This is a genomic window from Nocardia sp. NPDC003999 (genome assembly GCF_053604885.1).
In genome coordinates this window covers 115,071-172,183 of sequence record NZ_JBSGIB010000014.1, presented here as the reverse complement: position 1 = coordinate 172,183, position 57,113 = coordinate 115,071, and the positions used below count along the sequence as shown (strand labels likewise).

The following is a 57,113-nucleotide window of genomic DNA, read 5'->3' as shown; positions in this document are numbered from 1 at the left end:
GCACGACCTTTTGCGGCAGCTTGACCTCGGCGTTGGAGGTGGAATCGCTGCCGCCCGCGATCATGACGTCGTATTCGCCCCGCTCGATCGCGGCCGCCGCCGACGTGACCGCCTGCAGACCGGAGGCGCAGGCCCTGGTCACGGTGTAGCCCTCACAGCCCGGGTCCAGCGCCAGGTCCAACGCGACTTCGCGGGCGATGTTCGGCGCCGCGCTGGGCAGGATGACCCCGCCCCACACGATCGCCTCCACTTCCGCACCGGGCAGCCCGGTGCGCTCCAGCAGTCCACGGACCGCGGCATCGGCCAGCGCGATGGAGTCCATCCGGGTGTATCCGGTGAACGCACGCAGGAACGGCGTGCGCGCACCGGACACGATCACAGCACGGCGAGCAGCTCTGGTGGCCATGCGATTTCCTTTCGAAAGCCTGGGACCACCAAACTTACTTCAAAGTAAGTTCACCGTCGACCCCCTTCGCCGACGGTGAACCCCGACGCAGCGACGATCCCCTCCACCGCCGCTGAACCGGTCCGCCGCGCGCCGTTGCGCGACGGACCGAGACGCCCGTCCCGGCGAACGCCCCTGCCCGTCCCGGAACCGTCGCATGCACTCCGTCATCCGACGCAAAGAACCGTAACAAACTTTCGACTAACTTTCCAAATAGTTTCTATTTGTTTGCCTTGAGCCTCCCATCGGCTTACCATGAACGCACTATGCATAGCCCTTCGGAGCTGTCGCGGCAGAAGAGATTCGGGCGAATCATCAAAGAACGCCGGGACGAGCTCGGCCTCACCCAGCTACAGATCGGCGACCTCGGGGGACCTTCGGCGCCGACCATCAGGAAGATCGAGGACGGCGAAGCGACCATCAGCATGCAGACGCTGAACAAGCTCGACGCGCCGCTGCGATGGCTGCCGGGCAGTGCCGCACGCACCTACGCGGGCGGCGTACCCGCCGCCGACGAACCCGCGAACTCCGCGCGCGGCGCGGGCGACTCGGTGGTGGCGGGGCCGGACGCGATCCGCTTCGAAATCTCCGACCTGACCGGCCTTCTCGCGGCATCGGGCAGTCTCAACGACGCCGTCGAGCACGGCCGCACCACCGACCCGCAGGTGGTCGCCGCGATCGCGGAACTCAACCGGGTGGTCTCCAAGCTGTCGGCGCGATACGCGACCGCCATGCTCGAACGCAACGGTGGACCGGGCAAGCAGTTGCATCCGCTGGTGGAAATGGCCTTCGCGCACTTGCTCGCGGTCCCCGCGGAGTCCAGCGACCCCGACGAGCTACAGGAACGCCGGTACCGCCGCTGGCTGGCCGGTCGATCGGAGGATATCGATGCAGCGACCGAAGCCCGATTCCGCGCACGCTGGCTGGCGGCCAACCTGGCCACGACAGCGGTTCGAAACGGCGAGTGACGAGGCAGCCATGACCGACCACGGATCGAATCGCCCGGAGCTGACCCTCAGCCACAAGATCAATCGGCTGTTCTCCGTCGTGCATCCGCGCAACGCACCGGAACGCAGCACCGAATCCGTCGCCGAGCAGATCGGCGAATTCCTCGGTCGCACGGTGCCGCCCGGTTACCTGGAGCGCCTGCGCGACGGCGAGTTCGACGACCGGAACGCGGGCGCCACAGCGGATGTCGAGATCCTCGCGGCGGTGGCGCGCAGTTTCGGCGTGGCGGCCGACTATCTGCTCACCCGCGGACCCGCGGCGGACGCGATCGACCGGGAACTCGAACTCCTCGCCACCATGCGAGACGCGAACGTCGCCAGCGTCGCGCTGCGCGGTTCGAACATCGATCGGGCCATGCTCGCCAGGATCATCCAGAGCACAGAAGGATCGATGCCGCCGAGTCGGTAACATGCTTCCCTACATGGGCCACTGAGCTTTTGTAGGAGACCGATCACATGGCCATCCAGGCCCGGTTCCGGAGCTTGACCCGGGACCTCCCGATACCCCACCCATGGAATCTGCAGACCTACCTCGATGCCGTCGCGGCGCACCGTGGTCGCAGCATCAGCCTGTTGCCGATCGATACCGCGCTGCTCGCAGGCACCGGTTGCGGCACGGGCAGCGGCCTGTGGATCGCGAAGCAGGACAGCGACGTCATCGTCTACGGCGCGGACACCACCGAATGGCATGCCGAGCACATCATCGTGCACGAACTCGGGCACATGTTGCTCGGGCACGGCCCGGAGCAGCACCGGCCCGGTGAGCCGCCCGCGGGCACGCCGACGGTGGCGGCGGTCGCCGACCTGCTGCCCTCGATCTCGCCCGAGTCGATCGCCCACGTGCTCGGCCGCACCGACTACGGCACCCTGCGCGAGCGCGACGCGGAGACCTTCGCCGACATGGTGATGCTGCACGCCATGCGTCCACCGCGTCGCGATTCGCTGCTGCACCGCACGTTCTTCCGCGACCGGCGGCGGTGAACTCACCGATCCCCGCGCCGATCGCGATACCGCTGATCGTCTTCGTCGCAGTGGTCGTCCTCGGACGGTTGATCGTGCTGCACCACGCCGCCGTCGACCGGCTGCTCAATCGAGCCTTGCTGTGGGGTACGGCCACGCTGGTCCTGCTCGAGCGCGGCGTCGCTCCGGGGATCGGCAGTCTGCTGCACCAGCTTTCGATGGTCACACTGCTGATGGAGGTGGCCGGTCTGTACGGTGCGGCCCGGCTGTGGTCGGGCGCCGACCCGGTCTCCGCATCGGCTCGGCAGCGGGTCTACGACTTCACCGGACTGGTGGGTGGCGCGATCATCCTTGCCGTCGGCACTCCGGCCCGACAGGAGGGCAGGCTGCTGGGGCAAGCATCGGACTGGCCGACGGTAGTGGTCTGGTCGATCCTGTGGCTTCCGCTGCTCGCCGCCGGTCGGCTGGCCTGGCGCGCGGCACTGCGCGAATTGCGCTCGGCCGAATCCACCGCCGCCGAACGGATCGTCTACGCGACCCTGCTGGCGACGCTGGTCGTCGGTTCCGCGGGCCTGGTCGTCTCCGCCGTGCGGCTGGCGGCGCCTGGTACGGCCGCGGACCCGGCCATGGTGCGCTGGGCGGCACCGACTTTCGCCGCCTCGACGCTCGGCGCGGCGCTGCTCGCCGTGCCGCTGCTCGCCGGGCTGCGGGCCCGCGCGGGCTGGGACCGCGCCGGACGGTACTGCCGTCGCCTGCGGCCGCTGTGGCGCGATCTCACCGCGGCCGTGCCCGAGGTCGTGCTCGAGCCGGACATCCCCCTCGGATCCGAAGCGCGGCTGATCCGGATGACGGTGGAGATCCGCGATGCCCTGATGCACCTGCGGCACTACCTGCCCGGGGAGACGAGCCGGCCGGACTACGTGGAACAGATCGTGCAGGCCATCGCCGCGAAGACGAACGGCGCGGCCGTGACCCCGCGGCAGTTCGACCAGCCCGTGCGGCTGCCCGTCGGCGACATCGACTCGGATCTGCGGCTGCTGCTCGCGCTGGCCCGCCGCTGGCCCGCCGAGGGCGCATCGACGAAAATCTCCGGGCATCCGGCCGGTGAGCCGAATGCCCGGAGAAGTGGGGACGGGTGGTTTCCGTTTCGTCAGGCCAGGCGGATCAGGCCGTAGTCGAAGGCGTGACGACGGTAGACCACCGAAGGCCGGTCGGTCTCTTTGTCCTGGAACAGGAAGAAGTCGTGGCCGACGAGCTCCATTTGGTACAGGGCGTCATCGACGGACATCGGCGTCGCCGCGTGCTCCTTCGTGCGCACGATGTGGCCGGGACCCTCCTCGTACTCCGGTTCCCGCTCTTGGTGCGCGTGGGCGGCGCCGGACTCGGCGAGCCGGTCGAACAGGGAGTCGTCCACCAGATCGGCAGTGGCCTGGGCGACCGACAGCGGCGTCTTGTCGCCGTAGTGCACCCGGCGCCGGTCCTTGGTGCGGCGCAGTCTGCTCTCCATCTTCGCGGTAACCGACTCGAATGCGGCGTAGAAGCTGTCCGCGCAGGCCTCGGCCCGCACGACGGGACCCTTTCCGCGCGCGGTGATTTCGACGCGCTGACAGTTCTTGCGCTGACGACGGTTGCGCTCGTGGAACAGCTCGACGTCGAAGAGGAAGATCGACGGGTCGAAGCGTTCTAATCGGGAGAGTTTTTCCGCGACGTAGATACGAAAATGATCGGGCACCTCGACGTTGCGGCCCTTCACCACGATGTCGCCGCGCGGCGCTCGTGGTCGTTCCGCAGTGGGTTGCTCGAGTGCTTCCTGGGTGCTGGGCTCCAGCACCGAAGCAGCGGGATCTTTCACTGAAGGTCGTGAAGAAGTCGTCACGCGTACCTCCCGGATCTGGCCGCACCGACCGATTCCAGTGCGGCGGGATTGAACCGTGCCGAACGACGATTGCTCGGCACTAGACGTCCGAGGCGCCACCTCCAAACTTGCGGTTCGGGTGTGTGTCCGCGACGCTAGTCCGCCGACGGGCTGATCGCCAGTGTTCACGCAAATTTCCCGGAGTCAAGCAGCACAAGTAACCAGAACGCCACGTGTCGGCAACCCGGCGCGCTGTAGCGCGCGCACCGACTCGAAGGCCGTCGCACCGGTGGTCAGCACGTCGTCGACCAGCACTACCTCGGCATTCGCCGGTACTCCCCAGTCCGCGGCAGGGCCGGGCGTCGTGGTCACCCGCCCCTTCAGGTTGCGAGCGCGCTCGGCGGGTGTCAAGCCCACCGAATCGCGCACCCCTTGCCCCACTCGCAACACCGGCACCACTCGGCAGTTGGGCAGCCATCGGGTAGCTACCGACGCCGAGCGAAGCACCGGATCGCCGCCCCGGCGCCGCGCCGCCACGCGTCGGCTCGGCGCGGGCACCAGTACCAACGGAACACCCGGCGAACGCAGTTCGGCGAGCGCGCCCGCGAACGCCTTTCCGAGCGGCAGCGCCAGATCCCGTCGTCCCCGTTCCTTGGCGGCGAGCACCGCCCGCCGCGCGGGCCCTGCGTACGGCCCCAGCGCCCAGCACGGAATGCCCGGGTCGTTGCGCGGCCACACCCGCACCGGCGGACCGGCCAACGTGACGGCGCAATCGGCGCACCAATCGGCTCCGGAACGTCCGCAGCCCGCACAGGCGGCGGGCAACACCAGATCGAGCAGGGTTCGCATCGACCGAGTGTGCGCCCGCCCCCTGACAGAATCGCTCGATCATGTCGACAGCATGCACCTGGCAGAACGCTATGCCCTTGCGGCGAAGTCTTTTACGCTGCGCTCGCTCCCTGCTCGAACCGCCATGCGCGCCCGCGCCGGATTCTTCCGAGTGTGAGCGAGCCTTCCGAAGTGCCGACGTGCGGCCGGCCTCGCGTACTCCCCGCGACAGGTCGCCGCTCAGCCGGGCAGGACGGGCGTGGCGTTCGCGCCCAGACCCGGCACCTCACGCCAGTAGGGCTGGCCTTGGTCCGGGGCGGAGGTCAGCTCCAGCACCGCACGTGAGTCGGCGACGTACTGATGGTCGGGGCTCGCGCTCACGGAGCGCACCGGGGCGGTGAGATTCTGCGACGTCAACGGGGTCGGCTCCGAGCCGTCCACCGACACCGTACTCACGGGGTCCACATTCCCCTCGCGCGCGATGATGATCGTGTCCGCGTCCAGCCAGTCCACCGACACCGCGGCCGTGCTGAGTCCGACACCGACGGGCACCGCCGAGGTCAGCGCCAGCTTCCCGTCCGGTTGCGGCGCGACGACCGCGACGTACACCCGGCCGTCGGCGATCATCGCCGCCCGCGCCCCGGTCCGGGAGATCCGGAGTTCGGTGATCGGTAGCCGCGGCGCCGTGGCCGAGGATGCCGCCGTCAACCTCGAGATGTCGACGTTCTGAATCGAGACGTTTCCGGTGCCGCGGTCGTTGACCGCGCGGATCACCCGGTCACCGTCGACCACCGCCCATGCCGCGCTGCCGTCCGCCGTCCACGAGGGCCGGGTGATGGTGAAGCCATCGGCCACCGGAAAAGCGTTGCCGCCGTAAGTGCCGACCATCAAGATCCGCGACGGCGCGCCCGGCGGTCGTCCGGCTTCCGCCACCGCGGCGACGAGCTGACCGTCCGCGGACAGCGTCGCCGACTGCAGGTTGTTCACTCCGCCGAAGTAGCCCGGAGCGGGAGTGATACCGCCGTTGTCGGCGATCTGCACCAGCCCGCCGCCGCGCAGAGCGTGCAGCCCGACCTGGTTGCGCGCGGCGGTCGCCGGATTGAACTGCTGCACGTCCGCCACGCTCCAGCCGTTCGCGGCGAAGCGCTCGTCCAGCGGCTTGCCGTCGGCCAACAGCATGTACGGCCCGAGGATGTCGGCGCTGGACAAGGTGAGCACCACCTGCGCGGCCAGCAGTTCGCGCTCGCGCGGATTCAGCGCCGACGCGCCCGCGAAATCGATCCGGACACCGCCGAGCCCGATGCCGACGCCGTCGGGATCACCGTTGGCCTTGGTGATCGCCCCGCGCACCGCGATCGGCGGCGCCAGCTCACTGTGCAGCACCGACGCCAGCGCGGGCTGCGGCCCCTCCAGCAGCGAGCTGATCAATCGCTGGGTCAGCTGCGCTTTCGGCACCGCGAGCCAGCGCAGGTCCGGCACGGCCATATTGCCGCCCGGATCGATGAAGTACAGCGCGTAGCGGCGGTAGGACTTGAAGAACGCGGTGGAGTCCATGACCACGCCGTCGGGCAACTCGTCGATGCGCCACTCGCCGTTGATCTTGGTCAGCTCGATCTTGTTCTCGACGAACGGAATGTCGTCGTTGGGCCGGTACCCGCCGTCCGCGGACAGCTCGCCGACCTTGCGCGCGCGGATCAGATAGTTGGCCTTGTCCCCGGAACGCGACTCCCGCAGGGTGTCCGGTTTCTCGACGATGACCGTGCCCGCCGCGTCGTCCCACTGGGTGGAGGCCGCAGGGGTCATGTATTGCCTTGCGGCCAGATGCCGGTTGGCCGGATCGGCGGTGGCCTGAAGGAAATCGCGCAGCAGCAGATCCGGATCGCGGTTGGCCAGCGGGGCCGGCGGGCCCTCGGAGGTGGGCTCACGATTGATGGTGCCGAGCGCCTCCGGCGCGGAGGACTCGGGGAGGCTGGCACAGGCGGTGAGCGGCATCACGACCGCGAGGACCGCCGCTGTCAGTACGGTCAGCCGCCGCATCCGCGCAGATCCGACACGCATTCTCATGACTGTACGTCCCCCGGTTCGCGCGCCGCGCCGCCCCCGGTCTGCGCCGACTCCGAGGCGGGCGATCCGTTCGCCCCGGACGCGAGCGGCTCTTCGGCCGCGGCGCTGTCGGTGGGCGTCGCCGTACCGTCGGCCGCTCCGGACGACTCGCTCACGCTCGGCTCCGCGGCCGCGCCGCCTTCGACGTCCGTGCCGTCCAGCTCATCGCTGTCGGTCTCGGCCACCTCGCTCGCGCCCTCCGCACGCACGCCGACCGGATCGGATGTGCCCGCGTGCGCGCCCTGTGGCGCGGCGTCGGTCACCTGCGCGGCGCCCGGCTCGGCGGCGACCGGCAGCGCCGTATCGGTCGTGTCGCGATCGGCGGGCGGTTCCGGCTCCACCACGTGCATCGTCTTGCGCGCGGGCTCCAGCGGCAGCGGGCTCGGGCCGAGCTTCTTACCGCGCACCAGCGGCAGCGTCAGGCGGAAGCTGGCGCCGATCCCGACCTCACCCCAGGCTTCGAGTCTGCCTTCGTGCAGGTTCGCGTCCTCCACGCTGATCGACAGACCGAGGCCGGTGCCGCCGGAGCGGCGCATGCGCGACGGGTCCGAACGCCAGAACCGGTTGAAGACCAGCTTCTCCTCGCCGGGGCGCAGGCCGACGCCCTGGTCCCGCACGACGACGGCGACCGCGTTGCTCTCGACGTCGCCCCGCATCCGGATCAGCACCGGCTTGCCCTCGCTGTGGTCGATCGCGTTGGCGAGCAGATTGCGCAGCACCCGCTCCACCCGGCGCGGATCGACCTCGGCGACGAGCGGATCCTCCGGCATGTCGCTGATGATCTCCACCCCGGCGTCCTTGGCGAGGTGGCGCACGGTCGAGATCGCGGCCCGCGCGCACATCCGCACGTCCAGCGATTCGACCTGGAGTTCGGCGACGCCCGCGTCGTGCCTGCTGATCTCCAGCAGGTCGTTGAGCAGGCCCTCGAACCGGTCCAGCTCGTTGACCAGCAACTCGGCGCTGCGGGCCAAGGCGGGGTCGAGGTCGTCGCTGCTGCCGTGGATCAGGTCGGCGGCCATGCGCACGGTGGTGAGCGGTGTGCGCAACTCGTGGCTGACGTCGGAGGTGAACCGGCGCTGCAGATTGCCGAATTCCTCCAGCTGGGTGATCTGGTTGGACAGGCTCTCGGCCATCTCGTTGAACGCCTGAGCCAGCCGAGCCATGTCGTCCTCGCCGCGTACCAGCATGCGTTCCTTGAGCCTGCCGTCGGCGAACCGGCCGGCGATCCTGGCCGCGGAGCGGATCGGAAGCACCACCTGCCTGGTGACCAGCGCGGTGATCGCGGCAAGCAGGACCAGCAACACGATGCCGCCGACCAGCATGGTGCCGCGCATCAGCGACAGGCTGCGTTCCTCGTTGGCCAGCGGGAAGATCAGGTAGATCTCCAGGGTCGGAACCTCGGCGCTCGGGCTGCCGATGATCAGCGCGCGACCGCTGTAGCCATCCGCGTCCTCGACGGTGGCGAACTGGTAGCTGACCTGGTTGCGCTGCACGAACCGGCGCAGCTCGTCGGGCACCTCCTGGATCGGGCCGCGAGGGATCTGCTGCGGCGGCATCCCGCCGATGACGCTCAGCGCCGAGACGAAGCTGCCCGCGGCGCCGGTGGACTGGCCGCTGCCGCCGCGATTGGACAGTGCGTTGCGAGCCTCTTCCAGTCGCTGCGGTTGAGCACCGATGTCGTGCACACCGGCCAGCTGGCTCTCGACCGTGTTACGCGCACGGTCCATCTCCTCGACCGCCGCGTTGATCTTGGCGTCCAGCAGCCGGTCGGTGATCTGGCTGGTCAGCACCACACCGAGGATCGTGATGACGATCAGCGACAGCGTCAGCGTTGACACGATGACGCGCAACTGCAGCGAACGACGCCACAGGTGGCCTAGGGCAATGCCGACCGCTTGGAACCAGGCCACCACCGGAGCCAGCGATCGTTCCAGACGCGCGAAGACGCCATGGATCACGGCGGTCCGGCCTTGTAACCGACACCGCGGACGGTCAGCACGATCTCCGGGTTCTCGGGATCCTTCTCCACCTTCGCCCGCAACCGCTGCACATGGACGTTCACCAGGCGGGTGTCCGCGGCGTGCCGGTAACCCCAGACCTGCTCGAGCAGGACCTCACGGGTGAACACCTGGCGCGGCTTGCGGGCCAGGGCGACGAGCAGGTCGAACTCCAGCGGCGTCAGAGAGATCTGCGCGCCACCACGGCTGACCTTGTGCGCGGGCACATCGATCACGATATCGGCGATCGACAGCAGCTCGGCGGGCTCCTCCTCGGTGCGGCGCAGACGGGCCCGCACCCGGGCGACCAGCTCCTTCGGCTTGAAGGGCTTGACGATGTAATCGTCGGCACCGGACTCCAGACCGAGCACGACGTCGACCGTGTCGGTCTTCGCCGTGAGCATCACGATCGGAACTCCGGAATCGGCCCGCAGCACACGGCACACGTCGATGCCGTTCATGCCGGGCAGCATCAGGTCCAGCAGCACCAAATCGGGGCGGATCTCGCGAACCGCCGCCAGGGCCTGTGTGCCGTCGCCGACCACGTGCGGGTCGAACCCTTCCCCGCGCAAGACGATCGTGAGCATCTCAGCGAGTGCCATATCGTCGTCGACGACCAGAATCTTCGGCTTCATAACTACTATGTTGTCATCTCCCAGGCCAGGATCGGGCCGCCACGCCAACACTGGTGTGAACCCGCGGCACAACCAACCTTATCGACCAACGATTTCGGCGATGCGCGCGGCCAGCGCCGCCGGACCGTCGTCGGATCGGTATGTCCACCAGGGTCCGCGCCAGTCGCGTTCGGCCAGCTCACGGTACACCGCGCCGGTGCGATGCTGCAGACCGCCGTCGCGTTCGTAGGCGTCGAGCGCGCGTTCGGCGTCGAGTTCGCCACGCCTGCGGGCACGCTCGGCGGCGAGCTCGGTGGGCACGTCCAGCAACACTTGCAGCGCGGGCTCGGGCAGAGCGAATCTGCCGAACTCCAATTCGCCCACCCATGTAACGATTTCGCCGTCCGCCGACTGCCCAAGCCGGGCGGCCGAATAGGCGGCGTTGGAAGCGACATAGCGATCGAGTAGCACAACGTCGTTGTCGGCCAACAGTTTCGACAGCCCGTCCGCGGCGTCCGCGCGGTCCAGCGCGAACAGCAGAGCCATGCCGCTGACCGAGCCCGCGAGGTCGCCGTGCGCGCCGCGCAGCGCCTCGGCGGCCAGATCGGCGTGCACCGAGACGCGGTAGCGCGGGAAGGCCATCGTCGCGACGCGCAGTCCGCGACCACGCAGATCGGCGACCACCCGCTCGATCAGCGTCCGCTTACCCGCGCCGTCGAGCCCTTCGACCGCTATCAGCACTCCCATGACCAGGCACACTACCCCGCCGCACACCGGACGCCCGCAGCGGCTGACCAGCGTGGATGCCGGGCGCTGCGGGCGGGCGCGAGGTGACGGGCGCCGGTGTCCCCGCCGACCGTCGACGGGGACACCGGCAGCGCGTTCAGTAGCGGTAGTGATCCGGCTTGTACGGGCCCTCGACGTCGACGCCGATGTACTCGGCCTGGTCCTTGGTGAGCTTGGTCAGCTCGCCGCCGAGCGCTTCGACGTGGATGCGCGCGACCTTTTCGTCCAGGTGCTTCGGCAGCCGGTAGACCTCGTTGTCGTACTCCTCCGGCTTGGTCCACAGCTCGATCTGCGCGATCACCTGGTTGGAGAAGCTGTTCGACATCACGAACGACGGGTGGCCGGTCGCGTTGCCGAGGTTGAGCAGACGCCCCTCCGACAGCACCAGGATCGAGCGGCCGGTCTCCTTGAACGTCCACAGGTCGACCTGCGGCTTGATCGTCAATTTCGTTGCGCCGGAACGCTCCAGCGCCGCCATGTCGATCTCGTTGTCGAAGTGACCGATGTTGCCGAGGATGGCCTGGTCCTTCATCGCCTTCATGTGGTCGAGGGTGATGATGTCCTTGTTGCCGGTCGCGGTGATGACGATGTCGGCCTCGCCGATCGCCTTCTCCACGGTCACCACGTCGTAGCCGTCCATCAGCGCCTGCAGCGCGTTGATCGGGTCGATCTCGGTGACCTGCACCCGGGCGCCCTGTCCGGCAAGCGATTCCGCGCAGCCCTTGCCGACATCGCCGTAGCCGCAGATCAATATCTTCTTGCCGCCGATGAGCACGTCGGTGCCGCGGTTGATGCCGTCGATCAGCGAGTGGCGGGTGCCGTACTTGTTGTCGAACTTGCTCTTGGTGACCGAGTCGTTGACGTTGATCGCGGGGAACACCAGTTCGCCCGCCGCCGCGAACTGGTAGAGCCGCAGCACGCCCGTGGTGGTCTCCTCGGTGACGCCCCGCACCGATTCGGCGATCTTGCTCCACTTGCCGCGATCGGACTCGAAGCGCTCGCGCAGCAGGTTCAAGAAGACCTTGTACTCGGCCGAGTGGTCCTCGTCCTCCGGCGGCACCACGCCCGACTTCTCGAACTGCGCACCGCGCAGCACGAGCATGGTGGCGTCGCCGCCGTCGTCGAGGATCATGTTGGCCGGCTCGCCCGGCCAGGTGAGCATCTGCTCGGCGGCCCACCAGTACTCCTCCAGGGTCTCGCCCTTCCAGGCGAACACCGGGGTGCCCTTCGGCTCCTCGACGGTGCCGCTGGGGCCGACGACCACGGCGGCCGCCGCGTGGTCCTGGGTGGAGAAGATGTTGCAGGAGGCCCAGCGGACCTCGGCGCCGAGGCTGGTCAGGGTCTCGATCAGCACCGCGGTCTGCACGGTCATGTGCAGCGAGCCGGAGATGCGCGCGCCCTGCAGCGGCCGCACCTCGGCGTACTCACGGCGCAGCGCCATCAGACCGGGCATCTCGTGTTCGGCCAGACGGATCTCTTTGCGGCCGAAATCGGCCAGCGACAGATCCGCCACCTTGTAGTCGATGCCGTTGCGGACATCGGCGGTCAACGACGTGCGAAGTTCTGAGGTGGTCATCAGCCTCTCCTGGTTCGGCAAGTACCGAGGCAAGGCTAGTCGCTCACGACGGGGTGCGGTTTACGCGGCCGTCCCTCCGACGGGCGGACCGGCCTCGGATTCGGCTCACGCCGTGACGCCGCGGGCCGCCAGGATGCGACGCCGCTTACGCGGCTGAATGTTCGCCAGTGTGATGTCGCCGCCGTAGTGGGCGAGCACGCGGCCGTCCATAATCCGCCGCCACAGCGGCGGGACGGCGGCCAGCACGATCATGGCGGCGTAGCCCGCGGGCAGTTGCGGGGCCTGCTCGGAGGTGCGCAGCGTCTGGTAGCGGCGGCCCGGGTTGGCGTGGTGATCGCTGTGCCGCTGCAGGTGGAACAGGAAGATGTTGGTGACCAGATGGTCGCTGTTCCAGCTGTCGCGCGGCGAGCAGCGGGCGTACATGCCGTTCGGGCGGCGCGCCCGCAGCAGGCCGTAGTGCTCGACGTAGTTCACCGTCTCCAGCAGGCCGAAGCCGATCACGGCCTGCAGCAGCAGCCAGGGCAGCACCTGGTAGCCGAACGCCGCGACCAAGGCGCCGAACAGCACGAGCGTCATCGACCAGGCCTGCAGGATGTGGTTCTGCACGCTCCACCAACCCTTGCCCTTGCGTGCGAGCCGCTCGCGCTCCAAGACGATCGCCGAGCGGAAACTTCCGGACACGCTGCGCGGCAAGAACTCCCACAGCGACTCGCCGAGGCGCGCGCTGGCCGGATCCTCCGGAGTAGCCACCCGCACGTGATGGCCGCGATTGTGCTCGACGAAGAAGTGCCCGTATCCGGACTGGGCGAGCGCGATCTTGGCCAGCCAGCGCTCCAGGCGCTCGACCCGGTGCCCGAGCTCGTGGGCGGCGTTGATGCCGATACCGCTGACGAATCCGAGAGTGGCGGCCAGACCCAGCTTGTCGACCACGCTCAGTTCGTCCCCGGCCCACATGTAGCTCGCGATCACCAAGCCGATCAGCTGCACGGGGAGCATCAGGTAGGTGCACCACCGGTAGTACCGGTCGTTGGAGAGCCGCTCGTAGTCCTCGTCCCTCGGATTGTTGCCGTCCACGCCGATCGACCAGTCCAGCACCGGGATCACGATCAGCACGATGATCGGGCCGATCCACCAGAAGATCGGGATGCCGGTGTGCAGCACCAACTGCGAGGGCAGCAACGCGGACGCAGGCGGAAGCAAGCCGAGGACCCACAGATGGCGTTTGGGATCGGGCGATCCCACGGGTTTGCCAACCGTTTGCACTTTTGCCCCACTCGAAGAAGACCCGAACACCGTCGCATGAGAATACTTCTTGAGTTGTTGTCTGTTACAACCAAGTGGTGGGTTGAGACATGATCGCTATTACAAGCTACGCAGTCGGTTTTCAATGTGCTGCATATGCGCCAGTCGCGCGCCGGTTGCCCGCGCGGGCTCAGCTCTGCACCCGCGCGGCCAGGATCGCTTCGACGTAGGGACTCAGCAGCGCGCTCAATTCCGCGGGCGCGTCCCGCCCCGGACCGGGCGGAGTGGGGATGTAACTGAGGGCGATCCGCACCAGCGCGTGCGCGATGACGTCCGATTCGGCCGCCGTCGACGCCACCCAGCTGTACTGGAAGGCGCGCGACAGCCGCGCGGTCGCGTGCTCGAGCAACGGCCCCGCGTCCAGGGTGATCAGGCGCAGCAGATCCAGCTTCACCTCGCCCGCGACCAGCGACTGCACCAGCGGGTCGGAGGCCGCGTCGAAGAAGAAGTTCGCCATGCCGTCGCGGAACGCCGCGCGGACGTCACCGACGTTGCCGTTGATGGCGGCGTCGACGTGATCGACCAGGAAGTCGGCCAGGCGCAGGGCGTAGGCCTGGGTGAGGCCGCCGCGTGAACCGAACTCGTTGTACAGGGTCTGCCTGCTCACGCCCGCCCTGGCCGCGACGTCGCCGAGCGTGATCTTGGACCAATCCCGCTCGGTGAGCAGCTCGCGCATCGCGTCAAGGACCGACGTCCGCAGCAGGTCCCGCGCGGCCTCCTGGTAGGGAATCCTGGTTCCGGTGCGCGGCATACCCGCGACACTGTCACGGGCGCCTGCCGCAGTCAAAATCTCACGACCGCTCGATTTCGACCATGAAGAAATCCGACTTGGCGGCGCCGCAGTCCGGACAGGTCCAGTCGTCGGGAATGTCGTCCCAGCGGGTTCCCGGCGCGATGCCGTCCTCCGGCCAGCCCTCGGCTTCGTCGTATTCGAAGCCGCACTGGATGCACTGATAAAGCTTGTACTCGTTCATTTCGTGGCCCCTATCGGTTCGAAGTCGATCTTCTCCCGCACGCCGCAATCCGGGCAGCACCAGTCGTCCGGCACCGTCTCCCACCGGGTGCCCGGCGGAAAACCTTCGTGCGGCTCACCTTTCGCCTCGTCGAAGACGTAGTCACAGACGGGGCAGCGATACGCTTTCACGCCGCGTCCTTTCCGGCAGCGTTTTCCGCCCGACCCGAGCCGTAGCGCGCCAGCACTTTCTCCCGCTTGCCGGGATCTATGTTGGCCCGGGTGATGTCGCCGTCGTAGTGCGCGAGTACGCGCTTGTCCATGACGCGACGCCACAGCGGCGGGAAGTAGGCGAGCATGATCATGCTGGCATAGCCGCTCGGCAGGTTGGGCGCGCCGTCCCAGCTGCGCAGCGTCTGGTAGCGGCGGGTCGGATAGGCGTGATGATCGCTGTGCCGCTGCAGGTGGTACAGGAAGATATTGGTGACGATGTGGTCGCTGTTCCAGCTGTGCACCGGGGCGGGCCGCTCATACCTGCCGCTCGCCGTGCGCTGCCGCACCAGGCCGTAGTGCTCCAGGTAGTTGACCGCCTCCAGCAGGCTGAAGCCCACCACGGCTTGCAGGATCAGGTATGGCAGCAACTCGATGCCGAACACCGCGACCAAGGTCGCGAACAGCACCGCCGACATCAGCCAGGCGCTGAGTACTTCGTTGCGCAGACTCCACGGCTTCTTGCCGAGCCGGTCCAGCCGGGCCTTCTCCAGCTGCCAGGACGACTTCAGGCTGCCCCATACCGTGCGCGGCCAGAAGGCCCAGAACGTCTCGCCCACACGGGAACTCGCCGGGTCCTCGGGCGTCGCGACGCGCACGTGGTGGCCGCGGTTGTGCTCGATGTAGAAGTGCCCGTAGAAGGACTGGGCCAGCGCGATCCGCGACAGCCAGCGCTCCAGGTCCACCTTCTTGTGGCCGAGTTCGTGTGCGGTGTTGATGCCGATGCCGCCGATCATGCCGACCGTGATCGCCAGCCCGATCTTGTCCACCAAGTGCAGCCCGCCATCGATGCCGAGCCAGCTCACGTCGTCGGCGGTGATCAGATAGGCCGCCATCACCAGCGAGGCGTATTGGAACGGCAGGTACAGGTAGGTGAGGTAGCGGTAGTACTTGTCGTTCTCCAGGTACTCCATCACCTCGTCCGGCGGGTTGTCGCCGTCCGGGCCGAAGAAGATGTCCGCGATCGGGATCAATACGTAGATCAGGATGGGCCCGAGCCAGAACGGCACCTGCGCGAGGCGATGCCAGCCCAACTCGTTCAGCCCCCAGATCAGCGGCAGACCGATGATGAACAGGCCGGCCGGAGCGAACAAGCCCCACAGCCACATGTAGCGCTTGCGATCCCGCCAGGCCGGCACCTCCACCGGCTGAGCGGACATGTCCGCGTGCGTCGACATCGTTGTCTCCATTCCCGAAGGGCACGCCACATGTGACGTGCATTACCTCACTTCTGGACGATATACGGACATTTGTCGCTTGTCTAGACAAATCACGCAATTTGTAAACTTCCTCCGGGTCCAACGAACCGAGCCCCGGCCGGAGACAACTCCGCCCGGGGCTCGGCGTGGAATGAAGGGACCGACTCAGCGCAGCAGCACGTCGGCGTCGGCGGGTAGGGCGTTCACCGGCCACCAGCGCAGGTCGGTGGATTCGTGGCTGCGAACCGGGATCGCGCCCGCGGGGGCGGTGATGCGGAACAGCAGGTCGAGGTGTCTGGTGGGGACGCCGAGCGAGCAGGTGATCGGATGCGCTTGGGCGCCGTAGAGCCCTGGCTCCAGCCGTAGGTTCGCGATGCCGGATTCCTCGGTCGCTTCGCGCAACGCGGCGCCGGCGACCGTCTCGTCCCGCTCTTCGCAGTGGCCGCCGAGCTGGATCCAGCGTCCGACCCGCGGGTGCAGAGTGAGCAGCACCTCGCGGCCGTCGCGGGAGAAGACGACCGCGGAGGCGGTGATGTGGCCCGGCGCGTGCTCACGCAGGCAACCACGCGGGGCCGAACCGAGGAAGGCCAGCATCGCTTCCCGCAGCGATCGCTCCGGATCTGTTCCGGGACACCAAGCCTCGAGCAACTCGGTGGCCGAAGCGTGCAGCGACTCCACGCTCACCGGCGACACTCTCGCACTGCGGAATCGAGGCGCTTCACAGCTCGACCAGCCCGGACCCCGCGCCCGCGGGCTGCCGCGGGGTCGGCTCTTCGAGCGGATGACCGATGGCGATGGCGCCCAGCGGACTCCAGTCCTCGGCCACGCCCAGCACGTCCCGGGTGACCTCGGGGGCGAAGATCGTCGACCCGATCCAGCAGCTGCCGATGCCCTCGGTGGCCAAGGCGACCAGCAGGCCCTGCACCGCCGCGCCCACCGCGACGGTGAACATGGTGCGTTCGTTCGCTCGCCTGCGCTCGTCCGGATAGTCGTGCGCGCCGTCCGGCACACAGAACGGAATGATCACCTCGGGTGCGTCGAACAGAATGCGCCCACGCGCGACCCTGCGCTCGATCCGCTCCGGCGACAGCCCGTCAGCGGTCAGATCGGTGCGCCATTTCTCCGCCATCGCCGCGAGCAGACGAGCGCGCAGCTCCGGCGTGCGCAGCCACACGAACCGCACGGGGCGGGTGTGGTGCGGAGCGGGCGCGGTCAGCGCGACCGACACGGCCGAGCGGATCCGTTCGGGATCGACCGGCACGTCGGCGAACTGGCGAATCGAGCGACGCAGGAGAATCGCCTCCTTGCGACCGCGTTCGATGGCCTCCGCGGTGCCCAGCCAGAACAGGTCGTCGGTGCCGCCGCGCAGGAGATCGGCGGCGCCCGATCCGTCGTCGACGATCGGCAGCCCGCGCACCACGGCGACCGGGACACCCCCGAGTTTGCCCTTGACCAGGTCCGCGGCGGCGGCCAGCTCGTCCGCCACGGCCACCTGGGTGACGAAAAGCTCGTTGCCCTGGCCGTCGACCGCGCCCGCGTAGTCGTGCAGCACCCGCAAGCCCGCGGCGCCGATGGCCGCGTCGGTCTGCCCGTTGCGCCAGGCTCGGCCCATCGTGTCGGTGACGAGCACCGCGACCGTCACGCCCAGCCGTTCGGCGAGGGCGGCGCGCAGCGCCTTGGCGCTGGCGTCCGGGTCGGTGGGCAGCAGCACGAGCTCGCCCTTCTCCACGTTCGAGCCGTCGACACCGGAGGCCGCCTGCACGATGCCCAGCTTGTTCTCGGTGATCAGGGTGCGGCCCTTGCGGGCGAGCACCCGCACCGCCTCCTGGTCGACGAGCCTGCGCCGGGCCGCGTCGCGCTCCTCGGGGTCCAGCGGCGCTTCCACGATGCGTCCCTCGACCTTGGCGACGATCTTGCTCGTGACCACCAGCACGTCACCGTGGGCCAGCCAGGGCGCGCAGCGGGCGATGTGCTCGGCGAGGTCGTCGCCGGGCCGGAATTCGGGCAGCCCGGTGACGGGCAGGATGCGCAGCTCTCCGGCCGCGTGGTCGGTCGGTGTGCTCACAGGGCGACTCCAGCGAGATCCAGCGCCTGACGCACCATTTCGGCGGTGGTCGGCGGGTCGGTCATCAACAACGGCACGCTACGCACCTCGACCCCTGGCACCTCGGCGGTGTCGGTGCTGTGGATCAGCCAGCCGTCCAGGATGCCGGTGGCGGAGCGTGCGCCGTAGTGCCTGCCGATCGCCTCGGCCGTCGTCTCCACGCCGATGACCGACAGGCACTCGTCGGCCATACCGCGCAGCGGCTTGCCGTCGATCACGCCGGACACGCCGATCACCTTCGCCGGGGTGGTGCGCAGCGCGCCCCGGATGCCGGGCACGGCGAGGATGGCGCCGATGCTCACGACGGGGTTCGACGGCGCGAGGAGGACCACGTCGGCGGATTCTATGATATTGATCACATTTGGGGCAGGTTTGGCTTCATCGGCGCCAATTGTGGCGAATCCATGGGTGTCGATGTTCGCGCGGTAGCGAACCCACCACTCTTGAAAATGGATCGCGCGCCGTTCGCCAGGCTTGTCCGGATCCGACACCACGACATGCGTTTCACAGCGATCGTCGGTTGCCGGGATCAGTTTCACGCCCGGCTGCCACCGGTTGCACAGCGCCTCGGTGACCGTGGAGAGCCGGTATCCGGCGCGTAACATTTCGGTGCGGATCAGATGCGTGGCGATATCGCGGTCCCCCAAGCCGAACCAGTCCGGCTGGGCATGATATTTCGCGAGCTCCTCCTTGGCGTGCCAGGTCTCGCCGACCCGGCCCCAGCCGCGCTCAGTATCGATACCGCCGCCGAGGGTATACATGCAGGTGTCGAGGTCGGGGCAGATCTTGAGCCCATGCATCCAGACGTCGTCGCCGACGTTCACGATCGCGGAGACGTCCGCCTCGGGCAGCAGCTCCCTGACGCCCTGCAGGAAACGCGCGCCACCGACACCGCCGACCAGCACGGCGATCCGGGGTCCGTTCGCGAGCGTGGCGTCCGCTTGTTGTCCAGTCACATCCGCACAGCCTATGCGCTGACGCGAAGGCTCCCGTTCGCGGCAAATTTGCTATACATTTGCTATCGCAGATCACAAGAGGGACTCGGAATGCGGCTGCGGATAGTAACGGAATAGCGACGGCGGCTTGACCATCGCAGCGTCCGGCGTGTCTAATCACAGACATGTCATTCCGGGTTCGCGCGAGAGATCAACGCGCGAACGGCATTTCGAACAAGTGTTCGCATCGGTGTGACAAGCTCGGGGACGTCCGCGGGACAACGTCGCGGGGTATGGCCGTCGGTATGCGTGTTGGTCCGACGGAAAGAATCATTCTGCGCTAACACACAGTGAGGAGGCGGAGCGATGGCCAACGAGATGGTCTCGCCGACCGATTCCACAGCAGGCGCAGCACGTGGCGTCTGCGCAGATAACGGCGGCTGGAAGGACCAAGAGGGGGGTGACGGAGTCACGGCGCCCCGGCTCAGCCTGGTCGTGACCGGCTTCGACGAGATGTTCGAATCCATCGAAGAGCAGTGGCAGGAGCGCGCCCTGTGCGCGCAGACCGATCCGGAGGCGTTCTTCCCCGAGAAGGGCGGCTCGACCCGCGAGGCCAAGCGGATCTGCATGGGTTGCGAGGTACGCGACGAGTGCCTGGAGTACGCGCTCGCGCACGATGAGCGCTTCGGCATCTGGGGCGGCCTCTCCGAGCGGGAGCGCCGCCGCCTCAAGCGCGGCATCGGCTGACAGACATCCGCGATGCCCGGAGCCGCCCGTCCACCGTGGCGCTCCGGGCACGCGCGACACGACCGGACAGTTCCCGACCGCCTCGATGCGGACGACCGGAGCCGACTGGCCTAGATTTTCTCTCATGGCACGTTCCCGTAAGCGTCGACCGCCGACCGCGCGGTCGGTGATCCGCCGCGGCCGCGGAGTGCGCGGGCCGATGCTGCCACCCACCGTGCCCGCTTGGCGGACCCGAGGCCAGAAGTTCGACCGGCTGGTGCTGGAGGCGTTCGCCCCCTTGGACTCCCGCTGGCACGACCGGCTCACCAAGCTCGACATCGCGGTCGACGACGTTCCGAAAATCCGTCCGCTGCATCCCGATTCGGTCACCTGGCCGGACGAGGTCGTGGCCGACGGCCCGGTTCCCCTCTCCCGGCTCATCCCGGCGGGCGTCGACCGGCACGGGGCTGCGACCAGGGCGCGGGTGGTGCTGTTCCGCAAGCCGCTCGAGCTGCGCGCCAGCGACCCCGACGACCTGGTGGATCTGTTGCGTGAAGTCCTGGTCCAGCAGGTCGCGACCTACCTCGGCGTCGATCCGGACGTGATCGACCCGGAAGCGGAGTGAATCGCACCCATCCGGGTGGCGGCGGCTCCCGAATGCCGTTGCGGGGCAGGCGCGGGCGTGTAGGCCGGTCACCGGCTGGGTACTCCGTGAACCCACGCCACGACGCACCACCGATGTCGCGCACCGGCGACACCGTCGCCCGCGCGTACGGCGAAGTCGTCCAGATCACCGCGGGGCCCGTCACGGCCCTGTGGGACGTCGCGCTGCCCTCGTTCCGCGACGAACGGACCGAGATTCTTCAAGCGTGTCTGTCCCCATCGACGCGCCAGGGGGGTTACTCTCATCGGCGTGATTCCCATGCGTCGTTGCTGCCGACCAGGCTGCAAGAATCCGGCCGTCGCGACGCTCACCTATGTGTACTCGGACTCGACGGCGGTGGTCGGACCACTCGCGACGGTCGCCGAACCGCACTCCTGGGATCTCTGCGAAACGCACGGCTCACGCATCACCGCTCCGAAGGGTTGGGAACTGGTTCGCCACGAAGGCGGATTCTCCTCCAGCACACCGGACGACGACGACCTGACCGCGCTGGCGGAGGCGGTGCGGGAGGCGGGGTTGCGCCGCCGCCCACCGGAGCGCGAACAGCGTGGCTATCGCGACTACGCTCCCCCGCCGCCGCGCACCACACGAACGGGTCGCCGCGGCCATCTGCGCGTGCTGCCCGACCCGCCGTCCTGATCGGACGAGGACGGTGTCGGACCGGTCCGGCGCAACCACTAGGGTATTGGGCATGACAGTCGCCCGCTCTGCCGAATTCGTGAACGCGGTGATCAAGGCCTACGACGTTCGCGGTGTGGTCGGTGATCAGATCGACGCGGAATTCGTCAGGGACGTCGGCGCCTCCTTCGCACGGCTGATGCGCGCCGAGGGCGCGAACCGGATCGTCATCGGTCACGACATGCGGGATTCCTCCCCCGAGCTGTCGGCCGCCTTCGCCGACGGCGTGCTCGGCCAGGGCCTCGACGTGGTGCACATCGGTCTCGCCTCGACCGACCAGCTGTACTTCGCCTCCGGCCGCCTGGACTGCCCGGGCGCCATGTTCACCGCCAGCCACAACCCGGCCCGCTACAACGGCATCAAGCTGTGCCGCGCCAAGGCCCTTCCGGTCGGGCAGGACACCGGCCTGGCCGCCATCAAGAACGAACTCGTCGACGGCGTGCCCGCGTACCCGGGCGAGCGCGGCAGCGCGACCGAATCGAACCTGCTCACCGAGTACGCCGACTTCCTGCGCGGCCTGGTGGATCTGGGCGATATCCGCCCGCTCACCATCGCGGTGGACGCGGGCAACGGCATGGGCGGGTACACGGTGCCCGCGGTGCTGGGCACGCTGCCCCAGGTGACGATCGTGCCGCTGTACTTCGAGCTGGACGGCACCTTCCCGAACCACGAGGCCAACCCGCTGGACCCGGCGAACCTGGTGGACCTGCAGAAGCTGGTCCGCGAGTCCGGCGCGGACATCGGCCTCGCCTTCGACGGCGACGCCGACCGTTGCTTCGTGGTGGACGAGAACGGCGACCCGGTGGCGCCGTCGGCGATCACCGCTCTGGTCGCCGAGCGCGAACTGGCCAAGGAGCCCGGCGCGGTGATCATCCACAACCTGATCACCTCCCGCGCGGTACCGGAGCTCGTGCACGAACTGGGCGGAACGCCGGTACGCACCCGGGTCGGCCATTCCTTCATCAAGCAGGAGATGGCCGCCACCGGAGCGGTGTTCGGCGGCGAACACTCCGCGCACTACTACTTCCGCGACTTCTGGGGCGCCGACTCCGGGATGCTCGCGGCGTTGCACGTGCTGGCCGCGCTGGGCGAGAAGGACCGGCCGGTGTCGGAACTGATGGCGTCCTACGCCACCTACGCGGCCTCCGGCGAGATCAACTCCACCGTCGCCGACGCCGAGGAGAGGACGCTGGCCGTGGTGGACGCCTTCGCCGACCGGGCGCACTCGGTGGACCGGCTGGACGGGGTGACCGTGCAATTGGCCGACAACGCCTGGTTCAACCTGCGCGCGTCGAACACCGAGCCGTTGCTCCGGCTGAACGTCGAGGCCCGATCGGCGGAGGAAGTAGACGCACTCGTGACCGAGATCCTGAGCATCGTGCGGTCCTGACTGGAATAGTGGAATCACAGGCCTTGGATTCGCCCGACTCGGTCTCGGTGTGGCAGCTGGACCGGGTGGGCGCGGGGGCGGAAAAGACACAGCGCGATGAGGGGAGGTGGAACGCCCGATGATCGCTGGAACACCGGTGCTCGACCTCGACGATGCCGCTTCACTCGAAGCCGCCGACGCAGGCGGCGCCCTTCGCTCAGCCGCCTCTGGCGGCGCCCAGGTGCGTGCCACCGCGGCGGCCGTCGGTGAGGACGCGCTGGCCCGGCTGGCCGATCTGCGACCGCGCAGCGTGGTGCTGGTCTCCGGTTCCGGACGCGCCGCACGTGCCGCCGGACTGCTCGTGGCCGCGCTCGGCGATCGCGCGGGCCTACCCGTCGTGCCCGCCGCCGCCCTGCCGCCGTGGGTGGGGCCGCTGGACGTCGTCCTGGTCTCCGGTGACGACGCGGGTGATCCGCGCCTGATCGACGCCGTCGACCGGGCGCTGCGTCGCGGCGCCGAGGTGGTCGTCGCCGCGCCGCACGAGGGGCCGCTGCGCGCCGCCGCGGCCGGACGCGCCGCCGTCCTGGAACCGAGGGTCCAAGTTCTCGGGTACAACCGCCTGTTGCGCTTCCTGGCCGCCGGAATCGCGGTCCTGCGCGCGGTCGACCCCCAGCGCACCGGCGCCGCGGTCCCGGAACTCGCCGACCTGGCCGACGTGCTGGACGCGGAGGCGCTACGCGACGGCCCGCACAACGAGGTCTTCCACAACCCCGCCAAGACGCTGGCCGCCCGGATGCAGCAGCGGGGCATCGTGCTCGCGGGCGACTCGCCCGCCGCCGCCGAACTGGCCGAGCACGGCGCCGAGGTGCTGTTGCAGTCCGCGGGCAAGGTCGCCACCGCGGTGGATCTGGCCGAGGCCGTGGCCGCGCGGACCCGGATGGCCGAAGCGGCAGGCGAATCCGCGCCCGACTTCGACCCGATGTTCCACGACGAGGAGTTGGACGGGCCCGCGCCGGTTGAGCGCGTCCGGGTGTTCGTGCTCAGCGCCGATCGCGATCGGGCGGCGGCACGCCGTCGCATCGCGGTGTTCGGTGGCGAGGGCGGGAACCTGGTGGACGCCGATCTGGTGAACGCCGACGTCGACCTGCTGCACACCGAGATGACCGACCCCGCCGCGCCCGCGCATACCCATGCCGAGGAGTCCGCGCAGGCGAACGGCACCGAACTCGAACAGCTCGCGGTGCTCGCGCTGCGACTGGAGATGGCCGCCGCCTACCTGCGGCTGCTCGGCTCGCGGACGGCTCCGGCCGACAGCCAGGGGCAGTACGGGGGAAGCTACTAGTGCACGAACTCGTTGGTGCGCTGCGCTCGTATGCCTGGGGCTCGCGCACCGCGCTCGCTCAGCTGTGCGGCAGGCCGGTGCCGTCGGCGCATCCGGAGGCCGAACTGTGGTTCGGCGCCCACCCGGCCGATCCGGCGCACGTGAAAACCGGTAACCGCACCACGTCGCTGCTGGAACTGATCGCCGCCGACCCGAGCCGGGAACTGGGCTCGGCCGCAGAACGATTCGGCGAGAAGCTGCCGTTCCTGCTCAAGATCCTGGCCGCAGAGGAGCCGCTGTCGCTGCAGGCGCACCCGAGCACGGAGCAGGCGCGGGCCGGCTTCGCGCGGGAGAACCAGGCGAAGGTGCCGCTGGACTCCCCACTGCGCAACTACCGCGACGAGAACCACAAGCCCGAGCTGGTCGTCGCGCTGGACCGGTTCGAGGCGCTGGCCGGTTTCCGCGATCCGCACCGCACCGTCGCACTGCTGCGCGCACTGGCGGTGGACGGATTGCGCCCCTATTGCGAACTGCTTGCCGCGCAACCGGACAAGGCGGGCCTGCGCACACTGTTCACCACCTGGATCACGCTGCCGCACCACGTGCTGACCACGCTGCTGCCCGAGGTGCTCGACGGCTGCGTGCGGTATCTGTCGGGCAAAGGCGCCCGTGAGTTCACGGCCGAGGCGCGCACGACCCTAGAATTGGCCGAGGCCTATCCGGGCGACGCGGGCGTGCTGGCGGTGCTGCTGCTGAACCGGGTGACCCTGGAGCCCGGCCAAGGATTGTTCCTCGCGGCCGGCAATCTGCACGCCTACCTGCGCGGGGTGGGCGTGGAGATCATGGCCAACTCCGACAACGTGCTGCGCGGCGGGCTCACCCCCAAGCACGTCGACGTGCCGGAACTGTTGCGGGTGCTGGATTTCGAGCCGATCGACTTGCCTGCCGTGTTACCCGAGCCCGCCGGTGACGGGTCGGTGCGTTATCGCACGCCCGCACCGGAGTTCGCGCTGCGCCGCTTCGACCTGGTCGCGGGTTCCGCCCGGGTGCCGCTGACCGCGGCGGGACCGGGCATCGTGCTGTGCACCGCGGGGACGGTGCGGCTGTTCCGCAACGACTCGTCGCTGGAGCTCACCCGGGGTGGCGCGGCGTGGATCTCCGCCGTGGACACCGATATTCGCGCCCAAGCGGTGGACGGCGACGTCCAGCTGTTCTGCGCGTCCGTCGGCGCGACCCGCTGACCGATCCGGAACGCCGGATTCCAGGTGTCCTAGTCTGTTCGCGGGTATCTCGAAAACAGAGAGGACATGCTTCCATGTCGGCTGGCGGTGGCAAGAAGGCGATCATCGCGGCGTTGTCCGCGAACGCGGGGATCGCCGCGGCGAAGTTCGTCGGTGCGGCGATCACGGGCTCGGGATCGATGCTCGCCGAGGCCGTGCACTCCGTGGCCGACACGGGCAACCAGGCACTGCTGCTGCTCGGCCAGCAGCGCGCCGCGAAGGAAGCCGACGAGCTGCACCCCTTCGGCTACGCGCGCAACCGCTACTTCTATTCGTTCATCGTGGCGCTGGTGCTGTTCACCCTCGGGTCCGGCTACGCCATCTACGAGGGCATCCACAAGATCCAGCATCCGGAGGAGCTGAGTTCGCCGATCGTGGCGGTGATCATCCTGGTGATCGCGATCGCGTTGGAGTCATACAGCTTCACCACCGCGGTGCGCGAGTCCGCGCCGCTCAAGGGCGACGCGAGCTGGTGGCGGTTCATCCGCAATTCGCGCAGCCCCGAGCTACCGGTGGTGCTGCTGGAGGACACCGGCGCGCTGATCGGCCTGGTTTTCGCGTTCGCGGGCGTCGGCCTGACCATGCTCACCGACGACCCGGTCTGGGACGGCGTCGGCACGCTGGCCATCGGCGGGCTGCTCGGCGTCATCGCGGTCGTGTTGATCGTGGAGATGCAGAGCCTGCTGATCGGCGAGGGCGCCACGCCGCAGGAGAACCGGCTGATCCGCGCGAACCTGGTCGACCGGACCCGCATCGACCGGGTGATCCACCTCAAGACGCAGTACCTCGGCCCGGAGGAACTGCTCGTGGCCGCGAAGGTCGGCGTCGTTCCCGGACTCGACATCGCGGCGATCGCCGGTGCCATCGATGAGGCCGAGTCCCGCGTCCGCGCGGCGGTACCCGCGGCGCGCGTCATCTACCTCGAACCCGATCTCTACCGCACCGAGCCCGCCACGAGTTAGCGACTCGGCGACCGGGGCAGTCCTCAGCGATGCTGGAAAGCCGGGGTGCGTAAGAGGTCGAGCGGATCGGTGCGGATGTCGAAGCGGTCGCGCAGGGCGTGGCGCGCGGCGTGCAGCCCGCACATACCGTGTACCCCGGGGCCCGGGGGCGTCGCGGACGAGCAGAGATAGACACCGGGAATCGGTGTGGCGTATGGGTTCCAGCGCGGAGCGGGGCGGAAGGCGAACTGGCGCAGGGTCATCGCGCCCGCCGAGATGTCGCCGCCGATGTAGTTGGCGTTGTGCGAGGGCATTTCGGTGGCGGTGATCACGTTCTTGGCGACGATCAGATCGCGGAAACCCGGCGCGAACCGCTCGACCTGGCCGATCACTTCCTCGCTGACATCGCGGGTGGAGCCGTTGGGCACGTGTGCGTAGGTGTAGAACGTGTGGCCGCCCTCGGGCGCGCGAGTGGGATCGACCACGCCCGGCTGGATGGACAGCACGTAGGGCCGGTCGGCGTGTCGTCCCATCGCCACGGCGTGCTCGGCGGCCATGGCCTCGGCGCGGGTGCCGATCACGTGCACCGTTCCGGCCAGCGCGCAGCCCTCGGCTCGCCACGGCACCGGCCCGGAAAGGGCGAAGTCGATCTTGCAGGCCGCGCCGCCGTACCGGAAACGACGCAGACGCTTCGCGTACCGCGCGGGCAACCGATGCCCGGCGATACGCAGCAGTTCGGCCGGGGCGAGGTCGAGCAGAACGGCGCGGGCGCCGGCGAACTCGTCGATCGAGTCGACCCGGTGGCCGGTGTGCACCCGTCCGCCGAGACGTTCGAGTTCGGCGATGAGGGCGTCGGGAATCGCCTGACTGCCGCCGCGCGGAATCACCCAGCCTTCGACGTGGGCCAGCGTGCCGAGCAACAGCGCCGCGCCCGCGGCGGTGACGGCGCGCGGGGGAATGATCGCGTGGGTGGCGATGCCGGTCAGCAGGGCGGGCGCGACCTGGTCGCGAAACCTCATGTCCCACAGCGGCGAGCCCTGCTCCAGGGTGCGCAGGCCGAAACGGATCGAGGTCGCGAGCCCGGACGGGATGCGGCGCAGATCCGACATCGCGATGTCGACCACGTCCGGCCAGTGCCGCACCAGCGGAGCGAACAGTTTGCGCCACGCCGGGCCGTCGGCACCGAGGTCGTCGACCGTCCGATCCAGATCTCGCCAGGCCAGTCCGGCCACACCGCCGTCGAGCGGATGCGCGTAGGAGACCTCCGGTGCGAGCAACTCGACACCGTGCGCGGTCAGGTCGAACGCGCGGAACAGCGGCGCGGCCGCCGCCATCGGATGCGCGCCCGCGCACAGATCGTGCCGGTAGCCGGGCAGAGTGAGTTCCGCCGTACGGGACCCACCTCCGGCCGTCGCCTCGGCCTCGTACACCTCCACGGCGAGCCCCGCCCGAGCCAGGATCACCGCGGCGGCGAGGCCGTTCGGTCCGGAGCCGACCACCACCACATCAGCCATACCCCCACGCTACCGGCGACGGGCATGCCGACACGGACCTCAGGCCCGCGCCGCGCCCACGGCGGCGAGCCGTTCCGCCACCAGCAAGGCCAGGCGTCGATCGCGCAGTTCCGGCCGCAGTCGTCCACCCCGGTCCAGCGTGGCCAGGCCGTGCAGTGAGCTCCAGGCGACCTCAGTGCGGGCGCCGAGGTCGGGCGCATCGACGAAGGGCCGGAACATGGCTTCCAGCTCGCCGAAGGCCGCCCGCAGCGGCAGCGGCGCCTCCAAGCCGAAGGTGAGGCTGTGTTCATCAGAAACATCGCGTCGTAGAGCGACGGATTCGCCACCGCGATGTCCGAGTAGGCCCGCAGCGGCGAGTCCGCGGCGGCATGACGGGCCGATGCGATGATTTTCCGGCGGCCGCCCCGTCTGCACCATCGAACGCACGAGCAAGGAGATCGACCATGGCGACCAAGCCGCACGGCCCCGCGTCCTACTTCCCCTCCATCGAGGCCAAGTACGGCCGCACCATCGAAGAGTGGAAGGCCGCCATGCGCGAGACCGGTTTGGCCGCACACAAGGAACTCGTCGAGTGGCTGAAGACCGAGCACGGTTTCGGGCACGGCCACGCCAACGCCCTCACCCAGCACCATCTGCACCCGGAGAAGTGGGAGGCCTGATCCCGGACGCGACGAAGGGCCCGCAGATCCTGCGGACCCTTCGTCGTGCGCGCGCTATGCCTGGACCAGATCCTTGGTCTCGGATTCCCGCGCCTGCGCGGGCGTCCCGTGGTCGTCGTCGACCATGGTCCGCTCGTCGAACGGCAACTTGCGATCGAGCACTTCGCGCACCCGATCCACGTCGACGGTCTTGGTCCAGGTGCCGATCAGCACCGTGGCGACCGCGTTGCCGGAGAAGTTGGTCAGCGCCCGCGCCTCGGACATGAAGCGGTCGATGCCGACGATCAAGCCGACACCGTCGAGCAACTCGGGCCGATGACTCTGCAATCCGCCCGCCAGCGTGGCCAGTCCCGCGCCGGTGACGCCCGCCGCGCCCTTGGACGCGATGATCATGAAGACCAGCAGCCCGAGTTGCTCGCCGATGGACAGCGGCTTGCCCATCGCCTCGGCGATGAACAGCGATGCCATGGTCAGGTAGATGGCGGTGCCGTCCAGGTTGAACGAATAGCCGGTTGGCACAACGACGCCCACGGTGGTGCGCTCGACGCCCATGTGGTCCATCTTCGCGATCAGCCGTGGCAGCGCCGATTCCGACGACGAGGTCGCGACGATCAGCAGGTACTCCCGCGCGAGGTAGCGGACCAGCTTGAAGATCGACACCCGCGACACGCTCCACAGCAGCAGACCGAGCACGCCGAAGACGAAGACCACGCAGGTGAGGTAGAACGCGAGCATCAGCGTGCCCAGCTTCGCCACGGCGTCCAAGCCGGTCTTGCCGACCACGTTGGCGATCGCGCCGAACGCGCCGATCGGCGCGAGCCACAGGATCATCACCAGGATGCGGAACACGAGTTTCTGCAGCAGCGCCACGCCGCGCAGGATCGGCTCGCCCGTCGTGCCCATGGCCTGCACCGCGAATCCGACCAGCAGCGCGACGAACAGCGCCTGCAGCACGTTGCCGGTGGTGAGCGAGGACAGCAGCGTGGACGGCACGATGTTCTGGACGAATTCCCAGGTACCGCCCGCGCTGTGCGCGGTATCGGCGAGGTTGTGACCGGCTTTGGCCGAAGTGGCGATGTTCAGTCCCGCGCCGGGTTGCAGCAGGTTGCCGACGACCAGACCGATGCCGAGCGCGATGGTCGACATGACCAGGAAGTAGCCGATGGCCAGTCCGCCGACCTTGCCGACGGTGGCCGCCGCGCGCACCGAGCCGATCCCGAGCACGATGGTGCAGAAGATGACGGGAGCGATCATCATCTTGATGAGATTGACGAAAATGGTTCCCAGCGGGGCGAACGACTGCGCGGCGCCCGGCGCCAGCCAGCCGACGAGGACGCCCGCGACCACCGCCACGATGACGGACAGATAGAGCCAATGGGTGCGGTCGCGCCGCGTTCGAGTCGTGTCGCTCATAGCGAGGATTTCCCTTCGAAAGGTACCGACGCGAAGTGGCTCACGCCTTCCAGGCAGAATGATGGTCGGCCGGGTGATCCCGGTCACTGTTTGGTGCATTACGTTCAGCGGAGGCAGAGCTTGTGAGATGCGGTCGGCTCTCCCTCGCCGGGCAGGCGTTCGTCTTCCAGTTGGTCGTGTTGGCGGTGATGATCGGGATCGGCGTGGTGCTCGCGGTCCTGGACGCCAGGCACGACAGCGACGTCACCACCACCAGGGAGGTCACCGACGTCGCGGTGAGCGTGGCCGATGCACCCTCGACCATCGACGCGCTGCACAGCGCGGATCCGACGGCGTTGTTGCAGCCGGTGACGGAGGAGATCCGGCGCGAGACCGGCATGGATTTCATCGTGGTCATGGCGCTGGATCGGACCCGCTACACGCACACCAACCCCGCGATGATCGGACTGCCGTTCAGCGGCACCATCGATCGCGCGCTGGCGGGCGAGACGTTCACCGAGACCTTCACCGGCACGCTCGGCCCCTCCATCCGGGCGGTGACTCCGGTCCAGGACCACGGGCGGATCGTCGCTCTGGTCTCCGCGGGCGTGACCCGCGCGAAGATCGGCGACCAGGTCGCTACTCAGTTCCCGCTGATCCTCGGCGTCGCCGCGGCCGGGCTGGCGCTGGCCGCGGGCGGATCGTTCCTGCTGAGCCGCAGGCTGCGCAGGCAGACCCACGGCCTGGCGCCGGACGAGTTGCGCGCGATGTACGAGCACCACGACGCCGTCCTGCATTCGGTGCACGAGGGCCTGGTGGTGTTCGGCGCGTCCGGCGAGGATGCCGAGGTGGTCAACGACGAGGCGCGCCGCCTGCTCGACCTGCCCGCGGGTGACGTGCGGCGCAGCGACCTCCCGCTGTCGCTGCAACGGATGAGCTGGGGCACCGTCCGCGACGAGATGCACGTGACCACCGACCGGATCCTGCTGGTCAACCAGGACACCGTGGAGTGGGAAGGCCGGGCGATCGGCACGGTGATGACCATCCGCGACCACACCGAGTTGCAGGCGGTGATGGGCGAACTCGATTCCGTGCGCAGCTTCGCGGCGTCGTTGCAGGCGCAGGCGCACGAGTCGGCCAACCGGTTGCACACTGTGGTCACCATGGTCGAACTGGGCCGCCACCGCGAGGCCGTCGAGTTCGCCACGGCTGAACTGGAGCTGTCCCAGTCGCTGATCGATCGGTTGTTCGCCGCGGTGGGCGCGCCTGCCCTGGCCGCTCTGCTGCTCGGCAAGGTGAACCAGGCCGCCGAGCGCGGCATCGAGCTGACGATCACCGACGACACCGCGCTCGACTCGGTGGACCCGCTGTCCCCGCACGAAACCGTCACGCTGGTGGGCAATCTCGTCGACAACGCGATCGATGCGGCGGCGGACAGCACCTCCGGCTGGGTGGAGGTCACGCTGCGCCACCAATGGGCGGACGCCCCGGACGAGTCCACGCTCTACATCCGGGTCGCCGACAGCGGCCCCGGCATGTCGGCGGAGACGTTCGCCCGCGCGTCCCAGCGCGGTTATTCGACCAAAGCCGACCACCACGGGCTCGGTCTCGCGCTGGTCCACCGGCTGGTGGCCCGTCACGGGGGAAGCATCCATACCGAACGGGATCCCGAAAGCGCGGTCACCGTGACGATCCCACGAAAGGAGGCACGATGATCCGCGTGCTGATCGTCGAGGACGAGCCGCTGATCGCCGAGGCACACCGCGCCTACGTGGAGCGCATCGCCGGATTCACACCCGTCGGCATCGCCCACACCGGACGCGAGGCGATGCGAGCGGCGGCCGACGCCGCGGCCGAGGGCACGCCGATCGATTTGGTGTTGATGGACATCGGTCTTCCGGACGCCAGCGGCCTCGACGTCGCCGCCGCACTGACCGGCCTGGCGCCGCGCCCGGACGTCATCGCCATCACGTCCGCGCGGGACCTGGCCATGGTGCGCACCGCGGTGTCGCACGGCGTCGTGCTGTATCTGCTGAAGCCGTTCACCTTCGCCGCATTTCGCGACAAACTGGACCGCTATCGCGAGTTCCGCACCGCGCTCCCTGCCGGGGAGAGCGCCATCTCCCAGCACGACATCGACCGGGCGTTGAGCGCCCTGCGCACCACCGACCAGCGCGCGACGACTCCCAAGGGCGTCGCGCCGCAGACCCTCGACGAGATCTCCCGCACCGTGCGCGCGGCCGAGGCCGAGGGTGTGACGGCCGCGGACACCGCGACCTCGATCGGCGTCTCGCGCATCACCGCATGGCGTTATCTGGAGAAGCTGGCCGACGACGGGTTGGTCGTCCGCCGCTCCGACTACGGCCGGGCCGGGCGCCCGAAGACCCGCTACGTCTGGAAGACCACGGGCTGATCAGACCGGCTCCGGGGCCTGCGCGCGCTGGCCGAGGTGCACCGGCATGCGCTCGTACCCGTGCAGGGTGAACAGCGCGCGCCGCCGCAGCGGACCGTCCAGCCGCAGGTCGGGGAACCGCTCGAACAGGGCTTGCAGGGCGTAGACGCCTTCCATCCTGGCCAAACTCGCGCCCAGGCAGACGTGCACGCCGCTGCTGAACGACAGGTGGTCCTTGGCGTTGTCGCGCCCGACGTCGAAACGTCCTGGATCGGCGAAGACCGCGGGATCGCGGTTGGCGCCCGCCAGCGACAGCACCACTGTGTTGCCCTCGCGCACCCGGACGCCGTCGATCTCGACATCGGTCAGCGCGGTCCGCGCGGTGGTCTGCACCGGGGAGTCGAAGCGCAGGATCTCCTCGACGGCGTTCGGCCACAGCTCCGGCGCCTCGCGCAGCCGCTCCAGCTGATCCGGATGGGCCAGCAACTGCGCGACACCGTTGCCGATCAGGTTGACCGTCGTCTCGAAACCGGCGCCCATGAGCAGGCTCGCGGTGGCCTTGAGCGCGTAGGAGTCCAGTTCGCCCGCGGCGACCAGGCTGCTGAGGATGTCCTCGCCCGGCGCGCGACGCAACCGTTCGATGTGCTGGTCGAGGTAGTCGTTCATCACCTCCATGGCCCGCATCGCTTTCCGGTGCGCGTGCCAGGGGATGCCGACGTCCAGCAGGGGCGTCATCTGATCGCCCCAGTCCAGGAACAGCGCCTTGTCCTCGTCCGGAAAACCGAGCATCTCCGAGATGATCGCGATCGGCACCTGGGCGGCGAACGAGCGGATCAGGTCCGCCGAACCGTGCGCGGGCAGATCGTCCAGCAGTTCCTCGGTGACCGTCTCGACGCGGTCGCGCAGCCTGCGGATCGCGCGCGGGGTGAAGGCCGAGGCCACCGGTTTGCGCATGGCTGTGTGCTCCGGCGGATCGATGACCAGCATCGACGGCGGCTCCACCGGATTCGGCGGCAAGGGGAAGCGTTCGGCGAGCTTCTGCAGCGGCTTGGGAATGTTGAAGCTCTCCGTGGTGCGCACCCCGAAGCGGCTGTCGCGCAGGATGGAGCGGCACAGCTCGTGGTCGAAGGTCGCCCACGCGATCGAGGTGCGCATCAGCCTCGTCTCGCCGCGCAGACGTTCGATCAGCGGATAGGGGTCGTCGAAACCGGCCGGTCCGCCCATCAGTTCGGCGAACGGGTCACCGCGACGCGCCTGCAGGCGCAGAACGAGACGAGGCGCGCCCTGCACGGACAACCAGCGGAACCAATAATGTGGCTTCATAAGTCCAACCCCGTCGTCGTCGCCGATGAGTCCACCGTACGGAACCCGGCCCGCTTGTGGAACGTCCTCAGGTCGGATTCGGCGCTTATACCGTGGTAGGAGCCGCTCAGCCGCGCTGCGCGGTCACCCGCTCCGAGGCGACGCGCCGCTCACGCAGCGCCGGATCCGGGTTGACCACCTGCACCAGCGAAGCGCCCGCGGCCAGCACCGCGAGATATCCGTCGATCAGTTCGGCCGGGGTGTCCCACGGCGTGCTCGACAGCACTCGGTCGCCTTCGGCGAAGCCCTGGCGCATCGCCGATTTCCGCGCCTCGGCGAGCACCTCGGCGACCGGCATGCCGTCCAGCGCGACGCCGGCGCCGCGGGGCAGGAACTGGTCGCCGTGCACGCGCACCGAGGTGGCGAAGTCGGTGACGCCCACCGGCAGGTCGCGCACCGGCGAGCCCATGGCGTCCAGCGACAGGGCCGCGACCTCGCCCGCTCCGTCGGCGTCGTCCAGGCGGTCCGGGGTGACCAGGGCCAGATCGGCGTCCCGGTCCGGATGCAACACCACCTCGGTGCCCGCCCACCAGCAGCCCAGCAGCACCGCGGCGGTCTGCCAGTGCGCGGGGAGCAGGACGGCGACCCGCGCGCCCGGGCTCAGGCCGAACTCGTCGCGAATCAAGTTGGCGGTCTTGGCCGCCCAATTCGCCAGCGTCGCGCCGGACAGCTCGATGCGCGCGCCGGTGGCGTCGTCGTAGTAGGTGACGCGCGGGCCCGCGGGTTCGCGGGCGAGGATGGGATCGAGCACCGCTTCGGTGAGAGTATGTGCCTGGTCGATGTCACGCATGGTTCAGTTCACGCATTTCGGTCCGTTCTGGCCTGCGTCGATCGGTGGAGCGGGCGGGACTGGTGTGGCCGCGGTCGACGTTCCGGACAGGTCGAACATCCGGCTCGCCGACGAGCCCGGACCAGAATAGTCGCTCGCCAGCACGACACTCACCGAATCCGGGGACAGAGCCGGATCGGCGAGCACCGTCAGCCCGCCGAGCGCCTTGGCGACCGCCTGCGCCTTCGGACTGGAGGTGTCCGCCGCGAGCACGCGGCTGCCGGTGACGTGGCCGCCGCTGTAGTTGGACACCGTGCCTTGACGGAAGCCCTTGGCGCTCAAGGCCTGCGCGACCTCGGCCGCGAGTCCGCCGATGCCGCCCGCGTTGTAGACGCTGACCGTCACGGTCGCCGGATCGAACCCCGGCTCGGCGTTGCGCGGGGCCGGGTCGCCGCCGACCAGCGAGGCGACGTAGGACTTGACCGCCTTGGGCTCGACCTTGACCACGGATTCACCGCTGCCGGTTTCGCCGTTGAGGTCGGCGACCGGAATGGTCTCGAATTTCACCTGCCCGCCGGACAGATCCTTCAACCGCTGCAGGAACGCCAGCACGTCCCAGTCCTCGTCGAGCACGATCGTCCGGCCCACCGCGTCGCTGAGTTGCTGGAGCTTGGCCGGGTTGCCGAGCATCTTCGCGCTGAGCAATTGCTGCACCAGCTGTGCCATGAACACCTGCTGGCGCACGATGCGGTCGATGTCGCCGCGCGGCAGATCGTGGCGTTGGCGCACGAAACTCAACGCTCGCGGCCCGTCCAGGCGCTGGCGTCCGGCGGGGAACTTGGCGCCGGACATCCACTCGTCGACCGGGTTCCGCAGACATACCTCGACGCCGCCGACGGCATCGGTGAGCAGCGCGAAGCCGAGCAGGCTCACCTCGGCGTAGTGATCGACGGTGATACCGGTGAGCCCGGCCACCGTCTTGATCAGCGCCTGCCTGCCCGCCTGGGTGGACTGCCGCTCCGCGTCGGCGTTCGAGACGCCCTGGTCGAGGAGCTTCTGGAACTGTGCCGCCTTGGTCGCGCCGTAGGCGGAATTGATCTTGCCCATGCCGAGGCCGGGAATGCTGACGTAGGAATCGCGCGGGATCGAGATCGCGGTGGCCGAGCGTCCGTCGTTCGGCACGCGCAGCAGCACGATGGTGTCGGTGTTGGTGCCGACCTCGTCGCCCGCGTGCAGCATCGCGCGCTCGGCGTCCGACAGCGGGTTGCCGTGCGCGTCGGTACGACTGTCCACACCGACCAGCAGGATGTCCACCGCGCCGTCGCGACCGCCGCCGAGGCCCAGATCGCCGAGACGCTCGATGTCGGCCACCAGCCCGTCGACGCTGTGCCAGGCGAAACCGGTGAGCACCAGCACGATCACGGCGGCGGCCACAGCGAGCGAGCGCAGCGGCCCGAAGGCCCGGTCGCCGGGCCCGGTCGCCCGCGACGCCGCCGATGTGCCCCTCCGCTGCGACAAGTCCGCATCCTCTCGCCGAAACTCGGTGTCCTGGCGACGCGTGCGCAACCGATCCGCCACCATGGTTACCGCTCGCCCCGCCCGGTTTCGGGATCCCCCGATAGCACAAGGCTATCGAACGGCGGGCGCGAACGGCCGCAACCGAGGACGTGGCGGCGTGCCAGACTTGCGCCCGTGACCGACCCCACCGCGCCCGACTCCACCGCGTCCGCTCGCCTCGTCGTCATGGGCGCGCACGGGCAGGTGGGCCGGGAACTGCGTCGTCTCGCTCCGGCCGCCAGCGGCTACGGGCGCCCCGAACTCGACATCACCGACCCCGCCGCCGTGCGCGCGGTGCTCACGCCCGGCGACGTGGTGCTGAACTGCGCCGCCTACACCGCCGTCGACCTGGCCGAAACCGAAACCGAGGCGGCGTACGCGGGCAACGCCACCGGACCGGCCGTGCTCGCCGACGTCTGCGCCGACCTCGGTGCCCGGCTGATCCATCTGTCCACCGATTACGTCTTCCCAGGTACCCAGGATCGGCCGTACGACACAGCCGATGTGACCGGACCGACGTCGGTCTACGGGGCGTCCAAGCTCGCCGGGGAACAGGCGGTGCTGAGCCGCTGCCCGGACGCGCACGTGGTGCGCACCGCGTGGGTATACACCGGGCGCGGCGGCGATTTCGTCGCCACGATGCTGCGGCTGGAGCGCGAACGCGACACGGTCGACGTCGTCGACGACGAGGTCGGCTCGCCCACCTACGCCGCCGACCTGGCCGTCGCGCTGCTGGAATTGGCGGGCAGGCCGGACGCGCCGCGGGTGCTGCACGCCACCAACGCCGGGCGGGCCAGCCGATTCGAGCTCGCCCGAGCGGTGTTCGCCGGTGTCGGCGCCGATCCGGGGCGTGTCCGTCCGTGCGACTCCTCCGCCTTCCCCAGACCCGCACGCCGCCCGGCGTTTTCGGTGCTCTCGCCGCGGGCCTGGAACGACGCCGGGCTCACGCCGCTGCGGGATTGGCGGACCGCGTTGGGAGACGCGCTGGCGCGGCAGGCCGATTGAGGCGTACCTCCGCCTTCATTCCGGTCATGCGGGCTGATGGACGACACCTGGCTCCGTCCGCCAGGCGTACCCCGCCTTCGCGGCATGCCGAGCCATCGACGGACGGGTCGAGCTGCGCGCGTTGGGCCTACCTCCGCTGTCACTCCGACCACGCGCAGGCTGTCGACCGACGATGTCCGGCTGCGCCCGTCGGGCGTACTCTCGCACCCCGGTCATGCGCAGATCGCCGCAGCGCCCGTCAGGGGTCTGCGCTTTCATTCCGGCCACGCGCAGGGTATCGCCCCGAGGATGTCCCGCTGCGCCAGCCGGGCGGGCCTCCGCTCGACACACGACGCGCGCTCGCCTGTCCGGCATCCTCCACCTCGGCTGCGGACGAGCGCGAGCCATCGACGGACGGCTTGCGGTTGCGCCCGTTAAGGTTGGCTGTCGTGAGTGATTCCGAATCCGCCGCGCCCGCGGGCCTGGCCGTCGTCACGGTGACCTACTCGCCGGGTGAGCACCTAGAGCACTTCATCAGCACTCTAGCCGGGGCCACCGCCGAGAAGCCTCAGGTGATCCTCGCCGACAACGGGTCGGTCGACGGTGTGCCGGAGCTGGTCGCCGAGGCCAATTCGCACGTGCGGCTGCTGCGCACCGGCGGCAACATCGGTTACGGCGGCGCGATCAACCGGGCGGTCGCGGAGATCGATCCGGCGATCGAATTCGTCGTGATCGCCAACCCGGATATCCGCTGGGGCACCGATTCCATCGACAAACTGCTCGCCGCCGCCAAGCGCTGGCCGCGCGCGGGCGCGCTCGGTCCGCTGGTGCTGGAGCCGGACGGCAGCGTGTACCCGTCGGCCCGCCGGGTGCCCGGCCTGCTCGACGGCGCCGGACACGCGATCCTGGGCACGGTGTGGAAGTCCAACCCGTGGACCCGCAGGTACCGGCAGGAGAACGAGGAGATCTCCGAGCGAGCCGTCGGCTGGCTGTCGGGGTCGTGCCTGCTGGTGCGGCGCGCGGCGTTCGACTCGATCGACGGTTTCGACTCGCGCTACTTCATGTACATGGAGGACGTCGACTTCGGCGACCGGATGGGCAAGGCGGGTTGGCACAACGTTTTCGTGCCGGACGCCGAGGTAACCCATGCCAAAGGTCACGCAGCGGGCCGCCATCCCGAAGTGATGCTGCCCGCCCACCATGCCAGCGCCTACCGGTTCCAGGCCGACCGGCATCCGCACTGGTGGCAGGCTCCGCTGCGGTTGGCGCTGCGGGCCGGACTTGCGGTCCGCTCGCGGATTGCGGTTCGATCTGCCCTGCGCCAGCAGGCGCGCGACGCCGGGTAACCGGCGACGGCGGCGAGAAACGACCTTGTGAACAGGGGAGCTTGATGGCAGGAAATACAGGCACCGACGCGGTGATCCTGGTCGGCGGGCAGGGCACGCGGCTGCGGCCGCTGACCCTTTCGGCGCCCAAGCCGATGCTGCCGACGGCCGGGCTCCCGTTCCTGACCCATCTGCTCGCCCGTATCGCCGAGGCCGGGATCACGCACGTGGTGCTGGGCACGTCGTTCAAGGCCGAAGTGTTCGAGGAACACTTCGGCGACGGCTCCGAGCTGGGCTTGGAGATCGAGTACGTCACCGAGACCGAGCCGCTCGGCACCGGCGGCGCGATCCGCAACGTGCTGCCCAAGCTGCGCGCGGACAACGTGATGGTGTTCAACGGCGACGTGCTCGGCGGAACCGACCTCGGCGCGGTGCTCGACACCCATGAGTCGACTCGCGCCGACGTGACGCTGCACCTGGTCCGGGTCAGCGACCCGCGCGCGTTCGGTTGCGTGCCCACCGACGAGGACGGCCGGGTCACCGCGTTCCTGGAGAAGACCCAGGATCCGCCGACCGATCAGATCAACGCCGGGTGCTACGTCTTCCGCCGGGAGTACATCGAGAAGATCCCGGCGGGGCGTCCGGTGTCGGTGGAGCGCGAGGTGTTCCCTGCGCTGTTGACCGAGGGCGCCCGCGTCCAGGGGTACGTCGACGCTTCCTACTGGCGCGACATGGGCACGCCCGAGGACTTCGTGCGTGGCTCCGCCGATCTGGTGCGCGGCATCGCACCCTCCCCCGCCCTGCCGGGGCAGCGCGGTGAATCGCTGGTGCATCCCGGCGCGGGTGTCGCTCCGGGTGCGGTGCTCATCGGCGGCACGGTCGTCGGCCGCGGCGCCGAGATCGGCGCGGGCGCGCGCCTGGACGGCGCGGTCGTCTTCGACGGCGCGGTGATCGAGGCGGGCGCGACGGTGGAGCGCACCATCATCGGCTTCGGGGCGCGCATCGGCCCCCGCGCGCTGGTCCGCGACGGCGTCATCGGAGACGGCGCGAACATCGGCGCCCGCTGCGAACTGCTGCGCGGCGCTCGCGTCTGGCCCGGCGTGGAGATTCCCGACGGCGGCATCCGCTTCTCCACCGACGTCTGAGGCGCTCACGCTCGCCGGGTGCCCGATCGACCTGGCATCCGGCGGCGGCGCGATCGGGCTGGTGTTGCCGCCACTTCCGGCGCCTGCCGACGGCGCGGACGACCCGAATTCGCGTGCTGCGCGAAGAACCTCTGCTAGGAGAACCCGACGGCTTGCTGTCCCCAGGCGGTGTGCAGGTCGCGGTCGGGGTCGTCGACCACGCGATCGACGCCGTCGATGAGCAGTGTGGCGCGGTCGCCCAGGCGATACGGCCGCCAGTGTTTGGAGCCGTCGAGCGCGGCGGGGACGCCGTGCGCGGCGAAGGCCAGCCAGCGGCGCATCACGCGCCCGGAGACCTCCATGGCCGCTTTGCGGCCGCCGAGCCAGAAGGTCGGATCGAGGTTCAGTGTCCCGAAATTGCCGAAGACGTAAGGCAATTCGGTGGCGTGACCGGCGCCGACGCGGGCGGCCCTCAGCATCGGGGTCGCGTAGTCGAAGCGGTACATCCAGGTGGGCGAGTGCTCGGCGTGACCGTCGGCCACCCAGTGCGCCGGCATCCGGAACGCCGCGTCGGTGGACATCGCCAGCGCCCCGCGCGCCTTGTTCAGGTCCGGGTAGGCCGAGGTGATCTCGGCGATGCGCTCCGCGGACATCTCCGGGTGGCTCGCCGCGACGTCGCGCAGCATCGCGTTCACCGCGTCCGGCGTCACCGGCATGATCGGCGAGCGCAGCAGCCGGAACAGCGACGCCTCGTCCTTGTTGGTGCCGATGATCAACGGCACCCGGTGCGACTGTCCGCGCTGGAACCGGTCGATCGGGTAAGTCGGCAGCAGATCGCCGTCGACCACGGGCGCGGCCGCAAGTCGGCCCGGCTCCTTCAGCGGTATCTCGTCGAGCAGGACCCCCGCCGCCGCCACGATCCGCTCGATCGGGCAGTCCAGCAGCTCTTCGGCCCTGGTCGCGGGCAGCTCGATCAGCTCGAGGAACCGCTGCGCCACCGTCGCGGCCCGTTCCTGCCCGAACACCGTCGTAGCGGGCGGGCTCTGCGCGATCGCCCGGTGGAACAGCCCGGCGGCGCGGGGGGCGGTCAGCAGCGCGGTGACGCAACCCGCGCCGGAGGACTCGCCGAAGAGCGTGACGTTGCCGGGATCGCCGCCGAACGCGGCGATGTTGTCGCGCACCCACTCCAGTGCGGCGATCTGGTCGCGCAGGCCGAGGTTCGGCGCGAAGTCGTCGCCGAGCGAGGACAGGTCGAGGAAGCCGAGCGCACCGAGCCGATAGTTGACCCCGACGACCACGACGTCACCGGCCGCGGCCAGCTTGCGCCCGTCGTAGATCTGCTGCGCGGCGGTGCCCAGGCAGTACGCGCCGCCGTGCAGCCAGACCAGCACCGGGCGCGGCTCGGTGTCCGGGCCACGGGTGGGATCGCCCGTCTCCGGCCGCGGTGACCAGACGTTGAGCCACAGACAGTCCTCGCCCATGGCCAGGCCGGAGTCGACGGGGACCATGGTGCCCATCGTCTGCGGCGCGATCTGCCCGAAAGCGGTGCAGTCGCGCACCCCGTCCCAAGGCTGCGGGGCCCGTGGCGGAGCGAATCTGGCCGGACCGGTGGGAGCCGCCGCGTAGGGGATGCTGCGCCAGACCGACACCGGCCCTTCGCGCACACCACGCACGTCGCCGTAGGCCGTTCGCGCGATGGGCTCGGCCGAACCGTCGGGACCGGGCACCGCCTCGGAGAACTGAGCGCGCATCGCAGACCTCCTCATACTTCTTTTTCGAGAGTACGTCGAAGATCAGTACGAGAGCGTCGCGATGCCGTGACATTGCCGCGTCGACTCCCATTCATCCGCTGTTCAGGCCCCTGGCCGGCGCCGCGGTGTCGAATCGGTCACGCGAGCGCAGGCACCCACCGCCACCTGGGGATAGCCAGGAGAATGCTCCTGCTGTCACGGTGGCGCGGGATCAGGTCGCGGCCTCCGATTCCCGGTCACCGACCGACGCCGTGTCGTCGCCGACGTACGCAGCCCACAAGCGGCGATACGGCCCGTCCTCGCCGAGCAGTTGCGCGTGCGTGCCGGTCTGCAACAGCCGCCCCTCGCCCACCACCGCGATGAGATCCGCGTCCGCGGCGGTGGCGAGCCGGTGCGCGACCACGATGGTCGTGCGCCCGGCGGTGAGCACGTCCACCGCGGCCCGCACCCTGGCCTCGGTCGCCAGATCCAGCGAGGCGGTGGCCTCGTCCAGGATCAGGATGTCCGGCTCGACGAGCTGGGCCCGCGCGAGCGCGAGCAGCTGGCGCTGGCCCGCCGACATGCTGCGTCCGTGGTCGCCGGTGGGCTGGTAGTACCCGTGCTCCAGCGCGGCGATCATCTCGTGCGCGCCGACTGCCCGCGCCGCCCACTCGATGTCGGCGGGCGTGGCCTCCGGCTTGCCGTACGAGATTGCCGCGCGCACGGTGTCGCCGAACAGGAACGGTTCCTGCGGGACCACGCCGAGCCGCTTGCGATACTCGCGCAAGCGATAGTCGCGCACGTCGACGCCGTCGACCAGCACCGCGCCCTCGGTCGGGTCGTAGAACCTGGCCAGCAGCTTCACCAGCGTCGACTTGCCCGCGCCCGTCTCGCCGACCAGCGCCACCTTCTGCCCCGGCTCGATGCGCAGATCGATGCCGGAGAGCACCGGCTCGGCGCGGGTCTCGTAGGTGAATCCGACTCCGCGCAACTCGATCGCACCGTTCAGGCGGGTCACCGGACGCGCGTCGGCGGCGTCCGGGGTGGCGACCGGCGTGCGCAGCAGTTCGCCGAGCCGATCGACGCCGACCACGGCCTGCTGGTAGCTGTCGAAGACCTGGGACAGCTGCTGGATCGGCGCGAACAGCAGATCCACGTAGAGCAGGAAGGCGATGAGCGTGCCCGCGGTGAGCACGGCCTCGCGCACCTGGTGCACGCCCACCGCGAGCACCGCAGCCGTGGCCACCACGGACATGAACTCGATGAACGGGAAGAACACGGCCATCAGGATCTGGCTGCGCAGGCGCGCGTCGCGATAGTCCCAGGACCGCCGCTCGAACTCGGCCCGGTTGCGCTCCTCGCGCCGGTAGGCCTGGGTGACCTTGATGTTGTCGACGTTCTCCTGCAGGTAGGCGTTGACGATGCTGACCCGCTCGCGTGCGAGGTTGTAGGCGGGCACCGACGCGCGCCGGAACGCCGCCGTCGAGATCACCAGCAGCGGGAGCAGCGCGAGTACCACCAGCGCCAGCCGCGCGTCGATGACCAGCAGTGCGATCACCACGCCCGCGATGGTCACCGTGCTGGTGAGCGCGGTGGCCAGGCCGGTTTGCAGGAACGCGGAGAGCCCGTCGACGTCGGTGGTCATCCTGGTCATGATCCGGCCGCCGAGTTCGCGCTCGTAGTACTGCAAGCCGAGCCGTTGCAACTGCGCGAAGGTCTTCACTCGCAGGCCGTACAGCAGCCGTTCGCCCGCGCGACCGGTGACCCGCACCTGCGCGACGCTGATCGCCCAGTCCACCGCGACCACGAGCAGCGCGAGCGCCGCCGCGACCAGCAGCACGTCGCGCGCGCCGGCCAGGACGCCGTGGTCGATGCCGTAACGCACCAGGAAGGGAATCAGCACCTGCGCCAGGGCGTCGAGCCCCACCAGACCGAGCCCGGCCAGCAACGGCGCCGCGAACGGCCGCAGCAGCCGCGGCAGCGAGAACTCCGGATCCGGTGTGTGCGAGAAGGTTTCGGAGACCTCCGGTTCACCGGTCAGCGCGGGAAGGCGGTCGATCAGCTCCTGCACGTCACCGCTGGGCGGCGCGGCGGCGAGCATCCCCGGCCCCGCCGCCCGGCCCGCTCCGGCAGGAGCACCGGCGGCACGCTGGGAGAACGCCTTCGCCACCTGCTCCAGGGTGCGTGCGCCGTCATCATCGTCCCCGGCGGGCTCGACCCACAGCGGGGAGGTCGGCGCCTCGGGCCGTGCGAGCCCGGCGTCCACGCCGATGCCCGTGACCTCCGGCGGGGTGAACAGCGCGCGGAACAACTCGCCGGAGTGTTGCAGATCGCGCAGCGTGCCCAGTTCCGCCACCCGTCCGTCGTCGAGCACGGCCACCCGGTCGGCGAGCGCCAGGGTGGACAGGCGATGCGCGACGACGATGGTGGTACGCCCGCGCACCTCGGCCGCGATCCTGGCGTAGATCTGTTCCTCGACCTGCGCGTCGATGGCCGAGGTGGCGTCGTCGAGAACCAGGATGGGCGCGTCGGTGAGCAGCGCGCGGGCCAGCGCGATGCGCTGCCGCTGTCCGCCGGACAGCCGCTGCCCGCGCTCGCCGATCCTGGTATCCAGTCCCTCGGGCAGTGTCCGCACGAACCCGTCGGCCGCGGCGAGATACAAGGCGTGCCAGACCTCTTCGTCCGTGGCCGCCGGGCGTCCATAGGCCACGTTGGCCCGGATGCTGTCGGCCATCAGGTGGGTGTCCTCGAACACCATCGCCACTTGGTCGCGGGCGTCGGACAGGTAGCGGATGTCGACGCCGTCGAACAGGACGGCCCCGGCGTCCGGGTCGACCAGCCGCGGAAGCAATTGCACCAATGTCGATTTGCCGCTGCCCGCCCCGCCCGCGATCGCCATGGTCTCGCCCGGCTCTACGGTCAGTTCCAGCCCGTCGAGCACCCGGGAGCGGTCGAAACCGAAACCGACGCCGCGGAACTCGACGCGCGGGGGCGTACTGCCGCGCACCGTCTCGACCTGGGGACGTTCCACCGGCGTCGGCGCCTCGATCACCTCGCGCACCCGGTCCAGCGACGCCTTGCCCTGCTGGCTGACCGTCAGCAGCATGGCGAACTGCCGGATCGGGCTGACGAACGAGCCGAGATAGGTCATGAACGCCAAGAAGGTGCCCAGCGTGATGGACTGCGACAGCGCCAGCAGGCCGCCCGCGATCAGGATCAGCGCCTGTCCCGCCGCGGGCACGGCCTGCATCGCCGGGGTGAACCGGCTGGTGATGCGCGCGACGCGCAGCCGGGAACGGTACAGCTCCCGTGCCTTGGCGGCCAATCCGTCGAGCTCGTGCCGTTCCTGGCCGAACCCCTTCACCACTCGCACCCCGGCGACCGCGGCCTCCACCCGCATCGCCACCTCGGCGGCGCGGGCCTGCGCGTCCCAGTTGGCCGGGAAGAGTTTGCGCTGGCTGCGCCGGGTGATGATCCACAAGGCGGGAACCACGAGCAGCGCGATCACGGTCAGGGCGGGCGACATCAGGGTCATCAGGGTCAGCGCACCGGCGAGCAGCACCACATTGCCCGCCACCATGGGAATGAGCTGCACGAACATCTGGATCAGCGTGACGTCGGTGATCGCCCGGCTGACCACCTGACCGGTCCGCAGGTCCGCCTGCTCGCGGCCGTCCAGCCGCAGCAGCGCGGCGAACAGGTCCCGGCGCAGATCGTGCTGCACACCCAGCGACAGCTGGGACGACGCCACCCGGCGCGTGAACGACGACCCGAATCGCGCCGCGCCGACGACCAGCAGCAGCGCCGCCCACGGCGCCACCGACGCCGCGGTGGTGGTGAGCGTGTCCACCACGTGCCGCACGATGAGGGGCAGCACCGCCGTCAGCAGCGCCGCCGCGAGCGCACCGGCGCCCGCGGCCACGACCAGGCGGCGGTGCTCGAGACAGCGGCGCGTCAGGTACCGGATCCATCCCGGCTGGGACGGATCCGGTTGAACCGAGCTCATCGGGCGACCACGAGCGCATCCGCGGTGTCGTACTGGTTGGCCGGCCGGTCCAGGCCGTAGTGTCCACGCAGGGTGGTCTCGGTGTACTCGGTGCGGAACAGTCCGCGCTGCTGCAGGATCGGCACCACCTGGTCGACGAAGCGCTCCAGTCCCGAGGGCAGCACGGCAGGCATGATGTTGAACCCGTCGGCGGCGCCCTCCCGGAACCAGTGCTCGATGGTGTCGGCCACCTGTTCGGGCGTGCCCGCGAAGGTGCGGTGCCCGCGGCCGCCGCCGAGCCGCCCGATCAGCTGACGCAGCGTGAGTCGTTCGCGCCGGGCGAGGTTCACGATGAGCGTGAACCGGCTCTTGGCGCCCTGGATCTCGTCCTCGGTGGGCAGATCCTCCGGCAGTTCGCTGTCCAGGTCGAGTTGCTCGATCGGGAGTTTGAAGTGCGCGGCCAGCTGGCGGCGCGCGTACTCCGGCGAGATCAGGCGCTCGAGTTCGGCGTCGAGTTCGCGTGCCTGTTCCTCGGTGTCGCCGATGACGGGGACGATGCCGGGCAGGATCTTGATCGTCTCCGGGTCACGGCCCAGCGCGACCGCGCGCTGCTTGAGATCGGTGTAGAACGCCTTGCCGTCCTCGAGCGTCTGCTGCGCGGTGAACACCGCTTCCGCGTAGCGGGCGGCGAAGTTCTTGCCATCCTCCGAGGAGCCGGCCTGCACCAGCACCGGGTAGCCCTGCGGCGAGCGCGGCACGTTCAACGGACCGTCGACCTTGAAGAACTCGCCGTGGTGGCCGATCTTGCGAACCTTGCTCGCGTCGGTGTGGATGCCGAGGCCCTTGTCCGCGACGATCGCGTCGTCGTCCCAGCTGTCCCACAGCTTGGTGGCCACGTCGACGAACTCGGCGGCTTTCTCGTAACGCAGCTGGTGGTCCGGGGTGTCGTCCAGACCGAAGTTGCGCGCGGCGTCGGCGCCCGCGGTGGTGACGATGTTCCAGCCGACCCGGCCGTTGCTCACCCAGTCCACCGAGGAGAACCGGCGTGCCAGGTTGTAGGGATCGTTGTAGCTGGTGGACGCGGTGGCGATCAGGCCGATCCGGCTGGTCTGCACGGCCACCGCGGTGAGGATCACGGTCGGCTCCAGCTTGCCGCTCGGCCTGCGGCCGGGATCGCCCATCAGCACCGGGCTGTCGGCGAAGAAGATCGAGTCCAGCTTGCCGCGCTCGGCGGTGCGGGCCAGCTCGACGTAGTAGTTGATGTCGGTGTGCGCGTACGGATCGCTTTCCGGCAGCCGCCAGGCCGCCTCGTGGTGTCCCACCGACATCAGGAAGGCGTTGAGGTGCAGTTGTTTACCGGACATGGTCGGGTCCTTTCAGACAGCGGCCGGGGCGACGCCCAGCGAAGCGAGCAATGCGCGACGGACGCGCTGGAATTCGGGCAGACTCGGGTCGCGCTCGGCGGGCAGGTCCACCGGCAGGTCGACCGTGATGCGCCCCTCGTCGAGCACGAGCACCCGGTCGGCGAGCGCGATCGCCTCGTCCACGTCGTGGGTGACCAGCAGCACGGTCGGGCGGCGGCGCCGGATCAGTTGCCGCAGCAGCTCGTGCATCTTGATCCTGGTCAGCGCGTCCAGCGCGCCGAAGGGTTCGTCGGCCAGCAGCAGGTCCGGCTCGCCCACCAGGGAGCGGGCCAGCGAAACCCGTTGCTGCTCACCGCCGGAGAGCTGGTTGGGCCACGCCCGTTCGCGTCCGGCGAGACCGACCTCGGTGAGTACCCGCACCGCCGCGGCCTTGCGCGAGCGCGGCTGGCCGTAGAGCACGTTGGCCAGCACCCGTTGCCATGGCAGCAGGCGGGAGTCCTGGAACACCACCGACGTCTTGGCGGGCACCCGCAGCGTGCCCGACCCGGCGACGTCGTAGTCGAGTCCGGCCAGCGCGCGCAGCAGCGTGCTCTTGCCCGACCCGCTGCGGCCGAGCAGGGCGACGAACTGCCCGGCCGGGATCGTCAGCGTGATGCCGTCCAGCACCTTGCGTTCACCGAAACCGCGGGTCAGTCCGCGGACCTGTACGCCTACCCCGCGATCGTCCGTCGCCACGACAGCACCTTCCGCTCGACCAGCCGGATAACACCGTCGGACAACAGTCCGAACGTGCCGTAGACCGCGAGGCCCACCAGGATCACGTCGGCCTGGCCGTAGTTCTGGGCGTTCTGCATCATCTTGCCCAACCCGTCGATGGCGTTGACGGATTCGACGACGATCAGCGCCAGCCACGCGCCGGTCACCGAGAGTCGCAGGCCGAGGAAGAAGCCGGGCAGCGAACCGGGTACCACGACCTTCCTGATGAACGTGGCCCGCGAAACCCGCTGCACCTCCGACAGTTCCACCAGCCGCTGATCGATGGTGGTGAGCGAGGCGTGCGTCTGGATATACATGGTGATCACCACGCCGAGGGTTATCAGCACGATCTTGAACGATTCGCCGATGCCGAGCCAGAGGATCATCAGCGGAATCAGGCCGAGGCTTGGGATCGCCCGCTTCACTTGGATCGGGCCGTCCACCAGCGACTCACCGAATCGGGACAGGCCCGCGATCAGGGCGAGCGTCGTGCCGACCAGCACGCCGATGCCGAGGCCGATGCCCGCGCGCTGCAGCGAGGCGGATACGTTCGCCGCCAGGGAACCGTTGACGAGCAGGTCCCAGCCCGTTTCCAGCACGGTCCACGGCGCCGACAGCTTGCGTTCGTCGAGCCAGCCGAAGTGCGCGCCTGCCGCCCAGAGGCCGAGAACTACCAGCACGCCGAGCATCCGGGCGAACGGAACGGACTTGCGTAGCCCGAGCCTGCGCAATTGCCTGCGTTCGACGAATCCGTCGGTCCGTGACGGCGGCGCCGCTACGGTGCGAGTCAGTGCGATGGTCATGGCGACTCCTGTGTTGTGCGGGCGCTCGAGCGGTTCACCGGGTGTCCTGGGTGCGGTAGTTCGCGGTCACCGCCTCGGCGGCGACTCGTTCGAAGCGGCGGTCGAAAAGTTCGTTCGCGTCGAACCGCTTGCCGAAATAGCCCGAACCGGTGAGCAAGTCGACGGTGTCCTGCTCCCATGCGATCGCTTTGTCCCAATTGTCCGGGAAATAGGGGCGCGGTGTCGTATCCAGAATTCGCCGGCCGTCCGCCGCGGAGACTTCCTGGTCTTTCACGTAGTAAGAGGAGATCCATTGTTCCTGGTGCTCCCAGGCCCAGACATCGCCGCGCGCCCAGAACTCGACGAATTGCCGGACGGCCGCGAGTTTGGCCGAGTCGCGCAGGACCGCGGTCGGCGCCCACAGCACGGTCAGCGCGTCCACCGCGGGCGTGGCCACCGCCGTGGCGCCTTGCCCGCGGTATTTGTCCAGGTATTTGGTCAGCGTCGGCTCCCCCAGCGGGGCGACGTCGATCTGCTTGCCCTGCAACGCGGTAAGGAACTGCGGGCTGTTGAGTTCCACCAGCTGCACTTCGTTCAGGCCGATGCCCGCGGCGCGCAGGGTGCGCAGCACCACCACGCCCTGGGCCTGACCAGGCGAGAAGCCGATCTTCTTGCCGCGCAATTCCTGGATCGAGTTGACGGTCACGCCGGGTGCGGTGGCCAGCTGATAGTTCGGGATGTCACGGACTTTGACGCCGACGATCTTGGCGTCGAGACCGGTCGCGTGGGCGTGGATGGGCGGGATGCCCGCGTTCGTCGCGATATCCACCGAACCGCCACGGAAGGCTTGGATGACGTCGGGGCCCGCGGAGACGGCGGGCCAGGCGGACACGGTGAACGGCAGCTTGCCGATCTCACCGGAGGTTTCCAGCGCGACGCGGGTGGTGTTGACCGCCACCGACAACGAGGTGCCTGCCGGAACGGTGGTCGGCAGCGCGGATTTCAGATCGGTGTCGCCGCCCTCATCGGTGGCGCACGAGACGGCGAGCAGAGCGGTGGCGGAGGTGACGAGTGCTAATCGCCGGAGAGAATTGCGCACGGTGATTTCCTGGGTCGAATCCGGTGTTCTCGGGAATATCTCGCTCCCGGACAACACCGCAGTTGCGATCCGGTCCCGGCAATGGCTCGGTGCATTTCTTTCATGAAAGAACTTTCCCGAATAACCGTGCCGCACGTCAATATTCGTTCTACTTAAAATAAGTCGGAGTCAAACAGCAGCCTCCAGCGCGCGCAGCGGAGTGTGGAACAGGCTGTGCAGCACCACCGCCCCTGCGGACATCTCCAGGACTCGCCCCTCGAACGACGAACCGACCACCAGTTCGGCCGGGTCGGTACACAACAGCGAATGTTCGCGTACTGCCGCGAGATACGCCTCCCACACGCCGCCGACGCGACGGCCGCGGTCGACCACTACCACCGATTCAGGATCGAGCAGATCGATCAGCGCCGCGACGACCCGGCCGAGCACGCGGGCGCGCTCCAGGAACAGCCCGCGCACGGGCGCGCCTTCGGCCGCCACCGCCACCAATTCGGGCATGGTCGACGCCACGCCGCAGCGCTCGAGCAGTGCATGATCGGAGTAGTAGTCGTCGAGCGAGGAACCCCCCTGCGGGCCCGCGCTCTTTCCCGCGCCCAGGCCGAGCAGCGACTCGATCGATCCGGCTCCAGACCGCGGCCCGTAGTGCACCTGCCCGTGCACCGCGATGGCCACATCGATCACGTTGCCGACGAACAGCACCACCGAGCTCGCCGTCGCGCCCATGCGGCCGAACAGCTGCTCGGCGTGCATCAGCGCTCTGGTGTGACTGTCGAGCTGGGTCGGCAATCCGGTGCGCGCGGCGAGATACTCCCGCACCGGGACGTCACGCCAGCGCAGGAAGGAATGGTCCACCACCGACCCCGCCGTTCGGTCGACCCGGCCGCCGGTAGCCACGCCCAGACCCACGATCCGCAGGCCGTCGGACTCGTCGCGGACCCGGCACACCTCGGCGGCGGCGGTGGCCAGGATGTCGTACGGGGCGTGCGTGCGGTGCGGCACCTTCGTGGTTTGCCGGAGCGTGCCGCCGATGTCCACCACCGCGACGGTGGTGTGGGTGGCCGCGATGTGCACCGCTATGGCCACGTTGTCGGCGGTGTCGAGCGCCAGCGGGCTATGCGGTCGGCCGATCCCGGACGCGCCGGCGGTCTCGGGCAGCTCGACGATCAACCCCGCCTCCAGCAGCGCGCGAGTCTGCCACGTCACCGTGGCGGGTGAGATTCCCGCGTGTCTGGCGATCGAACTGCGCGGAGCCGGACCCAGCTCGAGCAACGCTCGAAGTACCGCTCCCGCGCTGCCGTCCGCCATCGCCGTCACCTCTTCATCGCCGCGCTGCCCAGCCACGCTACGGACGCGGCCCGCGGCTGCGAAGCATTTGGCGCAGGCCGATCCGAACGCACCGGCGGCACAGGCCCTAAACTGAGCGGATGCCGAGTTACAACTATCGGTGCCGCAGCTGCGGTGACACGTTCGAGGTGACCCGTCCGATGGCGGAGTCGGCCGCGCCGGCGACCTGCCCGATCGGCCACGACGACACGGTCAAGTTGCTGACCACCTTCGCCACCGTCTCCCGAGGCGGCGCGAGCGCGCCCGCACCAACCCCGGCGGCGCCCCCTGCGGGCGGCGGCTGCTGCGGTGGCGGCTGCTGCGGCTGAGTTCCCGGCGCGGTCTCACTCGCGCCGGTCGGCATGACCGAGGTCGCGCTCGGGTGCGACCCGGTCGCGCACCCGCTGCTTCAGCACCGTGATGTCGGGAAATCCGCCGTCGGCCTTGCGCTCCCAGATCTGTTCGCCGTCCACGGTGATCCGGAAGACCCCGCCCGAACCAGGCAGCAGCGCGACTTCGTCCAAGTCGGTGGCGAAGGTGCTGAGCAATTCCTGCGCCATCCAGCTCGCCCGCAGCAGCCAGCGGCATTGGGTGCAGTACTCGATCGCGACGCGTGCCATGCCCGCTGACGCTACCGCTCAGTCGTCGTGCGTGCCGTCCAGGTAGACCCAGGCGCCGTCGGATCGGGCGAACCGGCTGGTCTCGTGCAGTGCGCCGCGACCGCCCGCGTCGCGGTAGTGCGCGACGAACTCCACCGTGCCGGTGTCGTCGAACAGTCCACCTCGATCGGTCCGGGTGATTTCCAGGAACAACCAGCGCTGGGCGGGATCGAGGGTCAAGGCGGCCGGGCGAGTGCGCGGATGCCACGAACGCAGCAGATAGTCGACATCGCCCACCGCGAACGCGGTGTAGCGCGACCGCATCAGGGCTTCGGCGGTGGGAGCGGGACGCTCGCCGCTCAACACCGGACCGCAGCAGTCCTCGAATGCCTCGCCACGCCCACACGGGCAGCGCCGTGCCTTGTTCATTCCGCGCCCTTCCGACCTGTGTCAGGAATCCCGGCGCGCCCGCACCGCCGCCAGGTCCTCGGCCAAGGCTACGGTCTGCTCCCGCCAGCGCCGCAGATCGGTGACGCTCGGCGCGAGTTCGTAGTCGTGATGGTGCGCGGCGCGCGACAGCGCCGCCCAGAGCACGGCCACGCGCGCCGCCACGTCCGGTCCCGCGAAGGCGCGCAGCGCGATGAGCTGTGCCCGCATCGGACAGCGGACCAGCGGGGGCGCCAGCCGCAGCCACAGTTCGTCGACGGCCTGCTCCAGAGCGATCCGCAGAATCCAGGCCGTCGCGCGGGACCACAGCCCGCCCGCGGCGGTCACCGATCCGGCGAGCAACAGATCCACGGTTTCCAGCCGCTCGGCGACCGACGGCCGATTCGCGCGCGAGCGTTGCGCGCCGTTGTTCGGCCCACGCTGCCCGTGCCTGGCCGCGCGTCCGCCGCCCGCGGGTCCACGACGTGCGCCGACCGGCCGACGCCGCCCGCTCATCGGCGCCTCACCGGGCCAGCCACGCGACGAACTTCTCGGTCTCACCGATCAGCTCACGCATATCGCGCCCGATCGGCACGTGCGCGCCCGCCGTGGCGTCGCGCAATGCGTCCACCACCCACCGTCCTTCGCGCGCGATGAGGTTCTTGTTCAAGTCGTCGACCTTGCTGCCGACCCCGAAGACCGCGAGCGCCACTTTCGACCGGGTCGAATGCGCGGCATCGATGTGGCGTTCCACTTCCGCGTGATCCATGCCCGCGGCGAGCAGGGTGCGCCGCGCCCTGGCCAGACTGGCCGCCTCCACCGCGGAACGGCAGCACGTGGCCACCAGTTCGTCGGCGATCGCCGCGGGCAACTGCGGGGTGCGCACCAATGCGCGGGCGTCGTCCAGATAGCGGCGAATCGGGTCGCTGGACACCCGCACCTCGACCACCGAGCGGTCGCGGCGCTGCACTTCCAGCACGGTCGCGTCGAGCTGCATCCGCCGCACCGCCTCGGCGAGGCGCTCGTCATGGGTGAAGACCACCACCTGCCTGGTCCAGGCGACCGTGGCCAGCACTTGGGCCAGGCCGTCCACCTTGGCCGGGTCCATCGCCTGCACCGGGTCGTCGATCATGACGAAACGGAACGGGCTCTGCTCCACCGTGGCGCGCGGCAGGAACAGCGAGAGACCGAGCGCGTGCAGCTCACCCTGGCTCATCACGCCAAGCGCGGCGCCGTCCACCTCGTCGACGGTCACGTCGAGCAGCACGCGGCGCGCGGTGCCCGCGTTGCCCTGCAAACGGATCGCGCCCAGCTCGACGTTGCTCTGCTGCCGCAGCGTGCGCCACACCCACCGCGCCGTCGTTTCCAGCGGCGTCATGCGCTCGCCGCGCAGACCCGCGGTGGCCGACTTCAGCCAGTCCTCGGCCTTCTTCACGGTGCGCAGCTCCGCGGCGTGCGCGGCCACCTCGCGCGCGCCCTCCAGCCAGGCCACGATCCGTGGCACCAGCGGCGTCCACACCTCGTCCAAGCGGTCGAGTTCCTTGCGGGTGCCCTTCTGCAACAGGTCGAGTTCGTCGACCAGTCGCGCGTGGGCGGCGCGCAGCCGGGCGGGCAGGTCCGGGGCGTATTCGGTGTTGGTCAGCGCGGCCCATTCGGCCCAGGCCTCGCGCACCGCCGTGGTGTCGACCGACGGCGGGTTGCGCGGATCGAAATCCAATTCGGCGGGAACGAGGTCGGGAAGCGCCCGAGCGGCCCGCACCGCGTTGCCGAGCTCGATCCGCGCGGTCGTGAGCGCGTCGACTCGGGCGGTCAGCCGCTCGATGGCAGCATCGGTCTCGCGCGCCCACGCGTCGTCGAGTGCGCCGCGGCCGCACACAGGGCACGGACACGGCCCGCTCGCGGCATGGTGTTCCCGCGCCTTGCGCAGCAGTTCCAGCAGGCGCAGATCGGCTTCGGCGTCGGCGGTGGCTCCCGCGGCCAGCGCCGCGCCCCATTCCTCGAGCCGGGTGGCCACCGCCTCCACTTCGGCGTCTTCGGGCAGCGCCAGCCGCACGATGGCGCGCAGGCCGTCCGGTCCGGTCGGATCGTCCACCGCGCCGAGCACTTCCCGGCCCACCGCGGCGAGATCCGGTTGGGCGGGCCGCAGCAGCCCGGCGACCCGGACCGCGCGATCGTCGGCCACCGACGCGAGCAGCTCCAGCAGTTCCAGGCGTTCCTGACGCGAATCCCGCACGGCGCGTTCCAGCTCCAGGCGGCGCATCCGGATCCGTTCCTGCGCCAGGGTGAGTTCGTCGAGACCGAGCAGCTGGTGCAGCGCGTCGAACAGGTCGCTCGGTTTCCCGTCCACCAGCGCGCCGAGTTCGCTGTAGGACAGGAAGGGCCGGTAGAGCTCGAGCTGGGCCGCCCACCGGTCGGTGTCGAATCCCGTCGGCGGCGCGGGCGGATACCGCTGGGTCCAGTGCGCGTCCTGCAGGTCCGCGTCGGCCGCCCATTCCTTGGCGATGGTGAGGCGCGGCGCGGCACCGGCGGTGAGCAACTCCAGCTCGATGCGGGCGGCCGTGCCGTCGTGCAGGTTGCGCCAGCCCTCCCGCCACGCCGCCGAGCGACCGTCCCACCGGCGGTTCCCTCCGGTCATCGCCAATTCCGCGGCCTCGGCGAAACTGGATTTGCCGCTGCCGTTGCGGCCGACCACGAGCGTGAGGCCGGGCCCGGGCGGCAGTTGCAGCGTCGTCTCGGGGCCGATACCCCGGAAACCGCACACCCGGATGGCGCTGAGGAAGATCCCGGAGTGATCGAATGCCGTTGACGCGTCCTCTGTTTCGGCGGCGCCGATGGCGCGCAACACGGTCCGCGCTATCGACGGCGTGACCGCGGGATCCTCGGCCAGGCGTCTCGTCACCACCTCCGACAGTCGGGGCGGCGCGTCCGTGGAACCGGCGGCGTCGACAGCGTCGGGATCCAGGCGCATGCGAAAAACCCCTCCACCATCGAGCCGCAACACGTCCTCCGACCCCGTGCACGGCGCCTTGTCGAAGCTGTGCGGAACGCTACCCGATCACGCCGGAATCGCCCACCGCGCCCGAGCGAATCTGCCCGCGGGGATGGATATATGGTCATCGAAACGCCTGCGCCATGTCTCGATGTCCACCCCTCGCGCCAACCCCGGCGGGCAGCCTCGATGGTGTCTACACCCGGTCCGGGTGGCTCGGTCGAGCCGAACAGGACAGAATGCCAGAGCGCACCGATCGGCGCAAGATTCGTTCGAAAGACGAATGCGGCACCGGGACAAGCGGTTCCGAGGGCAGCGCGGCGCCGGCGGCGGTACTTGTCGGTGCGCTGGGGTAGAAATCCGGTCAACCGAGCAATGAAGGAAGGCGATGAGGCAGCAGCGAGCCGGAGCGAGCCGATGACGACGCAGTGGACCGAAGCCCAGGTCACGGCGTTGGCGCCGGATGCGAATTCGCTCTCGGCGGCCCGCAAGCTGGTGGGTCGCTGGCGCGAGTGCGGGCAGCACGGCCCGGCGCTGTGGGGCCGGTGCCAGGGCAGCGGCGCCACGCCCTATCAGACGATCGTCGACCTGTCCGGTCCGGCGTACCGGTGCTCGTGCCCGAGCCGCAAGTTTCCTTGTAAACACGCGCTGTCGTTGTTGCTGCGCTGGTCCGCGGGCGAGGTCGCCGTCGCACCGGAGACCGCGGACTACGCGGCGGCGTGGATCGGCGGCCGTACGGCGCGGGCCGCCGCGACCGCGGAGCGGCCCCGCACCCCGAATCCGGCCACCGCCGAACAGCGCCGGGTGCGGGTGACGGCGGGGCTGGAGGAACTCGACGTCTGGCTCGGTGATCAGGTACGCACCGGGCTCGCGCAGGCCGATCGCTCGTATCGCGCCTTCGAGGCCGTGGCCGCCAGGATGGTCGACGCGCAGGCCCCCGGCCTCGCCTCCGCTCTGCGCAGGCTCCCGGCCGCCGTGGCCACCAGAACCGACTGGCCCGACGTGGTGCTGCGCGAGTACGCGCGGATGCACCTGTTGATCGCCGCGCACCGGCAGCTCGACGCGGTATCGCCCGCGCTGCGCGCCAGCATCCGCACCCATGTCGGCTACCCCAATCCGGCCGAGGCGGTGCGCGCCGAGGCTCCGGTGCGTGATCGGTGGATGGTGTTCGGCTCGCGGATCACCGAGGACGAGCGCCTCTACACCCGGCGCACCTGGCTGTACGGGCGGGAGAGCAGGCGCTGGGCGCTGGTGGTCGACCATTCCTTCGGCTCCCCCGGCTTCCCCGCCGACGTTCCCGCGCTGGGTCAACTGGCCGACGCGGAGTTGCATTTCTACCCGGGCGCCGCGCCGCTGCGCGCGCTGTGGGGCGAGCGGCACGGCACGGTCGAACCGTTCACCACGTTGCCCGCCGACGCGAACCACCCCGCCACCATCGCCGCCGCGCTCGCCGCGCACGCGTCCGCGCTCGGCGCCGATCCGTGGCTGCGCTCGTGGCCGATGCTGCTGGCCGATGTGATACCCACCCGCACCGAAGAGGGCTGGTACCTCACCGAATCCGGCGGCAGCGCGCTGCCGATCCGGCCGGGCGAACAACCGTGGACGCTGCTGGCCGTCTCGGGCGGTCATCCAGTGACGGTGGCCGGCGAGTGGAGCGCCGACGGATGGGAGCCGATTTCGGTGTTCACCGCGGGGGAGGTGATCGATCTGGCACCCACGGAGACCTTCGTGCCCGACGCGACTCCGCCCGCGGGGCCGACCGGGAGTGCCGACCTCACCTCCGTCGCGCTGCTCGGCACCGCGCGCCGCGCCCCGGATCTCGCCGCACTCGCGCCCGCGATCGCACGCGCGGCCGACCGGTTGCCCCATGATCCCGCGTTGCGACTGCTCGAAACAGCCGCGCTACAAGACCTTTTCACTCGGGGTGGGGTCGTGCCCGCCACTGCCGCGGCACCGGAACCCGCGGCGGACGATCCCCGTCCGTCGCTGCCGAGCCCTGCTGCCGTGCGCCTGGCACGCATGCTGCGGGAACGCTCGGCATTCCTGCCCGAATGGTTCGACGCGGCGCGGCCGCACGATTACCGGGCGCCGGGCGCGCTGTGCGAGCAACTGCTCGAGCACGCGAAGATCAATGCCGGTTTGCGCGAGCCGCTGCTACGCCTCGCGGGCACACGCGGCAGCTGGCTGGCGGCCCGGCATCCGGATCGGCGCGACTTGGTGCGGCTGCCCGTCGAACGGTCCACCGACACTTGGCTGTTCGGTCGACCACCCGAGCGGCGCGACTGGCTCGCCGACCTCCGGCGCGGCGACGCGGGCGCGGCCAGGGCGGAGCTCACCGCGGCGTGGCCGAAGGAATCCGGGCCGCTGAAGGCCGAACTGCTGGCCGTGCTCGCCGACGGGCTCGGCCCGGACGACGAGCCCCTGCTGGAAACGGCGCTGGACGACCGGCGCGCCGACGTGCGCCGCACCGCCGCCGGACTGCTCGCACTACTGCCGGAATCGGCGTTCTCGCAGCGGATGCGCGCCCGAGCAAGCGCGTGGATCCGCGCCGAGCACCGAATGCTGCACATGAACGTGGTTCTCACGCTGCCCGACCGGCCCGACGCCGCCGCGCAGCGCGACGGGATCACCGACCGCACCATCGAATTCGCCTACCGCTGGAACGGCGCGCCCGACGTGTCCGCGGCCCGGCTCCGGCAGGTGGTCGCCGCGACGCCGCTGGCGCACTGGACCGGTGTGCTCGGCACACCGCAACAGGCGGTGCGCGCCACGATCGAAGACCGGTTCCGGCAGCCCATCTTCGACGGCTGGGTGGACGCCGCACTGGCTCAACACGATTCGACGTGGGCGCGGGCATTGTTCGAGGCGGGCGTGCCCACCGATCTGGCGATGCTGCGCAGACGGGAGCTGTTCGCGCTGCTACCGCTGCCGGATCGGACCGCGCACCTGGTGCGGCTGGACGGCTCCTGGCTGTCGGAGATCGAGGCGCTGCTGCCCGCGATGGGCCATCCGTGGCCGGAAGCGCTGGCCCAGCACGTGGTGCTGCTGCTGTTCGAGCGGGCGCGGGCGG

At 69.7% G+C, this 57,113-nt stretch carries 52 protein-coding genes (2 of these 52 cut by a window edge); 19 read left to right on the top strand and 33 right to left on the bottom strand.

Annotated features, from left to right (window positions below; all coding sequences use genetic code 11):
• Window positions 1-406: the 5' end (the start) of an acetyl-CoA C-acyltransferase gene (locus ACWESM_RS25315; RefSeq protein ID WP_364432462.1), read on the bottom strand. Its footprint begins 887 nt before the window's first position; the window shows 406 of its 1,293 coding nt (coding positions 1-406); the start codon lies at window positions 404-406; its stop codon lies off the left edge, out of view.
• Window positions 407-711: 305 nt separating this feature from the next.
• On the opposite strand from ACWESM_RS25315, the gene ACWESM_RS25310 reads away from it, so the two are divergent.
• The 4 genes from ACWESM_RS25310 to ACWESM_RS25295 are packed head-to-tail and all read left to right on the top strand — an operon-like array spanning window position 712 to window position 3,587.
• The gene (locus ACWESM_RS25310; protein WP_355077127.1) at window positions 712-1,413 is read left to right on the top strand and encodes a helix-turn-helix domain-containing protein; all 702 of its coding nucleotides are present in this window, start codon (window positions 712-714) and stop codon (window positions 1,411-1,413) included.
• Between the two features lie 10 nt (window positions 1,414-1,423).
• A complete protein-coding gene (locus ACWESM_RS25305) occupies window positions 1,424-1,861 on the top strand; it encodes a hypothetical protein (protein ID WP_355077128.1) in 438 nt (145 codons plus the stop codon).
• 47 nt (window positions 1,862-1,908) lie between these two features.
• Window positions 1,909-2,433: a hypothetical protein gene (locus ACWESM_RS25300; protein ID WP_355077130.1), complete on the top strand. Its 525-nt coding sequence runs from the start codon at window positions 1,909-1,911 to the stop codon at window positions 2,431-2,433.
• Window positions 2,430-3,587, top strand: coding sequence for an MAB_1171c family putative transporter (locus ACWESM_RS25295; protein WP_364432469.1), 1,158 nt, complete (start codon window positions 2,430-2,432; stop codon window positions 3,585-3,587). The genes ACWESM_RS25300 and ACWESM_RS25295 overlap by 4 nt, the downstream gene beginning before the upstream one ends.
• Here the strand turns inward: ACWESM_RS25295 and hpf are convergent.
• The 15 genes from hpf to cofD all read right to left on the bottom strand — a co-directional run bounded on the left by hpf (window position 3,563) and on the right by cofD (window position 18,909).
• Window positions 3,563-4,171 (bottom strand): ribosome hibernation-promoting factor, HPF/YfiA family, encoded by a 609-nt coding sequence (hpf, locus tag ACWESM_RS25290; protein WP_412806847.1) that lies wholly within the window; start codon window positions 4,169-4,171, stop codon window positions 3,563-3,565. The two genes, ACWESM_RS25295 and hpf, sit on opposite strands and share 25 nt — an antisense overlap.
• Window positions 4,172-4,471: 300 nt before the next feature.
• Window positions 4,472-5,116, bottom strand: a complete 645-nt coding sequence (locus ACWESM_RS25285; protein WP_364432472.1) for a ComF family protein — start codon at window positions 5,114-5,116, stop codon at window positions 4,472-4,474.
• Between the two features lie 219 nt (window positions 5,117-5,335).
• Window positions 5,336-7,159, bottom strand: coding sequence for an MtrAB system accessory lipoprotein LpqB (lpqB, locus tag ACWESM_RS25280; protein ID WP_356967352.1), 1,824 nt, complete (start codon window positions 7,157-7,159; stop codon window positions 5,336-5,338).
• Window positions 7,156-9,156, bottom strand: a complete 2,001-nt coding sequence (gene mtrB / locus ACWESM_RS25275; RefSeq protein WP_452493912.1) for an MtrAB system histidine kinase MtrB — start codon at window positions 9,154-9,156, stop codon at window positions 7,156-7,158. Before mtrB ends, lpqB begins: the two co-directional genes overlap by 4 nt.
• The gene (mtrA, locus tag ACWESM_RS25270; protein WP_039800350.1) at window positions 9,153-9,830 is read right to left on the bottom strand and encodes an MtrAB system response regulator MtrA; all 678 of its coding nucleotides are present in this window, start codon (window positions 9,828-9,830) and stop codon (window positions 9,153-9,155) included. Before mtrA ends, mtrB begins: the two co-directional genes overlap by 4 nt.
• 78 nt (window positions 9,831-9,908) lie before the next feature.
• Window positions 9,909-10,556 (bottom strand): dTMP kinase, encoded by a 648-nt coding sequence (locus ACWESM_RS25265; protein WP_364432479.1) that lies wholly within the window; start codon window positions 10,554-10,556, stop codon window positions 9,909-9,911.
• A 136-nt stretch (window positions 10,557-10,692) separates the two neighbouring features.
• Window positions 10,693-12,171: an adenosylhomocysteinase gene (ahcY, locus tag ACWESM_RS25260; RefSeq protein WP_452493910.1), complete on the bottom strand. Its 1,479-nt coding sequence runs from the start codon at window positions 12,169-12,171 to the stop codon at window positions 10,693-10,695.
• A gap of 105 nt (window positions 12,172-12,276) precedes the next feature.
• Window positions 12,277-13,413: an alkane 1-monooxygenase gene (locus tag ACWESM_RS25255; protein WP_355077143.1), complete on the bottom strand. Its 1,137-nt coding sequence runs from the start codon at window positions 13,411-13,413 to the stop codon at window positions 12,277-12,279.
• 190 nt (window positions 13,414-13,603) lie between these two features.
• The gene (locus tag ACWESM_RS25250) at window positions 13,604-14,224 is read right to left on the bottom strand and encodes a TetR/AcrR family transcriptional regulator (RefSeq protein ID WP_355077145.1); all 621 of its coding nucleotides are present in this window, start codon (window positions 14,222-14,224) and stop codon (window positions 13,604-13,606) included.
• A gap of 40 nt (window positions 14,225-14,264) precedes the next feature.
• Window positions 14,265-14,447, bottom strand: a complete 183-nt coding sequence (locus ACWESM_RS25245; RefSeq protein ID WP_452493908.1) for a rubredoxin — start codon at window positions 14,445-14,447, stop codon at window positions 14,265-14,267.
• Window positions 14,444-14,617, bottom strand: coding sequence for a rubredoxin (locus ACWESM_RS25240; RefSeq protein WP_355077148.1), 174 nt, complete (start codon window positions 14,615-14,617; stop codon window positions 14,444-14,446). Before ACWESM_RS25240 ends, ACWESM_RS25245 begins: the two co-directional genes overlap by 4 nt.
• Window positions 14,614-15,873 carry an alkane 1-monooxygenase gene (locus ACWESM_RS25235; RefSeq protein WP_355077149.1) on the bottom strand — a complete coding sequence of 420 codons (1,260 nt, stop codon included), beginning with the start codon at window positions 15,871-15,873 and terminating at the stop codon, window positions 14,614-14,616. The genes ACWESM_RS25240 and ACWESM_RS25235 overlap by 4 nt, the downstream gene beginning before the upstream one ends.
• A 186-nt stretch (window positions 15,874-16,059) precedes the next feature.
• Window positions 16,060-16,578 (bottom strand): NUDIX hydrolase, encoded by a 519-nt coding sequence (locus ACWESM_RS25230; protein ID WP_452493905.1) that lies wholly within the window; start codon window positions 16,576-16,578, stop codon window positions 16,060-16,062.
• A gap of 34 nt (window positions 16,579-16,612) precedes the next feature.
• Window positions 16,613-17,959, bottom strand: a complete 1,347-nt coding sequence (locus ACWESM_RS25225; RefSeq protein ID WP_452493903.1) for a coenzyme F420-0:L-glutamate ligase — start codon at window positions 17,957-17,959, stop codon at window positions 16,613-16,615.
• Entirely contained in the window at window positions 17,956-18,909 is a 954-nt protein-coding gene (gene cofD, locus ACWESM_RS25220; RefSeq protein ID WP_355077377.1) for a 2-phospho-L-lactate transferase, read from the bottom strand. The genes ACWESM_RS25225 and cofD overlap by 4 nt, the downstream gene beginning before the upstream one ends.
• A gap of 537 nt (window positions 18,910-19,446) precedes the next feature.
• Between cofD and ACWESM_RS25215 the strand changes: the two genes are divergently transcribed.
• The 7 genes from ACWESM_RS25215 (at window position 19,447) to ACWESM_RS25185 (ending at window position 25,933) form a co-directional block, all read left to right on the top strand.
• Window positions 19,447-19,680 carry a WhiB family transcriptional regulator gene (locus tag ACWESM_RS25215; RefSeq protein ID WP_029901515.1) on the top strand — a complete coding sequence of 78 codons (234 nt, stop codon included), beginning with the start codon at window positions 19,447-19,449 and terminating at the stop codon, window positions 19,678-19,680.
• Window positions 19,681-19,804: 124 nt separating this feature from the next.
• Entirely contained in the window at window positions 19,805-20,284 is a 480-nt protein-coding gene (locus ACWESM_RS25210; RefSeq protein WP_168434228.1) for a metallopeptidase family protein, read from the top strand.
• A 297-nt stretch (window positions 20,285-20,581) separates the two neighbouring features.
• Complete coding sequence (locus ACWESM_RS25205) at window positions 20,582-20,962, top strand: DUF3499 domain-containing protein (protein WP_039800382.1); 381 nt, start codon at window positions 20,582-20,584, stop codon at window positions 20,960-20,962.
• A gap of 52 nt (window positions 20,963-21,014) precedes the next feature.
• Entirely contained in the window at window positions 21,015-22,391 is a 1,377-nt protein-coding gene (locus ACWESM_RS25200; protein ID WP_397280403.1) for a phosphomannomutase/phosphoglucomutase, read from the top strand.
• A gap of 118 nt (window positions 22,392-22,509) precedes the next feature.
• Window positions 22,510-23,712 (top strand): serine/threonine-protein kinase, encoded by a 1,203-nt coding sequence (locus tag ACWESM_RS25195; protein ID WP_364432504.1) that lies wholly within the window; start codon window positions 22,510-22,512, stop codon window positions 23,710-23,712.
• Window positions 23,712-24,932, top strand: coding sequence for a mannose-6-phosphate isomerase, class I (gene manA / locus ACWESM_RS25190; RefSeq protein WP_452493901.1), 1,221 nt, complete (start codon window positions 23,712-23,714; stop codon window positions 24,930-24,932). Before ACWESM_RS25195 ends, manA begins: the two co-directional genes overlap by 1 nt.
• A gap of 74 nt (window positions 24,933-25,006) precedes the next feature.
• A complete protein-coding gene (locus tag ACWESM_RS25185; RefSeq protein ID WP_364432508.1) occupies window positions 25,007-25,933 on the top strand; it encodes a cation diffusion facilitator family transporter in 927 nt (308 codons plus the stop codon).
• A gap of 23 nt (window positions 25,934-25,956) precedes the next feature.
• Here the strand turns inward: ACWESM_RS25185 and ACWESM_RS25180 are convergent, their stop codons facing one another.
• Window positions 25,957-27,426, bottom strand: a complete 1,470-nt coding sequence (locus ACWESM_RS25180) for a phytoene desaturase family protein (protein WP_452493898.1) — start codon at window positions 27,424-27,426, stop codon at window positions 25,957-25,959.
• 39 nt (window positions 27,427-27,465) lie between these two features.
• Complete coding sequence (locus tag ACWESM_RS25175) at window positions 27,466-27,858, bottom strand: hypothetical protein (RefSeq protein WP_452493896.1); 393 nt, start codon at window positions 27,856-27,858, stop codon at window positions 27,466-27,468.
• Window positions 27,859-27,869: 11 nt separating this feature from the next.
• Between ACWESM_RS25175 and ACWESM_RS25170 the strand changes: the two genes are divergently transcribed.
• Window positions 27,870-28,085, top strand: coding sequence for a DUF4287 domain-containing protein (locus ACWESM_RS25170; protein WP_355077166.1), 216 nt, complete (start codon window positions 27,870-27,872; stop codon window positions 28,083-28,085).
• 54 nt (window positions 28,086-28,139) lie between these two features.
• Here the strand turns inward: ACWESM_RS25170 and ACWESM_RS25165 are convergent, their stop codons facing one another.
• Window positions 28,140-29,498, bottom strand: coding sequence for a cation:dicarboxylate symporter family transporter (locus ACWESM_RS25165; protein ID WP_452493894.1), 1,359 nt, complete (start codon window positions 29,496-29,498; stop codon window positions 28,140-28,142).
• 188 nt (window positions 29,499-29,686) lie between these two features.
• Between ACWESM_RS25165 and ACWESM_RS25160 the strand changes: the two genes are divergently transcribed.
• Together ACWESM_RS25160 and ACWESM_RS25155 are read left to right on the top strand one after the other, a co-directional pair.
• Entirely contained in the window at window positions 29,687-31,192 is a 1,506-nt protein-coding gene (locus ACWESM_RS25160) for an ATP-binding protein (protein ID WP_452493926.1), read from the top strand.
• Entirely contained in the window at window positions 31,189-31,890 is a 702-nt protein-coding gene (locus ACWESM_RS25155) for a response regulator (protein ID WP_355077172.1), read from the top strand. The genes ACWESM_RS25160 and ACWESM_RS25155 overlap by 4 nt, the downstream gene beginning before the upstream one ends.
• On the opposite strand, the gene ACWESM_RS25150 is transcribed toward ACWESM_RS25155, so the two are convergent.
• From ACWESM_RS25150 to ACWESM_RS25140, 3 genes are all read right to left on the bottom strand, one after another.
• Window positions 31,891-33,192 carry a cytochrome P450 gene (locus ACWESM_RS25150; protein WP_397280414.1) on the bottom strand — a complete coding sequence of 434 codons (1,302 nt, stop codon included), beginning with the start codon at window positions 33,190-33,192 and terminating at the stop codon, window positions 31,891-31,893.
• A 106-nt stretch (window positions 33,193-33,298) separates the two neighbouring features.
• Window positions 33,299-34,021, bottom strand: a complete 723-nt coding sequence (locus tag ACWESM_RS25145) for a TIGR03089 family protein (protein WP_356967321.1) — start codon at window positions 34,019-34,021, stop codon at window positions 33,299-33,301.
• Between the two features lie 3 nt (window positions 34,022-34,024).
• Window positions 34,025-35,581, bottom strand: coding sequence for an LCP family protein (locus tag ACWESM_RS25140; protein WP_452493891.1), 1,557 nt, complete (start codon window positions 35,579-35,581; stop codon window positions 34,025-34,027).
• A 162-nt stretch (window positions 35,582-35,743) separates the two neighbouring features.
• Here ACWESM_RS25140 and rfbD point away from each other — a divergent pair, with 162 nt between their 5' ends.
• From rfbD to ACWESM_RS25125, 3 genes are all read left to right on the top strand, one after another.
• Window positions 35,744-36,562, top strand: a complete 819-nt coding sequence (gene rfbD / locus ACWESM_RS25135; RefSeq protein WP_364432706.1) for a dTDP-4-dehydrorhamnose reductase — start codon at window positions 35,744-35,746, stop codon at window positions 36,560-36,562.
• A 428-nt stretch (window positions 36,563-36,990) separates the two neighbouring features.
• Window positions 36,991-37,887, top strand: coding sequence for a glycosyltransferase family 2 protein (locus tag ACWESM_RS25130; protein WP_355077177.1), 897 nt, complete (start codon window positions 36,991-36,993; stop codon window positions 37,885-37,887).
• A gap of 44 nt (window positions 37,888-37,931) precedes the next feature.
• Window positions 37,932-39,011, top strand: a complete 1,080-nt coding sequence (locus tag ACWESM_RS25125) for a mannose-1-phosphate guanylyltransferase (RefSeq protein WP_356967317.1) — start codon at window positions 37,932-37,934, stop codon at window positions 39,009-39,011.
• 134 nt (window positions 39,012-39,145) lie between these two features.
• Here the strand turns inward: ACWESM_RS25125 and ACWESM_RS25120 are convergent, their stop codons facing one another.
• The 7 genes from ACWESM_RS25120 to ACWESM_RS25090 form a co-directional block, all read right to left on the bottom strand.
• Window positions 39,146-40,741 carry a carboxylesterase/lipase family protein gene (locus ACWESM_RS25120; RefSeq protein WP_364432528.1) on the bottom strand — a complete coding sequence of 532 codons (1,596 nt, stop codon included), beginning with the start codon at window positions 40,739-40,741 and terminating at the stop codon, window positions 39,146-39,148.
• Window positions 40,742-40,952: 211 nt separating this feature from the next.
• A complete protein-coding gene (locus ACWESM_RS25115; protein WP_364432531.1) occupies window positions 40,953-44,726 on the bottom strand; it encodes an ABC transporter ATP-binding protein in 3,774 nt (1,257 codons plus the stop codon).
• The gene (locus ACWESM_RS25110) at window positions 44,723-46,069 is read right to left on the bottom strand and encodes an LLM class flavin-dependent oxidoreductase (protein WP_355077185.1); all 1,347 of its coding nucleotides are present in this window, start codon (window positions 46,067-46,069) and stop codon (window positions 44,723-44,725) included. Before ACWESM_RS25110 ends, ACWESM_RS25115 begins: the two co-directional genes overlap by 4 nt.
• A gap of 12 nt (window positions 46,070-46,081) precedes the next feature.
• Window positions 46,082-46,804, bottom strand: a complete 723-nt coding sequence (locus ACWESM_RS25105) for an ABC transporter ATP-binding protein (RefSeq protein ID WP_397280421.1) — start codon at window positions 46,802-46,804, stop codon at window positions 46,082-46,084.
• A complete protein-coding gene (locus ACWESM_RS25100; protein ID WP_355077189.1) occupies window positions 46,780-47,628 on the bottom strand; it encodes an ABC transporter permease in 849 nt (282 codons plus the stop codon). The genes ACWESM_RS25105 and ACWESM_RS25100 overlap by 25 nt, the downstream gene beginning before the upstream one ends.
• Window positions 47,629-47,662: 34 nt before the next feature.
• The gene (locus ACWESM_RS25095) at window positions 47,663-48,706 is read right to left on the bottom strand and encodes an ABC transporter substrate-binding protein (protein ID WP_364432540.1); all 1,044 of its coding nucleotides are present in this window, start codon (window positions 48,704-48,706) and stop codon (window positions 47,663-47,665) included.
• A 168-nt stretch (window positions 48,707-48,874) separates the two neighbouring features.
• Window positions 48,875-50,011, bottom strand: a complete 1,137-nt coding sequence (locus tag ACWESM_RS25090; protein WP_364432543.1) for an ROK family transcriptional regulator — start codon at window positions 50,009-50,011, stop codon at window positions 48,875-48,877.
• 119 nt (window positions 50,012-50,130) lie between these two features.
• Here ACWESM_RS25090 and ACWESM_RS25085 point away from each other — a divergent pair, with 119 nt between their 5' ends.
• Complete coding sequence (locus ACWESM_RS25085) at window positions 50,131-50,358, top strand: FmdB family zinc ribbon protein (protein ID WP_452493887.1); 228 nt, start codon at window positions 50,131-50,133, stop codon at window positions 50,356-50,358.
• Between the two features lie 15 nt (window positions 50,359-50,373).
• On the opposite strand, the gene ACWESM_RS25080 is transcribed toward ACWESM_RS25085, so the two are convergent.
• The 4 genes from ACWESM_RS25080 to ACWESM_RS25065 are packed head-to-tail and all read right to left on the bottom strand — an operon-like array spanning window position 50,374 to window position 54,022.
• The gene (locus ACWESM_RS25080) at window positions 50,374-50,649 is read right to left on the bottom strand and encodes a SelT/SelW/SelH family protein (RefSeq protein ID WP_355077196.1); all 276 of its coding nucleotides are present in this window, start codon (window positions 50,647-50,649) and stop codon (window positions 50,374-50,376) included.
• An 18-nt stretch (window positions 50,650-50,667) separates the two neighbouring features.
• The gene (locus tag ACWESM_RS25075; protein WP_356967304.1) at window positions 50,668-51,057 is read right to left on the bottom strand and encodes a YchJ family protein; all 390 of its coding nucleotides are present in this window, start codon (window positions 51,055-51,057) and stop codon (window positions 50,668-50,670) included.
• Window positions 51,058-51,078: 21 nt separating this feature from the next.
• On the bottom strand, window positions 51,079-51,570 hold the full coding sequence (locus tag ACWESM_RS25070; protein ID WP_355077200.1) for a hypothetical protein: 492 nt from the start codon (window positions 51,568-51,570) through the stop codon (window positions 51,079-51,081).
• 7 nt (window positions 51,571-51,577) lie between these two features.
• Window positions 51,578-54,022 (bottom strand): AAA family ATPase, encoded by a 2,445-nt coding sequence (locus tag ACWESM_RS25065; protein WP_364432552.1) that lies wholly within the window; start codon window positions 54,020-54,022, stop codon window positions 51,578-51,580.
• A gap of 438 nt (window positions 54,023-54,460) precedes the next feature.
• Here ACWESM_RS25065 and ACWESM_RS25060 point away from each other — a divergent pair, with 438 nt between their 5' ends.
• On the top strand, window positions 54,461-57,113 hold the 5' portion of the coding sequence (locus ACWESM_RS25060) for a DUF5691 domain-containing protein (protein WP_452493885.1). Its footprint extends 206 nt past the window's final position; 2,653 of the gene's 2,859 nt are visible here — the first part of the coding sequence; its start codon is at window positions 54,461-54,463; the stop codon falls past the right edge of the window.

What these genes read in the sequence shown, in the direction of transcription:
- ACWESM_RS25075 (WP_356967304.1), bottom strand. Translation starts at nt 51,057, where the DNA reads ATGAACAAGGCACGGCGCTGCCCGTGTGGGCGTGGCGAGGCATTCGAG.
- ACWESM_RS25115 (WP_364432531.1), bottom strand. Translation starts at nt 44,726, where the DNA reads ATGAGCTCGGTTCAACCGGATCCGTCCCAGCCGGGATGGATCCGGTAC.
- ACWESM_RS25210 (WP_168434228.1), top strand. Translation starts at nt 19,805, where the DNA reads ATGGCACGTTCCCGTAAGCGTCGACCGCCGACCGCGCGGTCGGTGATC.
- ACWESM_RS25200 (WP_397280403.1), top strand. Translation starts at nt 21,015, where the DNA reads ATGACAGTCGCCCGCTCTGCCGAATTCGTGAACGCGGTGATCAAGGCC.
- ACWESM_RS25150 (WP_397280414.1), bottom strand. Translation starts at nt 33,192, where the DNA reads ATGAAGCCACATTATTGGTTCCGCTGGTTGTCCGTGCAGGGCGCGCCT.
- ahcY (WP_452493910.1), bottom strand. Translation starts at nt 12,171, where the DNA reads ATGACCACCTCAGAACTTCGCACGTCGTTGACCGCCGATGTCCGCAAC.
- rfbD (WP_364432706.1), top strand. Translation starts at nt 35,744, where the DNA reads ATGGGCGCGCACGGGCAGGTGGGCCGGGAACTGCGTCGTCTCGCTCCG.
- lpqB (WP_356967352.1), bottom strand. Translation starts at nt 7,159, where the DNA reads ATGAGAATGCGTGTCGGATCTGCGCGGATGCGGCGGCTGACCGTACTG.
- ACWESM_RS25185 (WP_364432508.1), top strand. Translation starts at nt 25,007, where the DNA reads ATGTCGGCTGGCGGTGGCAAGAAGGCGATCATCGCGGCGTTGTCCGCG.
- ACWESM_RS25250 (WP_355077145.1), bottom strand. Translation starts at nt 14,224, where the DNA reads ATGCCGCGCACCGGAACCAGGATTCCCTACCAGGAGGCCGCGCGGGAC.
- ACWESM_RS25205 (WP_039800382.1), top strand. Translation starts at nt 20,582, where the DNA reads ATGCGTCGTTGCTGCCGACCAGGCTGCAAGAATCCGGCCGTCGCGACG.
- ACWESM_RS25285 (WP_364432472.1), bottom strand. Translation starts at nt 5,116, where the DNA reads ATGCGAACCCTGCTCGATCTGGTGTTGCCCGCCGCCTGTGCGGGCTGC.
- ACWESM_RS25155 (WP_355077172.1), top strand. Translation starts at nt 31,189, where the DNA reads ATGATCCGCGTGCTGATCGTCGAGGACGAGCCGCTGATCGCCGAGGCA.
- ACWESM_RS25080 (WP_355077196.1), bottom strand. Translation starts at nt 50,649, where the DNA reads ATGGCACGCGTCGCGATCGAGTACTGCACCCAATGCCGCTGGCTGCTG.
- ACWESM_RS25195 (WP_364432504.1), top strand. Translation starts at nt 22,510, where the DNA reads ATGATCGCTGGAACACCGGTGCTCGACCTCGACGATGCCGCTTCACTC.
- ACWESM_RS25215 (WP_029901515.1), top strand. Translation starts at nt 19,447, where the DNA reads ATGTTCGAATCCATCGAAGAGCAGTGGCAGGAGCGCGCCCTGTGCGCG.
- mtrA (WP_039800350.1), bottom strand. Translation starts at nt 9,830, where the DNA reads ATGAAGCCGAAGATTCTGGTCGTCGACGACGATATGGCACTCGCTGAG.
- ACWESM_RS25125 (WP_356967317.1), top strand. Translation starts at nt 37,932, where the DNA reads ATGGCAGGAAATACAGGCACCGACGCGGTGATCCTGGTCGGCGGGCAG.
- ACWESM_RS25085 (WP_452493887.1), top strand. Translation starts at nt 50,131, where the DNA reads ATGCCGAGTTACAACTATCGGTGCCGCAGCTGCGGTGACACGTTCGAG.
- ACWESM_RS25070 (WP_355077200.1), bottom strand. Translation starts at nt 51,570, where the DNA reads ATGAGCGGGCGGCGTCGGCCGGTCGGCGCACGTCGTGGACCCGCGGGC.
- ACWESM_RS25110 (WP_355077185.1), bottom strand. Translation starts at nt 46,069, where the DNA reads ATGTCCGGTAAACAACTGCACCTCAACGCCTTCCTGATGTCGGTGGGA.
- ACWESM_RS25245 (WP_452493908.1), bottom strand. Translation starts at nt 14,447, where the DNA reads ATGAACGAGTACAAGCTTTATCAGTGCATCCAGTGCGGCTTCGAATAC.
- ACWESM_RS25235 (WP_355077149.1), bottom strand. Translation starts at nt 15,873, where the DNA reads ATGTCGACGCACGCGGACATGTCCGCTCAGCCGGTGGAGGTGCCGGCC.
- ACWESM_RS25300 (WP_355077130.1), top strand. Translation starts at nt 1,909, where the DNA reads ATGGCCATCCAGGCCCGGTTCCGGAGCTTGACCCGGGACCTCCCGATA.
- ACWESM_RS25120 (WP_364432528.1), bottom strand. Translation starts at nt 40,741, where the DNA reads ATGCGCGCTCAGTTCTCCGAGGCGGTGCCCGGTCCCGACGGTTCGGCC.
- ACWESM_RS25145 (WP_356967321.1), bottom strand. Translation starts at nt 34,021, where the DNA reads ATGCGTGACATCGACCAGGCACATACTCTCACCGAAGCGGTGCTCGAT.
- ACWESM_RS25100 (WP_355077189.1), bottom strand. Translation starts at nt 47,628, where the DNA reads ATGACCATCGCACTGACTCGCACCGTAGCGGCGCCGCCGTCACGGACC.
- ACWESM_RS25170 (WP_355077166.1), top strand. Translation starts at nt 27,870, where the DNA reads ATGGCGACCAAGCCGCACGGCCCCGCGTCCTACTTCCCCTCCATCGAG.
- ACWESM_RS25305 (WP_355077128.1), top strand. Translation starts at nt 1,424, where the DNA reads ATGACCGACCACGGATCGAATCGCCCGGAGCTGACCCTCAGCCACAAG.
- ACWESM_RS25310 (WP_355077127.1), top strand. Translation starts at nt 712, where the DNA reads ATGCATAGCCCTTCGGAGCTGTCGCGGCAGAAGAGATTCGGGCGAATC.
- ACWESM_RS25165 (WP_452493894.1), bottom strand. Translation starts at nt 29,498, where the DNA reads ATGAGCGACACGACTCGAACGCGGCGCGACCGCACCCATTGGCTCTAT.
- ACWESM_RS25180 (WP_452493898.1), bottom strand. Translation starts at nt 27,426, where the DNA reads ATGGCTGATGTGGTGGTGGTCGGCTCCGGACCGAACGGCCTCGCCGCC.
- ACWESM_RS25265 (WP_364432479.1), bottom strand. Translation starts at nt 10,556, where the DNA reads ATGGGAGTGCTGATAGCGGTCGAAGGGCTCGACGGCGCGGGTAAGCGG.
- ACWESM_RS25090 (WP_364432543.1), bottom strand. Translation starts at nt 50,011, where the DNA reads ATGGCGGACGGCAGCGCGGGAGCGGTACTTCGAGCGTTGCTCGAGCTG.
- ACWESM_RS25065 (WP_364432552.1), bottom strand. Translation starts at nt 54,022, where the DNA reads ATGCGCCTGGATCCCGACGCTGTCGACGCCGCCGGTTCCACGGACGCG.
- ACWESM_RS25140 (WP_452493891.1), bottom strand. Translation starts at nt 35,581, where the DNA reads ATGGTGGCGGATCGGTTGCGCACGCGTCGCCAGGACACCGAGTTTCGG.
- ACWESM_RS25160 (WP_452493926.1), top strand. Translation starts at nt 29,687, where the DNA reads ATGATCGGGATCGGCGTGGTGCTCGCGGTCCTGGACGCCAGGCACGAC.